A 56,341-nucleotide genomic window follows, 5' to 3' on the forward strand; every position below is an offset into this window, starting at 1 on the left:
TGGGGCTCGCCGCGGGGGACGGGCGCGTCGAGCACGTCAACGCCGCCGGCGCCGCGATCCACGGCCTGACCCCCGCCGACATGGTCGGCAGGCCGCTGTCCGACGTCTTCCCCGCCGCGGTCGGCAGCGACTTCCACGCCCAGCTGCGCCGGACCCGCGCCGAGGGCGGCCTCGTCACCTGGACCGGGCCCGTCCCCGGCACCGACCGGTGGATCGCCGTCCGGGCCCGGCGCGTCGACGGCCCGGACGACGAGCGCACCGTGCTGTGCTCGTTCCGCGACGTCACCGCCGAGCGGGCGCTGGAGGTCGAGCGCGACGCCCTCACCCGCTCGCTGCAGCGCTCCCTGGAGCACACGACGCGGCTGCTGCGGCTGTCCGAGGCGCTGACGGCCACGCGCACGGTCGCCGACGTCGCCGAGGTCGCCACCGCGGCCGCCCGCGACGGGTTCGGGGCCGCCCACGCCGCCCTGTCGGTCGTCGACCACGACCGACGGGTGCTGCGCACCCCCTTCACCGGCCGCTACGCGCCGGGTGCCCGGCAGGAGTGGCAGGACCTGCCGCTGGACGACCCCGGCCCCGGGACGCTGGCCCTGCGCGAGGGACGGCCCCGCTTCGACGACGAGGCCACCCTGCGCGCCGAGTTCCCCGACCTCACCCACCGCTGGGACGCCGCGCACGTGCGGTTCCTGGCCACCGTGCCCCTCGTCGCGGCCGGCCGGGCCGTCGGGCTGCTCACCGTCGTCTGGACCGAGGAACCGGACCTGCCCGAGAGCCGGCGGGCCATGCTCGTGGCCCTCGTCTCCTACACCACCCAGGCGCTGCAACGCGCCCTGCTCCTGGACGAGCGGACCGCGACCGCCCGCACCCTGCAGAACTCCCTGCTCACGACGGACCTGCCGCAGGTCGGCGGCCTGGAGCTCGTCGCCCGCTACGTCGCCGCCCACGCCGAGGACCAGGTCGGCGGCGACTGGTACGACGGGATCCTCCTGCCGGACGGGACGACCCTGCTCGTCATCGGGGACGTCACCGGGCACGACATCACCGCGGCGGCCGAGATGGGCCAGCTGCGCATCGCCCTGCGCGCCCTCGCCGTCGACCGCGACGACCCGCCCGCCCTGCTGCTGGACCGCCTCGAGGCCGTCGTCGACTCCTTCCGCACCGACGCGATCCTCGCCAGCTGCCTCGTCGCCCGCGTCGAGCAGTCCGCCGCCGACCGCGCCGCGGGGGTGCGGACCCTGCGCTGGGCCAACGCCGGGCACCCCCCGCCCGTCCTCGTGCTGGCCGACGGCAGCGCCCGCGTCCTGGACGCCGCCCCGGACCTGCTGCTCGGGGTGGGGGCCGGGCACCGCGCCGACCACGTCGTGCAGGTCCCCGCCGGGGCGACGCTGCTGCTCTACACCGACGGTCTCGTCGAGCGCCGCGACCTCGACCTCGACACCGGGATCGAGTGGTTGCGCGGGCGCGCCGCCGGCCTGGCCGTCCCCGACCTGGCCGGGGCCCTGGACGACCTGCTCGCCGAGGTCGCCCACGCCGGCGGGGACGACGTGGCCCTGCTCGCGGTCCGGTTCCACGACCTGCCCCGACCCGCCCTGACCTACGATCACCTGTCGTGAGCTCTGCTGAGGACCCCGCGTCGCCCCCTGCCGACCAGGCCGACCGCGACCCCGTCGTCTTCGAGGGCCGCACCGGTGCCGTGCACCCGATCACGCGCTACTTCACGCCCGTCCTGCACCGCCCCTGCACCCCCGTGACGACGTTCGACGACGACCTCGTCCAGCTCGTCGCGGACATGTTCGCCTCGATGGACGCCGCCGACGGGGTGGGGTTGGCCGCCAACCAGATCGGCGTCGACGCGCGCGTGTTCGTCGTCGACTGCCCCGACGCCGGGTCCGAGACGACGGGGGAGAACGTCGTCGCCCACGTCGTGAACCCGGTGCTGCACCTGCCGACCGGCCGCAAGCGCCGCCTCGACCTCGACGGCGAGGGCTGCCTGTCCGTGCCGGGGGAGTACGCCGACCTCGCCCGCCCCGACACCGCCGAGGTCCGCGGCGTCGACGTCCACGGCGAGCCCGTCCGCATCGTCGGGACCGGTCTGCTGGCCCGCTGCCTGCAGCACGAGAGCGACCACCTCGACGGCGTCGTCTACGTCGACCGGCTCGGCGCCGAGGAACGCGCGCAGATCCTCGAGGCCGCCGGGCTGCGGGCGCCGTCGTGATCGTCCTCGGCGTCGAGTCCAGCTGCGACGAGACCGGGGTCGGCCTCGTCAGCGACGGCGTGCTGCTCGGTGACGCGCTCGCCTCGAGCATGGACGCCCACGCCCGCTTCGGCGGCGTCGTCCCCGAGGTCGCGGCCCGCGCCCACCTCGAGGCGATCGTCCCCGTGCTGCACGAGGCGCTGGAGAAGGCCGCGCTGCAGCTGTCCGACGTCGACGCGGTCGCCGTCACCGCCGGGCCGGGGCTGTCGACGGCCGTGCAGGTCGGGCTCGCCTCGGCCAAGGCGCTCGCCTTCGCCCTCGACAAGCCGCTGTACGGCGTCCACCACCTCGCCGGGCACGCCGCCGTCGACGTCCTGGAGCACGGCCCGCTGCCGCCGCGCTGCGTGGCGCTCGTCGTCAGCGGCGGGCACACGTCCCTGCTGCTGCTCGGCGACCTCGGCCGCGACCCGATCGTCCACCTCGGCGACACGATCGACGACGCGGCGGGGGAGGCGTTCGACAAGATCGCCCGCGTCCTGGGGCTCGGCTACCCCGGCGGCCCGGTCGTCGACCGCGTCGCGCGCGAGGGCGACCCGCACGCCATCGCCTTCCCCCGCGCGCTGTCCCGCCCCTCCGACCCCGCCTACGGGTTCTCCTTCTCCGGGGTCAAGACCGCCGTCGCGCGCTGGGTCGAGGCCCGCGTCGACGCCGGCGGCGAGGTGCCCGTGGCCGACGTCGCCGCGAGCTTCCAGGAGGCCGTCGCCGACGTCCTGACTTGCAAGGCCCTCGCGGCCTGCCGCGAGCACGGGGTCGACACGCTGCTGCTCGTCGGCGGGGTGGCCGCGAACTCGCGCGTCCGGTCGCTGGCCGAGGAGCGCTGCGCCGCAGCGGGTGTGCAGCTGCGGGTGCCGCCGATCCGGCTGTGCACGGACAACGGCGCGATGATCGCGGCCGTGGGGGACCTGCTCGTCCGCGCGGGGGCGCCGGCCTCCGGGCTCGACCTCGGCGCGGACCCGTCCGCGCCGCTGACGGGGGCGCTGCTCGCCGGTCCCTGGACCTGACGGCACTACCCGGGGCAGCCGTACGTTGGCCGGGAGACAGTTCCCGGACGAAAGGCGTCGGACCCGTGGCCATCGACTACTCGAAGAAGGCGAACAGCCCCGAGCCGCCCGCGGGCGCAGGAGGTGGGGGCCTGTCGCTGTCGAAGGTGACGCTGACCAAGTCCGCGCCGAAGGTGTCGCTGTCGAAGTCCGGCGCGACCGGCGGGACGCTGCGGGTCCACCTGGCCTGGAACGCCCGCCCGGCCGGGGCCGCACCGGCCTCCGGTGGCGGGTTCCTCTCCAAGCTCAAGGCCGCCGCCGCGCCCCCGACGGGCATCGACCTCGACATCGGCGCGCTCTACGAGTTCTCCGACGGCTCCAAGGGCGTCGTGCAGGCCCTCGGCAACGCCTTCCGCGACCGCGGCGCGGGCGAGCCCGTCGTCTGGCTCGACGGCGACGACCGCACCGGCGGCGGCGGGGAGAACCTCTACGTCGACCTCGGCCAGGCGGCCCGCATCAAGCGGGTCCTCGTCTTCGCTTTCATCTACGAGGGCGTGCCGAACTGGGCCGCCGCCGACGGCGTCGTGACCCTGCACCCGGCCGCAGGCCCCGAGATCGAGGTGCGCCTGGACGAGCACGACGACCGCTCGCCCATGTGCGCGATCGCCCAGATCACCTCCGACGGCCGCGAGGTGTCCGTCCAGCGCGAGGTGCGGTACGTCCAGGGCGGCCAGCAGGCCCTCGACGAGGCGTTCGGGTGGGGGATGAAGTGGCGGACCGGGCGCAAGTGAGGCCCCCCGCCCGACCCCGGCTGCTGACCCCTGGCGCCTGACCCCGGGGCGCCTGACCCCGGGGCGCGCTCCCGTGGCCGCGCGGTGAGTCCTCGTTGCCTCCCCGGGGCCGATGATCGGCCCTGGGGAGGCAACAGGGACCTCCGCGCCTCCGCTGCTCCTCACCGCCCGGAGTGCGCCTCGTTGGCCCCACGCAGCCGATGATCGGCCCCGGGGAGGCAACGAGGCGCACCCCGGGCGGTCGGTACCCGCGACGCACCCGCGACCCCCGACGGCTAACCTCGTCGCGTACCGCGAGAGCAGGCTGTCGAGGAGGACGTCCGTGAGCACGCCGCAGGACCAGCCGACCACCCCCACGGTGCCGCCGAGCCCGGAGTTCGCGGCGCAGGCCGTCGCACAGGCCGACCTCTACGAGCGGGCCGCGGCCGACCGGCTCGGGTTCTGGGCCGAGCAGGCCCGCGAGAACGTCACGTGGGACACCGACTTCACCGACGTCCTGGACTGGTCGAACGCCCCGTTCGCGCGGTGGTTCGTCGGCGGGAAGCTCAACGTCGCCGTGAACTGCGTGGACCGGCACGTCGAGGCCGGGCACGGCGACCGGGTCGCGCTGCACTTCGAGGGCGAACCGGGCGACACCCGCGCCGTCACGTACGCCGAACTGCACGAGCAGGTCCAGCGGGCCGCGAACGCGCTGGCGTCGCTCGGGGTCGAGCGCGGTGACCGCGTCGCGATCTACCTGCCGATGCTCGTCGAGTCCGTCGTGGCGATGCTGGCGTGCGCCCGGCTGGGGGCGGCGCACTCGGTGGTGTTCGGCGGGTTCTCCGCCGACGCGCTGAACTCCCGCATCGACGACGCGCAGGCCAAGCTCGTCATCACCTGCGACGGCTCCTACCGCCGAGGCAAGCCCACCACGCTGAAACCCGCCGTCGACGCGGCCCTGGCCAAGGGCGCCCCCAGCGTCACGAACGTCCTCGTCGTGCGCCGCAACGGCGAGGCCGTCGACTGGGTCGAGGGCCGCGACGTGTGGTGGCACGAGGCGTTGGAAGCCGCTGCGCCGCAGCACGAGGCGGAGGCGTTCGACGCGGAGAACCCGCTGTTCGTCCTGTACACCTCGGGCACGACGGGCAAACCCAAGGGCATCCTGCACACCTCCGGCGGGTACCTCGTCCAGACCGCGTACACGACGAAGAACGTGTTCGACGTAAAGCCCGAGCGCGACGTCTACTGGTGCACCGCCGACATCGGCTGGGTCACCGGCCACAGCTACATCGTCTACGGCCCGCTCGCGAACGGGCTGACCCAGGTCGTCTACGAGGGCACCCCGGACACCCCCGACAAGGACCGCTGGTGGTCCATCGTCGAGAAGTACGGCGTCACCGTCCTCTACACCGCGCCGACGGCGATCCGCACCTGCATGAAGTGGGGCGAGGAGCACCCGGCCCGCCACGACCTGTCCTCGTTGCGCGTGCTGGGCAGCGTCGGGGAGAACATCAACCCCGAGGCGTGGAACTGGTACCGCCGCGTCATCGGGTCCGAGCGCACGCCCGTCGCGGACACCTGGTGGCAGACCGAGACGGGCGCGCAGATGATCGCCCCGCTGCCCGGCGTCACCGCGCTGAAGCCGGGGTCGGCGCAGGTGCCGCTGCCGGGGATCGTGGCCGACGTCGTCGACGACGCGGGCGAGCCCGTCGGCCCCGGGCAGACCGGCTACCTCGTCCTCACCGAGCCGTGGCCGGCGATGCTGCGCGGCATCTGGGGCGACGAGCAGCGCTTCAAGGACACGTACTGGTCGCGCTTCCCGGGCCGCTACTTCGCCGGGGACGGCGCCAAGCGCGACGAGGACGGCGACATCTGGCTGCTCGGCCGCGTCGACGACGTCATGAACGTCTCCGGGCACCGGCTGTCCACCGCGGAGATCGAGTCCGCGCTCGTGTCCCACCCCGACGTCGCCGAGGCCGCGGTCGTGGGGGCCAGCGACGAGACGACCGGGCAGGCCGTGGTCGCGTTCGTCATCCTCCGCGGCGGTCACGAGCAGGGGCCGGACACCGTGGCGGACCTGCGCGACCACGTCGCCAGGGAGATCGGGCCCATCGCCAAGCCGAGGTCGATCATGGTCGTCGCGGAGCTGCCGAAGACCCGCTCGGGCAAGATCATGCGCCGTCTCCTGCGGGACGTCGCCGAGCACCGCCGGCCCGGGGACGTCACGACGCTGACGGACTCCTCGGTCATGGACGCCATCTCGGCCGGCATGACCGCCTCGTCCCAGGACTGACCGCAGATCTGCACCGCACCCCCTCCTCCGGGCCACGCGCCGGGGGCGGGGGTGCGGCACTGTGGTGGGGTGCCCCGCGAACGTCGTCCCCGCAGCACCGCCGCGCTCGTCGGGACCGTCGTGGCGACCGGGGCCGTGGCCGCCGGGGCGGCCGTCGTCGGGGCCCCGGACTGGTTCGGTCTGGCCGGGCAGCGCCCGTTCGTGTGGACGGTGCCGTTCCGCGTGCCGGTCGGCCTCGGCCTCGCCGGTCTGGCCGTCCTCACGGGCCTGACCGGTCTGCGCTGGCGGCGCACCCTGCCCGCCGCGACGGCGCTGGCCCTGGCCGCGGCCGGTTCCCTCGGCACGACCCTCGCCCGCGGCGTCTCGCCCGGGCAGGTGCCGGCCGCGCGCGCCGGGGACGTGACCGTCCTGGCGGCCAACGTCTACCTCGCCCGCGCCGACCGCGACGGGGTGGCCCGGCTCGCCGTCGACGGCCTCGCCGACGTCGTGTCGCTGCCGGAGTCCACGCGCGAGTACGCCGACGACGTCGCCACCCGCATCGAGACGGCCACCGGCACCGGGGTGCAGGTCTTCTACCGCGACGACCGCGACGACCGGTTCGGCACGGCGCTGCTCGTCTCGGACCGGCTGGGGGAGTACCGCGCGACCGGGGAGCTGACCGGCGGGGTGAAGGCCGTCGTCACCGCCGCGCCCGTCTCCGGTGACGGGCCGGTCCTGGCCGCCGCCCACACCGCCGCGCCCGTCTCCGGGCTGCTCCTGCCGTGGGCCGCCGAGGTGCGGGCCGTCGCCGACTGGTGCGCGCGGACGCCGGGGGCGCTGCTCGCGGGCGACCTCAACGCCACCCTCGACCACCCCGGCCTGCACCTGCGGGGCTCGTGCGTCGACGCCGGTGCGCAGACGGGCACCGGTGCGCGCGGCACCTGGCCGGCCAGGCACCCCGCCCTCCTGGGCGCCACGATCGACCACGCCCTGGCTGACGGGAACCGTTGGCGGGCGGTCGGATCGCGCGTGCAGGAGATCCCCGGCAGCGACCACCGGGCGCTGCTGTCCCGGTGGCGCCCGGTGGGCTGAGCGGTCCTCGCGCTGCTCCGAACGGGCGAATCCCGGCGGCGCTCGCGTCGTGTTCGCGCGATCGGCACCGCGAAGAGGTTGAGAGCCGTAGTGTCGTCCTGGTCGTCGCTCGTCCCCCTGTACGAGAGCGACCCTTGCGTCGCCGTCGGTCCCCCCGCCGGCGGCGACGCGCTCACCCTGGCGGTGCACCGCCCGGGCGGTGCTCCTAGGGTGCTCCCCGGCGCCCCGTCTCCCGCGCGGGTAGCGCGACCGGGCCTAGGAGGATCTGGATGACCACCCTGAACGACCGACCCGTCGGCGCTCCCGAACGCACGATCGGTCAGCTCGTCGCCGACGCGACGAAGGACATGACCGAGCTCGTCCGTTACGAGATCGCCCTCGCGAAGGCCGAGATCACGACCGACGTGAAGCACGGCGCCTTCGGCGGCGGCCTGTTCGCCGTCGCGGCGCTCTTCGGTTTCGTCGCCTTCGTCTTCCTGGGGGTCACCGTCGCGTTCGCCCTGCACGAGGGCGCCGGCTGGCCGATCTGGCTGAGCTTCCTCGTCGTCGCCGCCGCGATGCTCGTCGTCGCCGGCATCGCCGCGGCCATCGGGTTCGGCCGCATCAAGCAGGTCCGCCCGCCCGAGCGCACCATCCGCACCTCCAAGGAGAGCATCGCCGCCATCAAGGCCGCGGCGACCGGCAAGCCCGTCGCCAGGACCATCTCCGGGCGTCCCGACGCCCGCGGCATCGGGCACTGAGCGACCGGGCCGCCGCGCGGGCGACCGCCACCGACGTCTCGGCCGTCCTGGTCGAGGGTCCGTGGCGGCACCGCCTCGTGGCGGCGCACGGGGCGCGCTTCCACGTCGCCGAGACCGGTGACGGGCCGCTCGTCCTGCTGCTGCACGACTTCCCGCAGTTCTGGTGGGCCTGGCGCGCCCAGCTCGTCGCCCTCGCCCCGGCGGGCTACCGAACCGTCGCGATGGACCTGCGCGGCTACGGCGCCTCCGACAAACCCCCGCGCGGGTACGACACCCCGACGTCCGCGGCCGACGTGGCCGCCGTCGTGCGGGCCCTGGGGGAACGCGACGCCGTCGTCGTGGGCCTGGGCATCGGCGGGCGCACCGCGTGGGCCCTGCCCTCCCTGCACCCCGAGCAGGTCCGCGGCGTCGTCGCCGTCGGCGCCGGCCACCCCCTGCTGACGCGGCACGTGCTGCGCGACCGCCTCGGTGAGCGCACGGGCCTGTCCACCACCCGCACCGCCCTGGCCCGGCAGCTGCCCGCCCTGCCCGAGCGTTCCCTCGTCCACGGCGACGGCGTCGCCCGCGTCCTGCGCGAACGCTCCGGCCCCGGCTGGCCCGGTGAGGAGGACGTCGCCCGCTACCGCGAGGCCGTCCGGGTGCCGTTCGTCGCGCACTCGGCGCTGGAGTACCACCGCTGGATCGCGCGCTCGGCCGTGCGCGCCGACGGCCGCCGCTTCGCCGCCGCCCTGCGCGCCGGCACCGACGTGCCCGTCCTGCAGGTGCGCGGCGAGCTCGACCCCACCGTCTCCCGCGCGACGCTGGAGGCCGGCGCCCGCTTCGCCCACGGCCCGCACCGCCTCGAGGAGGTGCCGGGCGCGGGCCACTACGTGCCCGAGGAGGCCCCCGCCCGCCTCACCTCCCTGCTCGCGGGGTGGCTCGCGCGCTGGTGACCTCGCGCCGGGCGCCCCCGCCGGGCGGGCGCGCGGGCTACTCCCGCGCGCAGCCCCCGGTGCCCACGGCCTCGGTCCGCGACCCCGCCGCGGCCAGCACCGCGTCCAGCTCGCGCGGCGTCAGCGCGTACCCGGTCTGCGCGTCGTCGAGCGACTTCGCGAACACCACGCCCGCGACCCGTCCGTCCTCGGTGAGCAGCGGCCCGCCGGAGTTGCCCGGCTGCACCGTGGCGTACACGGAGTAGACCTCGCGCAGCACGTCGGTGGTGTCGAAGATGTCGCGGCCCTGGGCCTGCAGCACCTGCCGGACGCGGGCCGGTTCGGCGCGGTAGGGGCCGTCGAGCGGGTAGCCCGCGACGACGGCCGCGTCCCCGGCGGTCAGCTCGTCCGCCCGCGGCAGGGGCGCGACGTCGAGGCCGGGCACGTCGAGGACGGCCAGGTCGCGGCCGGCGTCGAAGGCGACGACGGTCGCGGGGTAGCGGCGGGAGGAGCCGCCGGGCTGCACGAGCGGGTCGGCGACCCCCGCGAGGACGTGCGCGTTCGTCACCACGCGGGCGGCGCCGTCGAGGCGGGCGGCGACGAACCCGCTGCCCTCCAGCCCGCGCCGGCAGCTCGGCGCGACACCGGTGATCTTCACGACGGCCGCGAGCGGCTGCTGCAGCGCGGGCGGGACCTCGCTGGAGGGCGCCTCGACGGGGGCGATGGGCTCGGGGTCCAGCCCCGTGAAGACGCGCGGGAACCCGTTGGCCTGCGCGGCGGACCAGAACCGGGTGAGCAGGTCGTCGGCTTCGGGCGGCACGACCTCGTCGACGGTCGCGACGACGCGCGAGCCCGTCACGGCCTGCACGACGGACGGCAGCGGCGCCTGCCGGGCCGCTCCCGCGACGACCCACACGACGAGCAGGGTCGCGACGGCGGACGCCACCGCCCCCAGCAGGGCGTCCAGCACCCGCGCGAGCTCCCACCGCACGACGGAGCGGACCCGCGCGGCCACCAGCCCCAGCACGACCCGCCCGACCACGGCCAGCGCGACCGTCCCCAGCACGACGGCCAGGCTCCGCTGCACCCCGGTGTCCCAGCCGGTGACGAGGGGCGGCAGCGCCACCACCCCGAGCGCGGCCCCGCCGACGAGACCGACGAGGCCGGCGACGCCGATGAGGAACCCCTCGCGGTAGCCCGCCACGACCTGGGCGAGCAGGAGCAGGAGCAGGACGAGGTCCAGGACGTCGGAGCTGCTCACGCGCCCGCCCCCGCCCACCGCAGCGCCTCGTCGAGCTCGATCGTCGCGAGCCGGGCCGGGGGAGGTGGCCGCAGCCCGCCCAGGCCCAGGACCCGCACGAGCACCTCTGCGGTGAACCCCCACACGAGCAGCCCGCGGACGGCGAACGCCGGACCGGTGTACCCGCCGGGGCCGGTCAGCGAGCGCTCGGCGGCGAACAGCTCGGCCAGCGGGACGCTCTCGACGCGGGCGACCTCGGAGGGGTCGACGACCCCGACGGGGCCGCGTTCGCGCCAGTGCGCGACGACGGGGCTCACGCGGTGCCCGGAGTGCGCCAGACCCAGCGGCGGCAGCTCACCCAGGACGTCCACGCCGGCCGGGTCCAGGCCGGTCTCCTCGGTGGCCTCCCGCAGCGCCGTGGCCGCGGCGTCCGCGTCGCCGGGATCGGCCCGGCCACCGGGGAACGCCACCTGGCCCGAGTGCTGGCGCAGCGTCCCGGCCCGCTCGGTGAGCAGGACCTCCGGGCCGGCCGCACCGTCGCCCAGGAGCACGAGCACCGCGGCGGGTGTGGAGCGCTGGTCCGGGCGCCGGTCCTCCCGCCAGCGCAGGTCGGCGACCGTGACGTCCGGCAGCCGGGCCGCGAGCGGACCCAGCCAGTCCGGCAGCGCGTTCACGCGAGCGCCGGTCGCTTGACGAGGGCGGCGGCCCCGACGGGGTCCATCTCCCCGATGCCCGCCGACGGGCACAGCCGCAGGACCGGGCACGCCCCGCAGGCCGGCCGGCGGCTGTGGCAGGTGCGGCGGCCGTGGAAGATCACCCGGTGGTTGAACATCGTCCAGTCCTTGCGGGGGATGAGCGCCGCCAGGTCGGTCTCCACCTTCACGGGGTCCTCGTGGGTGGTGAACCCGAGCCGGCGCGAGAGCCGCCCCACGTGGGTGTCCACGGTCAGCCCCGGCACGCCGAAGGCGTCGCCCAGCACGACGTTCGCGGTCTTGCGGCCCACCCCGGCGAGCCGGACGAGGTCGTGCTGGCGGGGCGGGACGAGCCCGTCGTGCTCGGCGACCAGCTGGGCGGCCAGCTTGAGGAGGTTGTCCGCCTTGGCCCGGAAGAAACCCGTCGGCTGGACCAGCGCCTCCAGCTCGGCGCGGTCGGCGGCGGCCAGCGCGGTCGCGGTCGGGAACCGCGCGAACAGCGCGGGGGTGACCTGGTTGACGCGCGCGTCCGTGCACTGCGCCGACAGCACGGTCGCCACGAGCAGCTCGAACGGCGTGGTGAAGTCGAGCTCGCAGTGGGCGTCGGGGTAGCGCTGGGCGAGCAGGCGGTGGACGCGACGGGCACGGCGGGTGCGGGCCAGCTGCGTCTCCACCTGCGTGCTCACCGTGGCGAGCCTACGGTCGGTCCGCGCTGCGCGCCGTCACGGGGGACCCCGGGCGGACTCCCGACGGGTGACGGCACACCACCGGGAGGGTGATGGCCCGTCAAGGGCCCCCCGACCTGCGACGACACGCCTGTCATGGCACCGCGCGACCCCGACCCCACCGAGCCTGCCCGCGACCTCCCCCGGGACGTCCTGGAGAGCCGCCTGGAACCCGTCCTGTCGGGGGTGCTGGCGGCGGCCGACGAGCTGAGCTGCCGGCAGGCGGTCCGCGTCGAGCTGGCCGAGCTGCCGCTGCCGGCGTTGCGCCGACGGCGCTCGCTGCTGCAGGGGGAGGTCCGCCGGGTCCAGCACTGGTACCGCCTCGTCCGGGCCCGCCGGGACCTGCTCGTCGCCACGGCCTGCGGGCCCGAGGAGCTGCACGTCCCGCTCGAGGCCGCCACGCACGGGGGGCCGCTGGAGCACCACCTCGACCCCGCGCTGGACGCGCTGGACCCGGCCGGGGGGTTGCGCGGTCTGCTGCTGCTGGACCGCCCCATCCGCGGCGGGGGCCTGCCCGAGCAGCTCCACGAGTTGGCCGACGCCCAGATCAGGTTGACCGACTACGAGGACGCGCTGCTGGCCGAGCTGGCCGTCGCCACGGACGTGCTGGCCGAGCGGTGCCGGGTGCTGCTCGGGGTCGCGGCCCCCTGACGGGGGACGGCCTCGACGGTCGCTTCCGGGCGCGGTGGGGCAGACTGTCTCCGCGCGCGTCCGCAGTGACGCGCGTCACTGGTCTGCAGGACGCGGTACGGGAGGTCGTCGGTGGAGCACGAGGTCGAGCGCGGGACGGACGCCGACCGTCCCCTCGAACGTGCCGGCGACCGGCTCGGGGACGTCGTGCGCCGCGCGCCGCTGTTCGCCGCCCTCGACGACGAGGCCGCCGGTGAGCTGCTGGAGTCCATGGCCTCGGTCCACGTCGACCGCGGGCAGCAGCTCTTCGGCGAGGGGGAGGCGGGCGACCGCGTCTACGTCGTCCGCACCGGCAAGATCAAGCTCGTCCGCAGCTGGCCCGACGGCCGGGAGAACCTCCTCGCGGTCCTGGGGCCGGGGGAGATGTTCGGGGAGCTGTCCCTGTTCGACCCCGGCCCGCGCACCAGCTCGGCCCGCGCCGTGTCCGAGTCCGAGCTGATCGCCCTCGGGCACGACGACATGCTGCGCTGGCTCGCCCGCCGTCCAGAGGTCGCCCGCCACCTGCTGCGCGCCCTGGCCCAGCGGCTGCGGCGGACCAACGTCGCCCTGGCCGACCTCGTCTTCACCGACGTCCCGGGCCGCGTCGCCAAGGCCCTGCTCGACCTCTCGCGCCGCTTCGGCCGCCCCATCGCCGACGGGTTGCTCGTCGCGCACGACCTCACGCAGGAGGAACTGGCCCAGCTCGTCGGCGCCTCCCGCGAGACGGTCAACAAGGCCCTGGCCGACTTCGCCTCCCGCGGCTGGCTGCGGCTGGAGGCGCGGGCCGTCGTCCTGCACGACGTCGAGCGGCTGGCCAAGCGCGCCCGCTGACCCGCCTCAGGGCTGCCGGGCCAGGTAGTCCAACTGGGCCCGGATCGACTGCGCCGCAGCCCACCTCAGCGTCCCCTCGACGCCGCCGTCGAGATCGCCGTGGACGGCGGTGACGATCTCGTCGACGTCCCGGTGCCCGGCCGCGAGCGCCCGCCGCACCTGCTCCAGCCGGGCCAGGCGGTGCTCGCGCTGCCGCGTCAGCGCCGCCCGCGGGTCCTGCACCACCGGCCCGTGACCGGGCAGGACGACGTCCACGTCCAGCGACAGCAGCAGGTCCAGGGAGCGCAGGTGGTCACCGACGTCACCGCCCTGCTCGACGCCCTGCTCGACGCCCGTCGCGATGACGGTGCTGCCCCGGCCCAGCAGCGTGTCGCCCGTCAGCAGCTCCCCGGTGTCCAGGAGCACGCAGACGGAGTCCGACGTGTGGCCGGGGGTGGCCAGGACCCGCAGGTGCAGCCCCGCCGCCCGGTGCTCGCCCGCAGCGCGGGCGACGGGGGCGGGGTGGCGGGCGAGGAAGGCGTCGAGGCCGCCGACGTGGTCGCGGTGGCGGTGGGTGCCGACGACGAGGGCCACGCGCCGCCCGGCGAGGACCGCCGCGACCGCGGCCCGGTGGGCCCGGTCGTCCTCGCCGGGGTCGATGACGACGGCCTCGTCCGACCCCGGCGCGGCCAGCACCCAGGTGTTCGTGCCGTCCAGCGTCATGGGGCCGGCGTTGCCCTCCAGGACGCAGGTGGCCCGGTCGGTGACCGGGCCACCCGCCCACACCTGGCGAGCAGGCACGTCAGGACCGGACACGCACCGTGATCTCGACCTCGACGGGGGAGTCCAGCGGCAGGACCGCCACCCCGACGGCGCTGCGGGCGTGCTGCCCGGCGTCGCCGAAGACGTCGCGCAGCAGGTTCGAGGCGCCGTTGACCACCGCGGGCTGGCCCGTGAAGGACGGGTCGCTGGCGACGAAGCCGACGACCTTGACGACGCGCTCGATGGCGTCGACCCCGCCCGCGACGATCGCGGCGGCCGCGATCGCGTTGAGCGCGCACGTCGCGGCGAGCCGCTGGGCGATCTCGGGGTCGACGTCCGCACCGACCTTGCCCGTGACGGCCAGCTCGCCGTCGACGAACGGGAGCTGGCCCGACGTCAGGACGAGGTCGCCGTCGCGCGTGGCCGGCACGTACGAGGCCACCGGGGCGGCCACCTCCGGCAGGGTCAGCCCCAGCTCGGCGAGACGGTCGGACGCGCTCACTGCTCGGGCCGCTTCAGGTAGGCGACGAGGCCGTTGCCGTCGGGACCGGTGAGGACTTGGACGAGCTCCCAGCCGTCGCTGCCCCACTGGTCCAGGATCTGCTTCGTCGCGTGGACGATCAGCGGGACGGTGGCGTACTCCCAGGTGGTCATGGCGGCCACCGTAGTGGCCCGCCACGACACGACCGGGGGTGGCGGCGTCGGACCGTCGCGTCAGACGGCGGCGACGGCCGGCGCGTCCGCCGACGCGCCCGCGGGGACCGTGGTCCCCGAACCGGTGACCTCACCGGCGGCCGCGCTGAGCGCGGCGTCGCGGGCGGTCTCCAGGAGGCGGCGCCACGACTGCACGTTCGGGCGGCGCTTGAGCAGCGCGCGGCGCTCGCGCTCGGTCATCCCGCCCCAGACGCCGAACTCGACCCGGCTGTCCAGCGCGTCGGCCAGGCACTCGGTGCGCACGGGGCACCCCCCGCAGATCTGCTTGGCGCGGTTCTGCGCCGAACCCTGCACGAACAGGTCGTCCGCCGTGCTCGCCTTGCAGGCTCCACGACTCGCCCATTCCAACGTCCACGCCATCGACGGCCCCTCCCGTCAGCGTCCTCGCCGGCCTGGGGCCGCAGCGGCCCCGGTTCCCCCCGGTTCGGAACGATCCCTGTGAATCTTCCCGTGTGCCCACGAGTGGGCACACCCGCAGCGTATGGTCGAGGGTGCGGGGAGCTCCAGAGCCTCTTGTGAGGAACCGGGGTAGTCACTTCGGGCCACCCCCTCGTCACCCGGACGGCGGAACGCCGCGGAGGGTCGCGGTCCGGTCACGATCCTGCGCGCAGACCGCGGAGGACGTGTGGACGCACCCGGTCCCCCGCGGACTCCGCTTACGCTGGCCGCATGGCCCCTCGCTCCACGCAGCACGCCCGGCGCCCGGTCTTCCGCCTGCTCGCCGCGTTCGCCGCCGTCAGCGCCGCCGGTGGCGTGCTGAGCGCGGGACTCGTCGTCCCCGCCGTCGCCGCCACGGGCAGCCTCACCAGCGAGGGTGTCGACATCTTCAACGAGCTCCCGGGCGACCTGGGGGACAGGACGCTGTCGGAGGCCTCGACGATCCTGTACGCCGACGGCTCGCCGATGGCGAAGGTCTACGACCAGAACCGCTCGGTGGTCTCGTTCGACCAGATCGCGCCCGTCATGCGCGACGCGATCACCTCGATCGAGGACGACCGCTTCTACAGCCACGGCGCGGTGGACATGAAGGGCATCGTCCGCGCGCTGGTGTCCAACGCCGGTGGCGGCAGCACCCAGGGCGCCTCGACCCTGACGCAGCAGTTCGTCAAGAACGTCCTCGTCCAGCAGGCCGTGCAGGAGGGCGACTCCGAGGCCGCCGCCGCCGCCGTCGAGCACGAGGGCGTGGACGGCTACGCGCGCAAGCTGCGCGAGATGAAGCTCGCCGTCGGCGTCGAGAAGGAGATGTCGAAGGACGAGATCCTCGCCGGCTACCTCAACGTGTCCTACTTCCAGAACAACGTCTACGGTGTCGAGGCCGCGGCGCAGTACTACTTCTCGAAGTCCGCGGCGGACCTCACGCTGCCCGAGGCGGCGCTACTGGCGGGCATGGTGCAGAACCCGGCCGCCTACAACCCGGTGAAGTACCCCGAGGCCTCGGTGAAGCGGCGCAACGTGGTGCTGGCCCGGATGCTCGAGCTCGGCAGGATCGACCAGCCCACCTACGACGCCGCCGTGGCCTCACCGCTGGAACTGCGGGAGAACCCCAGCCGGCAGGGCTGCCTGTCGGCCGGGACCGCGGCCTACTTCTGCGACTACGTCGTCCGCGTCGTCGAGAGCGACCCGACGTTCGGCGCGACCCCGGAGGACCGGCGCAACCTGCTGCGCCGCGGGGGGCTGACGATCACGACGACGCTGAACCCGGTCATCCAGAACATCACCCAGCAGGCCGTCAACGACGGGGTGAACCCCGGCCAGGAGGTGCGCTCGGCGGCCTCGTTCGTCCAGCCGGGCACCGGTCACATCCTCGCCATGGCGCAGGACACGACGTACTCCCCGGACGATGACCAGATCGGCGTCACCGTCCAGAACTACAACGTATCTCTTGCCATGGGCGGCACCAATGGCTTCCAGCAGGGGTCGACGTTCAAGCCGTTCACCCTCGCGACGTGGCTGAAGTCCGGCCGGTCGCTGAACTCCACTGTCGCCGCCCCCAGCTCGGGTGACGACCCGTTCAGCGCCTTCACCGCCTGCGGTCAGAAGCTGCGCGGCGGCCGCTACCCCTACAGCAATTCCGAGGGCGGCGGGAACGGGGGTTCGATGACCGTCCGACAGGCCACCGCGAACTCGGTGAACACCGCGTTCATGTCGATGGAGAAGCAGCTTGACCTGTGCGACATTGCGAACACCGCGCAGTCGCTGGGGGTCTACAAGGCGGCTCCGACCCCGCTCGACACCGTGAAGTCGAACCCGCCGACCCTCGAACTCGACCGACTCCCGTCGATGACGCTGGGCACCAACCTCGTGTACCCGCTGGAAATCGCCGGCGCCTACGCGGCGTTCGCCGCGGAGGGCAACTTCTGCAAGCCGACGGCAATCCTGCAGGCGGTGGACACCAACGGCAATCCGCTGCAGGTGCCGTCGGCGGACTGCAAGCAGGTCCTGGACGTTAACGTCGCCCGCAACGTCACCGAGGCGCTGCGGCAGGGGTGGACGAGCGGGACCGCCGCCGGTGTCACCAAGGCGCCGCTGGATGGCCGGCAGGTGGCGTCCAAGACGGGAACCACGAACAAAAGCAGGGACACCTGGTTCGCCGCCTACACCCCGCGACTGGCCGGCGCCGTCTGGGTTGGTCACGCCTCGGAGGTGAAGTCGCTGAACGGCGCGCGCATCAACGGCCGCCGCATCAGCAGGGTGTACGGGTCGACCATCGCCGGCCCGATCTGGGCGAACGCCGCCGGGGACTCCCTCGACGCCCTCAACGCGCCGAAGTTCACCTTCACCGACGGCACCAACGACGGGCTGAAGACGGTCGCCCCGAACGGCAAGCTGCGCGTCCCGAGCGTGGTGGGCCGCAGCGTCTCCTCGGCCACGGCCGCCCTGGAGGCCGCCGGGTTCGACGTGCAGGTCTCCCGCAGCCGGGTGTCGTCGTCCAAGATCAGCGCGGGGCTGGTGGCCGCGCAGAGCGCCCGGACCGCCGCGGCCGGGGCGACCATCACCCTCACCCGCAGCTCGGGTGCGCCGCCCGCGCCGAGCCCGAGCCCGACGCCCACCCAGACGTCGGAGGCCCCGTCGCCCTCGCCGTCCTCGGAGGCCCCGGAGGACTCGCCCGAGACGGCTGACGACGAGTGACCCCCTGACGGGGTGACGAAGGGCCCGGTTCCCCTGTGGGGGAGCCGGGCCCTTCGTCGTGCTGCGGGGGGTGTCAGGCCTGCAGGCGGGCCTTCACGGCTCCGGAGAGGCGCTTGCCGTCGGCGCGGCCGGCGACCTTCGGCTTGAGCTGGGACATGACCGCCCCCATCGCGCCCATGCCCGTCAGGCCCTCCCCGGTGGCGACGAGGACGGCCTCGTCGACGAGCTCGTCCAGCTCCTCGTCGGTCAGCGGCGTCGGCAGGTACGTCTCGATGACGCCCAGCTCGCCGCGCTCGCGCTCGGCCTGCTCGGCGCGTCCGGCGCCGTCGTAGGCCTCGGCGGCCTCGCGGCGCTTCTTCGCCTCGCGCTGCAGGACGGTGACGACCTCCTCGTCGGACAGGGTGCGCGCGGACTTCCCGGCGACCTCCTCGCCGCGGACGGCGGTGAGCACCATGCGCAGGGTGGCCGACCGCAGCTCGTCGCGAGCCTTCATGGCGGTGGTCAGGTCGGTCTGCAGGGTGTCCTTGAGGGTGTCGCTCATGCCGGCGATCCTCCCACCCTCGTCGAGCCGTTTCCCGGTCGCGCGGCAGGATGGCCGGATGCCGACCGCTGCCGGAGTCCTCAAGGCCACCGCCGGAACCGTCGGGCTGGCCGCCCTCGCCGCCGGTGCGGGGCTGGGCTACGCGGCCGGGTACGAGGTGCGGGCCTTCGCGCTGCGGCACGCCGTCGTCCCCGTCCTGCCCGTGGGGACCCGTCCGCTGCGGGTGCTGCACCTGTCCGACCTGCACCTCGTGCCGCGCCAGCACCGCAAGCGGGAGTGGGTCGCGGCCCTGGCCGACCTGCGGCCGGACCTCGTCGTCAGCACGGGCGACAACCTCGCCTCCCTGGACGCCGTCCCGGCCGTGCTGGAGACGTACGCGGGGCTGCTGGCCCGGCCCGGGGTGTTCGTGCTGGGCTCCAACGACTACTGGGCGCCGCGGCCCCGCAACTGGGCCCGCTACCTCGCGGGGCCCTCGAAGATCCCGATGCCCGAGGAGATCCCGCGCCTGCCCACCGACGACCTCGTGCGCGGCTTCACCGACGCCGGCTGGGTCGACCTCGACAACGTGCGGACCCGCTTGACCGTGGCCGGGCTGGACCTGGAGCTCGTCGGCGTCGACGACCCCCACCTGCGCTACGACCGGTACCACGACGTCGCCGGCAAGGCCGCCTCCGACGCCGACCTCACCGTCGGCGTCACCCACGCCCCCTACCGCCGCACCCTCGACGCCATGACGGCCGACGAGGCGGGCCTCATCCTCGCCGGCCACACCCACGGCGGGCAGCTCTGCGTCCCCGGTTTCGGGGCGCTCGTGACGAACTGCGACCTGCCCCGGAAGCAGGTCTCCGGGCTGTCCCGCTGGTCCGCCGCCGGTCACGACGCCTGGCTGCACGTCTCCGCGGGCCTGGGGACCTCCCCGTACGCACCCGTCCGCTTCGCCTGCCGCCCCGAGGCGACGCTGTTGGAGCTCGTGCCGATGCGCTGACCCCGGCCGGGCCGGTACTGGTTCGGAGCACGGCCCCGCGTGGGCTACTCTTGTCGAGGTCGTTCACGCGGCCATCGGGGTGTGGCGCAGCTTGGTAGCGCGCTTCGTTCGGGACGAAGAGGCCGCAGGTTCAAATCCTGTCACCCCGACCAGCAAGATCGCAGGTCAGAGGCCTGGAACCGCGAGAGCGGGTCCGGGCCTTTGACGTTGGGGGTGACTGACTGCGTGACTACCGCTTGGAATGATGCAGCGAGTCAACAGTTGGTGGTGGTGACTGGTCGATGCTGGACAGTCGAGGTAGATACCGTAGGAGAGTCGGGGCATGCCCGGCATCTGCGGCATGACCATCCGGACGAGGGCATGACTGAGCGCCCGCGTGCACTGCGGCATGCCAGCAGTGCTAGTCCTATGATTGGGCCGACCTGACACGGCGACGTGCATCGGAGAATCCTCATGGCCAGCTCGGTCTTCTATAGCTTCCACTACACCCGTGACGTCAACCGTATCCAGCTCGTGCGCAACTTCGATGCCCTAGAAGGGCAGCCGATCTTGAACGCGCAGGAGTGGGAAGAGGTGCAGGAACAAGGGCCCGCAGCCATCGAAAAGTGGATCAAGGATCAGATGGCCTACAAGAAGGCCGTCATCGTCCTCATTGGCCAGGAAACGGCCAACCGCCCCTGGGTGCAGTACGAGGTCGACAAGGCGTGGGCGGACAAGAAGCCCCTGCTGGGCATCCGAATCCACGGCCTGGCCTCCTTTGGGGGCGGAGCGGACATGCCCGGACCCAACCCGTTCGACCGTCTAGACGGCGGCTACCTCGTACCGGTTTTCGACCCCACGGTCAAAGAGTGGACCGGCTCCATCGACACCAAGGCCACCTACAACACCTTGCACGACAGCATCGTGTCCTGGTCTACGCAGGGTGTGACGCGCTCCTGATGACCACTTCGCCGTCGTGTCCTTTCTGCGCCATCGTCGACGGCACCGCCCCACGCGCTCGTGTGCTCTACCGCGATGAGCGCGTGGTGGCCTTCTTCCCGCTGGACCCGGCCACCCGCGGGCACACCCTCGTCGTGCCGCACCGACATGTCCCTGACGTCCGCGGACTGAGCCGGGCCGAGGCGCACGACCTGGCCGAAGCCGTCCAGCGAGTCGCGGCCACGATCTGGGCCGGGGTGCAGCCGCAAGGGCTGAACATCATTCAGTCCAACGGGCCCGCAGCCACGCAGACGGTGGCCCACCTACACGTCCATCTTGTCCCCCGCTGGGACGAGGACCGGATGGGCCTGATCTGGCCCGAGGGCGCCGCTGAGGACGACGATGCTCAGGACCGCACCCTTCTGCAGCTTCAAGCTGCTCTGCCCACCGCGGAGTCCACTGTGACACCTGAAGACCGCCGTCAGCACCTGACCCTCATCCAGGCTGTCATTACCCGCATGTCCACGGCCTCCTCCTCGGCCAAGACGTGGTCCTTGGCGGTCCTGACCCTCACCTATGGCTTCGCTCTCAACCAGCACGCCGCCCTTGGGGCACTGCTCGGCGTGGCAGCTGTTGCCATCTTCGGGCTGCTTGACGCGAATTACCTCAAGAACGAGCGTGCCTTTCGCGCCCTGTACGACAAGGTCGCCCGCGGGGACGTCGTCGAGCCGTTCGCTCTTACGCCGGCGTTGCCCTCCTCGGAGAACCGCCGTAGACGGGACTACTGGCCTGCGTGGCAGGATTTTAGGTCTTGGGCTATCGCTCCGGTATACGGTCCCCTGCTGCTGATCGGCCTTGGGTTGGCCACTTACCTACACTTCACCAAGTAGTCGACCGGCCAGCTCGTCGAGCCCTCGGGGAGCAGACCAGCGCCCACCGCGCGCCACAGGGATCCTCTTCGGCTTCAGTGTCTATAATTTCATCGCGTGAGGCCCTAGCGACGTCATTAGGCGCATCATGATCGGTAGTACGTGCCACTTGAAGCTTGCGTTCGATCAGCCACATGTCAAGCATGACCGCGAGATCGAAACTCGGTTTTCGCGGCTAAGGTTCTTTGCCTACCCGTGAATCCGAAGAGCCCCAATGGCGGGGCAGTCATGGGTGCAAAGGGTCATGTCTTGGCTTGCTCGACGTTCATACGATCACGATGGCGGGTAATGACCCGTAAACGCTGCTCGCCCAGTGTGGTATCGCGTAAGGCGCATAGATTTTTAATCGAGCAATGCCTCGTCGGGCATTAGCTGAGACTCGCCTGGACCGGTATGCCGCCGCCGTAATGATCCCTCGTCAGCGCAGATCAATATTGGGCGAGTTGCTTCCCCCATCCTCGATCTCATGGCCATCCGCTTCAATCACAAGTGGACCACTGAATGCCTTAGACAACCTCCGAAAATCGAGGCGGGCTACAACTTCTACGCCGTGATCGACGCAAAAGTGATGAGATGCGCATTGCACCGCATAGTAGGCAATCTTTGTTGCATCGCGTCTTTGTGGAGCATCTGGAGACCAAAAGCTAAGGAGAAGGTCGCGATCGTCGCTCTGAAGTTCACCCTCATCCGGCCTGTGAATTGGGTCCCGAACGACTACCTTAAGATTCAAGCTGCGTACCGCCCTTAGGTGGTCAAGTAGTTCTGCTTGTGGCATTTTAGTCACCCTGCACAAGAAAGAAAGACTGAGGTGGACCCCCTGAGGAAGTTCGCCAACGCATCCAAAAGCAAGAATACCCGCTATCGCGCGCCGCTCCTCCATATTCATGCGCTGCATGGCGCCATAAAAAGAGCGTGCAACGCGTTGAGTCTCCTTCCGTTCCTGCTTTTTTGCGCTTTTATCTCCCTTTATGCTTAGTGCACTCCAAAGACGGTCAGTCTTTGGAGGGAAGCCGGGCTCTAGCCGCGGGGGCCCCAACTTCTCGCGAATATTTGCAGCAAGCTCTGCGGGCCCAAGGCTAGCGAGGTCAAGGTAGCCCACTGTGGGTGGTAGACCAGGGAGGTCTGTCTCATCGAAACGGGCTGGCAAAAGATACTCGCTATTCTCCTGAATAGCTCGTCCCTGTGCGCTCCTTCTTTCGTGGTTAGTCCAAACCTTTTTTGCGTAATCCGCGGATACAAATATGACGCAGTAACGCGAAGCCTTCCGGTAGACCCAGTCGAGATGAGCATAAAGATCTTTTCCCCACAATTCAACCTTTTCGTAGTCGTCATAGAATACCTTTACGCTAGCTTCTTTTAACGACGAAGCCACAGCGTCAACATACGCGCGTTGCTCCCCGGCAAATGAAAGGGCCACGTCATATTTCGGTTCCTGCGAATCCATGCCCACACGCTACAGGTTGCACAAGCAACAGGAGCCGAACCTGCTCACTTCACCTCCTTGTGTGAGCCGCTCACGAAAATTTGATCCATGACCACCGCGCCTGACTGCAAGACCGGACGAATTTGCTTGCGGTAGACAAGCTCGGTAACTGCTGTGCTGCTGTGTCCAACCAGGCGGGAGATCTCTTCCAGCGGGACGCCGCTGTCCGATAGCAGTGACACGAAGCTGTGCCGCAACTCTCGTGGCGTCCACTCGGCGGGGTCAACGCCCTCGGCGGTAGCGATAGCGATGCGGAAGTCCCGGCGGACGTGCGCAGGGTCGAGCGAGGTGCCGACCTTAGAGGTGAAAACGAGGCCGGTTTCGACCCAGCGTGGTCCGGCGTTGAGCTGGTCCTGTTTCTGCTGAACCCGTTGAGCGTGCAGGGCTTCGACACACCGCTGGGGGAGTGCGAGAGTACGGCGGGACTTGCGAGTCTTCGTGTCACCGCCAGCGCGAACGGAGCGCCACACCGCGACGTGCGCCGGGACCGGCGGTACGGCGTCCGGACGGCCAGTGAGGTCGACGTGGTCCCAGCGCAGCGCCCGCAGCTCTTCGGTGCGCGCCCCAGTCAGCATCGACAGCACGACGTATCCCCGGAGCCGGGTCGACTCCACTGCCCGCAGCACGGCGTCGGCCTGCGCCATGGTGAGCGCTTTCGACGGCCGGCCGGCCTTGCCCTGCGGCACGCTGCACAACGCCACGACGTTGCGCTTCACCTTGTCCCGGGCCATAGCCCGCTTCACCGAACGGTTGAGCACTGAGTGGATGCCCTGCAACGTGCGGGTACTGAGCGTCTGTGTCTTGCGAGCCAACCAACGGTCGACGTCCTCCGCGCTGAGATCACGCAGCCATCGCGCGCCCATGTCCGGGATGACGTGTGTACGGGCGAGGATCCTGTTCGTGGTGACGGTCGTCTCCGACCGCCCGTGCAGGCCGTAGGCGAGCCAGTCCTCGACGGCCTGGGCCACGGTGTAGTCGTTCGGGGCGATGGCCAGACCGTCGTCCTGGTCGCGCAGCACTTCCTTGAGCTTGGTGCGGGCTTCAGTCTTCGTCCGGCCGCTGCCACGCTTGACGATGCGCTTCCCCGCGGGGGTGAAGCCCAGACTCACGCTGGCGATCCAACGCTGCCGTTTCTCGTCCCAGTGCAGACCGCCCTCACCCCGACCACGACGGGTGGGCATCAGGCCGCGTCCTCAAGGGAGGCGATGTACTCCACCAGCGCCTCGTAGGGGATGAGGCGGGTGCGCCCCTCATGCACCGAACGGAGACGACCGGAACGCAAGAGTTCGAAGATGACGCTGCGGCTCAAGCTGAGCGCGTCCGCGGCGTCCTGCACGCGGTAGAGGAGCCGGGTGGGCGCGGTGCGCTGCTCGGGGTTCATCGTGGGCCCTTCGGGTCGTTGAGGTAGGGGTCAGAGCTGAGAGGCGCGGCGGGCACGGGCGCGGTCGTCGGCCCACTCACGGGCTTGCGCGGCGGCGGTGGCGGCGAGGGCGGCGTCCCCAGCGGTCAACCAGCCGATGCCGTCCAAGGACCAGGAGCTGACGACCAACGTCGAGTCCTCCACCTCGGGCGGCTCCACGGTGGCGTCGTGATCCAGCGACGAGGTGGTGCGGCCGGTGAGGCGGTCGCGCAGCTGCTGCACCGACCACCGTTTCCGCGCTGACCGCAGCCGGCCGAGGGTGGTGGAGTAGCGGCGGGACTTCGTCGAGAAGTGCCCCCGGAAACCGAGCATCGCCGCCCACTTCGCCAGCGGCAGGTACTTCGGCCCGCCCGTCCGGGCGAGGTGCTGCACCTCAGCGAGCAATCGGCAGACGTGCTCGACGATGCCCATCCGCCGCGCCGCCTCGGCATCACGCAGACCCGGCGGAAGGCCGAAGTCGTCACACGCCTTCGTTGCGTACTTCGCGATGTACGCCGCGACGGTCTCAGGGTGCAGCCCGTCGTCGGGGTGGTCGGCACGCCCGGCCTCGCGGGTCGCTGCGGTCGTTACGGCGCGGGCATCGACCTGCGTCCCGAACCGCAACCGGCGCAGCTCCCCGCGGGCTTCGGTGGCGGGGGCGTCGAACCATACTCGCGCGGCGGCGACGTGGACGAGTTCGCACAACTGCTGCGCGCTTACCGCCGTCAACGGGGCAGGGAACGCGTCGTTATCAGTAGGAGGACCGTCCAGGCGGATGAGGGCGTGGAAGTGCACCACCCCGCGGCGTTGGAACTCCGCCACCTTCGCGAACGACACCCGCAGCAGCGCGTGAGTGTCCTTCTGCGTCAACCCTAGGAAAGCGGCCAGAGCCCGGCGCAGGGCGATGGTGAAGCGACGCCACAACTCCGGAGACCACCACTGCCACACCACGTGCCCGGTGTAGTCGTAGCACTCCGCGCACAACGGCTGCCCCAGCCGACGGTCGCCCTCGGCGTGCACGGCGCGGCAGCCAGCAGGGTTGCCGTGCTCGCACACCGCGTTCGTCGAGCGCGGCCGGCACATGCTCGGACGACCGTTCCTGCGACGCAGCCCGTGGACGGCACCGAACGACGGCGCGGTGAGAGTGGCGAACACCAGCGGATGCGTAGCCACCGACTCCGGAACACCCTTCATCCCTCCCGCAGCACCGGCAGCGAGCAGGTGCCACATGTCGCCCTTGTACTCGTGGGAGCACGACGGGCAGACGCTGGCGCGGCGGTTGCCGCAGCGGGTGTACAGGACTCCGTCCGGTTCGTTCGCGGAGTCGTACGTCGACAACACCTGGCCGGTGGTGCGGTCGATGGTAGTGGCCTGCCCACGCAGGCGGATGGGGCGGGCGCAGTGCCCGCAGTTCGCGGCCTGCTCGGCCCAGCGGTCGAAGGTGGGCGACAGCAGCCGACGACCGAGCTCAGCCTCTGCGCTGGGGGACAGGGTGTTCACGCCGCACCCGCCTGACGGAGGTGGTCGCCCGTCTCGGGGTGGGAGTCGTCGACGACGGAGAACACCGGCCGGAACCCCGGCGCCTTGCTCGGTGCGTGAGTGCGGGCGAGTTCTCCGATGGCGTGGTCGTCGTAGTAGGCCGCGCGGACCCGGACGGGCTCACGGACGCCGTCGACCTTGACGTAGGCGACACCAGGGGAGGTGTCAGGGATCTGGTGGCACAGCGCCCCGGACTCCCGCGCTCCCTCACCGAGGACCATGTCGACCTGGGCCTTCTCGTCCAGCCGCATCGCGACCTTGGTCGGGAACAGGTTGCGCAGGCCGAGGACTTCCTTGCGGGGGTCCTGCAACGCTGCGACCAAGACGACACCCGGTGCCCGTCCCTGGGTGGCGATCGCGGCCAGTGCCTTTTCCGCGCGGTCGCGGAGCTTGCGGTCCGGGGTGTACGCGGTGAGGAGAGCGACTTCATCGACCAGGACCACCAGTAGCGGTTCCCGGGTGCTGGGTTCGTGGCGGCGGGAGGTGCCGGCCATCCGGGCAGCCCGCTCCGTCATGAGCACTGCGGCGTCTTCGAGCAGCTGCACGCTGTCCTCGACGGTGGTCGCGAATCGGGTGAACAGGTCCCGGCCCGGCTGCAATTCCATCCCGGCCTTGCCGTCCACGGCCCACACCTGCACCAGCCCCTCGTGGATGCCTCCGGCGATGCCGCCGAGCAGGGACCAGACGACGGAGCCCTTTCCGGCGCCGGTGACCCCCACGATGAGGACGTGGGTGGCGGCCAGGCGCAGCAGCCACGGCTGACCGTCCTCGCACAGACCCACCGGGACCGCGGAGGCGTCGAGGACGTCGGGGATGGGCAGTGGGGTGACGACCTGGGCGAGGGGGTCGCCGTAGAGCCAGGTGATGGTGGCCGTGCGGGGGCCGGTCTTGCGGACCCGGCACGACCAGGCGCCGCACGCCGCGCCCATGGTCTCCGCCGCCGTTGCCAGGTCGTCGACGGTCTGCCCGGCCACGACCTGCACCCTCCCGGTTAGGACCAGGTGCTCGCGGGAGGCCCACCGCAGCCGCGACAGACCCGGTGTCCAGGACTCGCGCTGACCCGAGCGGCGGTCGGTGACGGCCATCGCGAGGCCAACCCTTTCGCACAGTCCCGGCCAGTTGCGGCGGATGGCCCGCTGCTTGCGCCGTCGCCATGCAGGCTGAGCCAGGAGGCGGTCGAAGGACACCGGCCACGTGAGCCGCCACACCACCAGCGCCCCCACGAGGATTGCAACGACGATGCCGACCAGCAGGAGGTGGTCGCTGCTGTACGCCCACCACCCCGCGACCAGGACGGCCGCGACGAGCGGGAAACGCCACGCGAGCTGTATGGCCGTCTTGACCATCCACCAGACCAGGGACAGCAACGAGACGATCAGCTCGGCGATCCAGTCGTCAGACCCAGAGTTGGCCTGCGAGGTGCTCTGCTGGGACGGCTGGTGGGTCACGACACCTTGCGGACGGCCACCCATCACGCCACCTCCGACGCGCGCAGCCGGGCACGGCCTGCCGGGTGGCGCGACAAAGAGCGCAGCCGGGCGGCCTGTTCAGCGGCGACGGTGGCCAGGTAGCGGCACTCCGCTGCTTCCTGGGGGTCGATCGGCCCGTAGTGCTCGGCGAGCCGTCCGAAGAGTTCGGCCTTGCGCTCGATCCACGCCGCCCGCTCCCGCAACGGGGCCTGCGAGCCGGGGCGGGAGCGCAACAGCGCCCCGAGCTGCCCGGTGATGCTGTTCCGCTCGTTCCGCTCCGCCTGGAGCTGGTCGGCGCGCATCAGGCAGCCCGCCCGGTCTCGGTCTTCTGGTCCACCTTCACGGCGGTCTTGCCGGGTGCGGACATCCCCGTCGCCTTCAACGACCACGCCAGGCGGGGACGGGCGCGGTTAGTGTCCACGTACGGGGTGGCGGTGAGCCCGTCGAAGACGACGGGACGGAAGGGCAAGCCCGGGAGTGTGGCCGGGGGAACGGGCTGGTGTTCGGCCATGACCTTGACCACGACCTCGGCCTGTCCACGGCGGGCTTCGGGGTCGGCATCGACGACGCGGACCGCCCAGAGCCGTTCACCGGTGTTCTTGTCGCGGGACTGGAAGTCGACCTCCCCGGCCTGGCGGCGGTCGAAGTCCTGGACCTGCTCGACCTCACCCACCACGTACGCACCGTGCGGGAACACCAAGTCCTGCCCCAGCGGGATCGCACCCTGAATTGCCATGTCGTCCTCCTCATTCCAGCAGCGCGGTTGCGCCGATGAGACGAGCGAAGCGGAGGCGTGCGCGGCGAAGAAGATGACGACCGTTAACAGGGGTTGAGTCAACCCCTGTCCTCATGTCAGTGGGTTCGGGCACTCTGTCCGCCAGTACCTTGGCGAGACCGCAGAGATCCATGGGAGTGAGCAGTGACACGCATTCAGGACGTGCGTTTGGCGCGAGGGTGGTCCTAGACCGCCCTGGCGATGAAGCTGCGACAGCGGGGACAGCAGCTCGGCACACCCGTCGGCAGCACTGAGAGTCTCAAGACGCAGATCTCCCGCTGGGAGAACGGCAAGGTGGCCCCGGGCGACTTCCACCGCCAGCTGCTGCGAGAAGTCCTCAATGTTTCCGACGAAGGCCTGGGCTTTGCTGCGGCAGGGGGGTCCACGGCTCTTACCAGTCCTCCGAGCCTGACGCAGGCATTGGGCCGAGCGGCGCTCTTCGAAGCGGGAAGCGCGGCTCACCTGCACCACCAGGTCGAGGCCATCCGGAAGGCCGACGGGCAGTCCGGCGCGGCCGACGTGCTGGAGTACGCCCGCAAGCTCCTGAACGACACCACGCAGCAACGGCGCTACCTGGTCCAGACAGGAGCCCGACGAGAGCTTGCGGCCGTCACCGCGGACCTCGCATCGCTGGTGGGTTGGCAGTCCTTGGACGTCGGAGACCTCGACCGAGCGTGGACCGCCTTCGAGGAGGCCAAGTCCGCCGCTCGTGAGGCGGAGGACAACGCGCTGCTCGCTCACGCGACGGGGGAGCAGTCCTTCGCTTTGCTCGACCTCGGACGTGGAAGTGATGGCGCAGACATGGTCGCCGAGGCCCGCCAGCTGCACGGGCTACCGCCTCGCCTCACGGCCTGGCTCCACGCAGCAGAGGCCGAGAACCGCGCTGCCGCGGGTGACGGTGAGGCAGCACGTAGGTCTCTCGCCGCCGCTGAGGCGCTTCTGCCGAGCAGTGATGAGGACGCCGCCCTCACGCCGTACCTCCGCCTGGACGCGGCCAACCTCACCCGCTGGCGCGGCCACTGCCTCGGTCGGCTGCACGATCCTGGTGCCGTCGCTGAGCTCCTGGAGGGCTTGGCCAGCGTTCGTGGCCGGTACAGCCGAGCCGAAGCCAGCGTGCTAGTCGATCTGGCCGCTGCTGAGTTGCACCGTAACGACCGCGATCAGGCGCAGCACTACCTGCGTCAGGCCACGTCCCTGGCCAACCGGATGGGATCGGTGCGTCAGCGCCGCCGCCTGGAGGCGCTGCGTCAGGCAGCGTGAGGGTCAGGTCCGATCTACGAGGAAGCGCAGCAACCCTGTGATGGAACCGGAGCCGAGGATTTCGCCACGGTCGATCAGCTCCACCACATCGTCGAGGGCTACCCAGTCCACGACGCCGGCCTCGACTAGATCCGTGGGCGCTCCGACCTCCTCGGCATGGTCGAAGACGTAGACCTCGTGGGGGGTGTCGACCATCCCCACCATGGGCTGGAACTCAAGCAACTGGCGTCCCCCGGTGGGACGCCAACCGGTCTCCTCCTCGGCTTCCCTGGCGGCGGTCTGCAAGGCCGTCTCGCCTGCGTCCACGATGCCGCCTGGCAGCTCCCAGCCCACCTGATCGGTCAGGAAGCGGTGTCTGCGGAGCATGAGCACTTGGTCACCAGCGGCGTTGAGCACGAGCGCGACGGCCACACGCTGGAGACGCACCACGTGGTGCTCGAACCGCTTCCCGTCCGGGGGCTCCAGGTCGACGAGGACCAGTCGCACCCACGGGTTGTCGTAGATGGTCCGCTCACCGAAGACCTGCCACCGAGGCGGCTCCTGCACGGCGGGCTCATCCATACAGCGAGCCTACTGATCCACGAGGGCGCTGCGGGTGCCCGCACCTCACCCAGTCCAGCTGTGAGAACTTTCTCTACTCCGTCAAGGCGGCGGGCGCGCCCGCCGCCGGCACTGCCCTTCCGTGGCCGCCGTCTGCGCGCGGCCTGCGGCCGTGCTCGCCAACGACCACGAGGGCGGCGCCACGCGGATGCACCATCTGCCTGCCGCTTGGTGTCATAGGCGGTGGCAGCTGAGTAGTACCAGGGGCTCCCGCCCCTGGACCCCGGTTGCGCTGTACATCTGCGCGCGTCGTTCCGAAGTGGCTGGGCTTTGCGACGCGCAGATGCACACCGCCCTGCGAGCGCGGCCCAGTGCAGCGGAGCAGGACGTGCGCGTACCGCCCCCTCGCGTAGTCACCCTCATGCTCGCAACCCTGCGGCATCCCCGATCGTGTCCGAGGGCATCCGTACAGTGGTTAGGTGACTACGACCAGTGCCGCGGCGGCTTCCCCCTCAATCGACGTTGCTGTCGTCGTCGACACTCGGAACATGCACGGGGCGACTGGTCAGGTTCTCGGCATTCCTAACCTTCCTTCTATGGCGTCCGTAAAGTCGGCTCTCTCGCTGTATGACATGAACGTTGTCGACGCAGCCTTCGGTGTCGCCACCGACGCTGGCGGGCGTTCAACGCCGCGACGAGATGCGGCATTGCAGAGAAACGATGCGTACGCACGAAGCCTGGAGGCATCTGGGGCTAGGGTTCTGCGTGGAATGTTGCAAGACTGGAACCAAGCAGACGTCCCTATGCAGGAAAAAAAGGTGGACGTCTTGTGTGCCGTAGAGGTAGTCAAACTAGCCATCCAGATTGCGATTAAACAATCCACATGCCGTGCAATTGTTGTCCTCAGTGCCGATAAGGACCTAGCGCCAGCCATCGACATGGCTCGTCAAGAGCTCGACGTTCCTGTGTATGCGGCGGCGGCCAGGAGTGTCCATCAGAGAGAAGGATCGTGGATTCTCCTAGGAGAGGATGCGGTGCGTCAGCTTGGGGGACCGCCGTCCAATACGGCCCTTCTGGGTGAAGCTCGACGCACCGCTCTCGCTCTCGAGTACCTGTCTCCAAACCCCAGTCCTTGGGTCTGTCACATCGCAGCAAACGGGCAGAAGACGATGCGTTCCGTGGGCAGTGCCTTGAGTGGGGTCATGCAAGGTGGTGGAACCATGCCGGGAACAAACCCACTTTATTGCGTAGGAATCGACACTTCTGAGCTATTCCCTCGGGCCATCCTTTCGACGGCCCCCGCAACCGGTGGTCAGGTTCTTTCGGGTCGCGTTCATAGACGAAAGAACGTCGAAGAGGTAACGGTCCAGGTTCCAGGAATTTCTAAGAACCTGACCGTGAAGACGCCGGTGGGCTACCCAGTACCCCAGGCCGATGTGCTGCTCGTCGAAGATTCGCGGAACCCGTCTCGGCACATTTATGTAGGAACAGTTGCGCAGTCACCGGGACTGGCAGCAAGCAATATCGGTTTGGTTACTCTGATCGGTAAGACCAGGAAAGGCGACGGCTACGCCTCTCTCGAAGGAACGCCCGATAAGGTCATTGTAAAACTACCACTTGAGGAAGTTGACACTGCGATACCCGGTGATAGATTTGCGGTAGTTCTTGCTGAGCGCCTCAATAATAGTCAGCGGCTCACTTGGGCAGTGAGCTCGAAGTTGCCCAAGCGGTGAAAATGTGAAAGGGATGACCTATATAGGTCATCCCTTTCAAGACTGTCGGCCCACAAGTCCGACGCGGTGTTGGTATGAGTCTCGGACGTACGTGACCTGGAGTCAAGTCCACAGAGAGTGACATACTCCACACTCAAGGTCACGACGGTGCTGGGTCTGGGACGAGCGGGTCACCACGCCCGACAGCGCTGACCACGGCGTTCGCGACCCGGCCGTGCGCGCCGCCTAGCAGAACCTGCTGTTCCCTCAGTCCGGCCCCGCCAGCCCATGTGGTCGATCTGGGGTGCGGGACCAGACGCTGTCGCTGCTGCTGGCCGAGGCCGACCGTCTGGCGTCAGCACCGGGAGCGCTCTCATCCCTGGCCTCTGGGGCGACGGTGAGTGTCAATCTGCGTGACAACGGACTGGGACGACCGGGGACGCCGACGGCCGAGATTGGATACGGCAGTAAGGCTACCGGGGCCTAACCCGTACACCCTCGAAGCTTCGGGACGAAGAGGCCGCAGGTTCAAGTCCTGTCACCCCGACCAGCAAGACCGCAGGCCAGGGCCTTCGTCGTGTGGGTGGCCGGGTGCGGAACCGTCCGGGCATCTCCGTTCGCCTCGCTGGATCCCGGTCGGGGCACGATGGATCCTGCATCCCGTGCCACCAGCCGAGGGAGAGGTCATGTCTGTCACCGTTCCTGACGCCCGAGCACGCCTCGTCGCACTCATCGAGCAGGTCAACGACGACCAGGCCGCTGTGGAGATCACTTCCGAGAAGGGGACGGCCTACCTCGTCTCCGAGGATGAGTACCTGTCCCTGCGCGAAACGGTCCACCTCTTGCGGTCCCCGCGCAACGCGGAGCGGTTGCGCGAAAGCCTCGCCGAGGCCCAAACCGGTGGTGGCCGGCCCCGTCACCATCGCTGACCGGCGGTCGGGCGGCCCGAGGCGGTGTCCTGGTGGTGCGGTGAGAACTCCCTCTCCTTGTCGAGCCGGCGGGCCGAGCCCACCGCAGGCATGCGCTCCCGAGTCCGTCGTCCGCACACCTCGCCGCCTGGCGATCTTCCTGGGGGCCGCCGCTGCGTGGGGGCGGGGGCGATGACCCCTGGTGTCAGCAGCGGCTCGGCCGATCGAGTGGGACCACCTCAGGTCAGCGAAGCGGTGCCCGATCAGTGGGTAGGAAGCTGGGTAGATCTGAGGGTAGAATACAACCCGCGAAGGAGGCAACGACATGAAGATCGACACCAGTGCCCTGGTCTCCGTCAGCGAGGCGAGCCGCAAGGGCGTCTCCTGGCTGGTCAGCGAGGCTGCCGAGGGCAGGACTCCCGTGGTGCTCTCCCACAACCGGCCTGTGGCCGCCGTCGTGGGGCTGGAGACCATGGAGCGCCTTCAGCGACTGGACGAGATGGAGAGCGACCTGCGCCTGTGGGTCGCCACGATCGTCCGCGAGGTCAGCGACAACGGCGTTCGCCACAGTCTCGACGACGTCGCGGCCATGCTCGGAGTCGACCTGGATGACGAGGACGACGACGAGGACGACCGCTGATCCATGGCGAGAGTCGAACTGACCGATGACGCTCTGGAGGACCTGAAGGGTTTCGACGGTAGTGCTCAGCGACAGATCCTGAAGGGCATCAAGAAGCTCGAGGATTCTCCTGAGCAGCGCGGCGCCCCTCTGGGGTCCAGGCAGTCCGGAAACCTGACGAGCTACAGGAAGCTCGTCGTCGGAAACCGGCAGTACCGGATCGTCTACAGCGTCCACGAGGACGGGACGATCTGCATCGTCTGGGTGATCGGGCCTCGGAGCGACGACGAGGTGTACGAGATGGCCACAGCTCGACTGTCCGTGATGGGTGACCGGGAACTGGCCGAGCGGCTGCGGTCGATGCTCGATCAGATTAACGGCCGCTGAGCCGGAGTCCACCGGCTGGTGATCCAGCGTGAGTGGTCGACGGGTCGTGGTGCTGATCGATGCGGCAGACCCCAGCAGCCCTGCCGGGCTCCGCGTCGCTGGTCTCGATGCGCGCTGGGAGCGGGAGAGATGCCGGAACTGCTGGAGGAACGTCTGGTGCCGTGACGCGGAGAGCGCCTCCGACCCACCCACCGGCGACGTCCACCGCAGCCGCGTCGGGCCGGTCAGGCCGTGGGTACCGTCGCCCGTTCCCGCGCACCCCCGACCTTCGCCAGCAGCGCCGGCACCAGGTACGCGTAGCTCGCCGGGGTCAGCGGTTTCGTCCACTGCCCGCGCCGCACCGCGGCCGGCAGCGGCAGCCCCAGGTCGTCGAGCATCTGGTCCAGCACCGCGAACGACCCGCTCGGCACCTGCTGCTCGCGGTGCGCGGCGGCCTGCCGGTGGGTCAGGTGGAACCGGTGCCCCTCGTGGCGCACGTCGTCGGGGGAGGGGGCGGGCACGACCCCGGCGAGGTGACCGGCCAGCCACACCGCGCCCACCTCCGCGGACAACGGGCTGCGGTACGTGTTCCCCCACCCGGCGAACGCGAGCCGGGGGACGGCGGCGGGCAGGACCCGCCGGTGCAGCGCGAGGACCCCGTCGGTGTCGAGCAACCGCTCGCGCACGGAGACGGCCAGCAGGGACAGGTCCTGCTCGAAACCCGTCGCGGCGACCACGACGTCGGCGGGCAGGCGGGAACCGTCGGACAACTGCACGTCACCCGCGCCGAGGGCGCTGATGGAGCGTTCCCGCCGCACCGCGATGCGACCGGCGCGGACGGCCTCGAAGAACCCGTCGGTGACGAGGCTGTCCGAGTACGGCAGGGGGGTCGTCGGGACGAGACCGACCGACCGCAGGCCGGTGCGGCGGGCGACGTGCTGCGCGAGCGACCACAACGCCGCCCGCCGCAGCGGGGCGTCGGCGGCGGCGAGCAACCGCTGCGCCGGCGTCGTCCGTTCGGGGGCCATGAGGTGTTCCCCGAGGCGCGTCAGCAGCAGGTGGCGGAACGACAGCGGCCCGGCGAGCCGCTTGGGCACCTTCCACCGCACGGCCCGCGCGACCACGGTCGTGGACCGCGCCGCCCGGGACGCGGCGACCGCCACGTCGCAGGCGGTCTTGCCCCAGCCCACCACCACGACGTCGCGACCGGCGAACACGGCCCCGTCCCCGAGCTGGGTGGGTTCGACGACCTGACCGCCGGTGGCGTCGAACACGTCGCGGCCCGGCCAGTCCGGCACGTGGGGGGTGGAGAACACGCCGTTCGCGAGCACCACCCAGTCCACGTCGAGGACGGAGGGACCGTCGGCGTCCGCGACCTCCACGGACCAGCCGTCCCCGGACGGGACGGCGCGGGTCACCGTCGTGCCGAGACGGACCCGGTCACGGATCCCCTTCACGTCGGCGTAGTGCTCCAGGTAGGCGCGGACGTGGTTCCCGGTGGGGTGGACGGGGAAGTCCGCCGGCATCGGCACGTCGGAGAACGCGTACGACACCCGGTCGTCCTGGGTGGACACGTCGGGGTAGCGGCGGGTCGCGCTCCACACCCCGCCGAGGTCGGGTGCCTTCTCCAGCACCGTGACCTCGTGGCCAAACCGGCTCAGCACGGCGGCGGTGACCAGCCCGGACGGCCCGGCCCCCACGACAGCGATCCTCATGCCGACCAGCGTCGGGGCGCGTCGTCGCGCACGGGAACCGCGCTCACCCGTTCGCCCGGGAACCCCCTGCGCCGAACCGGTGGTTCGTCGCCCGATCGGCCGCCCCCGGGCACTTCAGGTCGTGGACCGGACCCTCCCGGTCGCGGAGCATCGGGGGAGACCACCGCAGACCAGGGGGACGCGCGGAACATGGACCTGCAGATCACCGAGCACCGGCAGCTGACGGGGGTGCAGAAGCTCGCCCACGACTGGCAGGGGCTGCACGACGCCGCCGGCGAGGCGAACCCCTTCACCGGCCCCGACTGGGCCCTGACGTGGCTGGACCACTTCGCCGGGGACCCGCGGCACGAACCCCTCGTCCTGGAGGTCCGCGACGGGGAACGCCTCGTCGGCGTCGCCCCCCTCTACCGCCGCTCGGTGCTGCGGGGTCTGGCGACGCTCGTGCAGCCCGTCGGCACCGGCAGCCTGTGGATCGGGCCGTACGAGCAACCCGCCCTGCTCACCGACCCGGCCTGCGCCCGGGACGTGGCCCGCGCCGTCGTCGGCCACCTGTGCGCCGACCCGGCGGGCTGGGACGTCGCCCGGTTCGCGCTCGGGGAGAACGTCCCGTGGTTCGAGCCGGAGTGGCTGCCGGACTGGTCGTTCACCCTCCTGCAGCGCCGCACCCGGCCCTCGGCGGTGCTGCGGCTGGAAGGCGTGGAGAACGTCTACACCGGCCGCCGAAACCTCAAGGAGTCCCTGCGCCGGGCCCGCAACCGCCTCACCCGCGACGTCGGCGCCGACGGGTGGTCCGTCCGCCGCGTCACCGACCCCGCCGAACTGCCCGCCGCGTTCGACCGGCTCGCCGCCCTGCACTCCGAACGCGCGCAGTTGCGCGACGGCCGGCCCGTGCACGCCGACACCTACGCCGACCCGCGCGTCCGGGCCTACCTGCGCGACGTCGTGACCCGCTCCGGGATGCACGGCGGGGCCAGCGTCTACGAACTCCTCGTCGGCGACACCGTGGAGGCCGGCCAGCTCGTCCTGCACACCCGGACGGCGAGCTACTCCTCGACGTCGGGGGTCTCGGAACGGGCGTGGCCGTACTCGGCCGTCACCTACCTGCTGTCCCTGGCCGTCAAGGACGCCCAGGACGCCGGGCACCGCCTGCTGAACCTGTCGACGGGCCCGAACCAGGCCAAGCTGCGCTGGACAGACGAGGTCCGCACCTCGACGGAGTTCGCCGTCGTCGGACCCCGGCGGCGGTCCAGGGCGCTGGTGCTCGCCCTGGACGCGCACGCCGTCCTCGCCGGGTTCGCCGAAGCGCGGCGCGCCCACCGCGTCTGACTCACTCCCGGGCAGCCTTGACCCGGTTCTCCACGACACCGAGCACCATGTCGCTCGCCTTGCCCAGCAGCGCCAGCAGGACGATCGCCAGCAGCATCTGGTCGGTGCGGGACGTGTTCTGCCCGTTCGTCATCTGGAACCCCAGGCCGATCGAGGACGAGATCAGCTCGGCGGCGACGAGGAACAGCCAGCTCTGCGCCAGCGCCAACCGCAGCCCCGACAGCAGCGAAGGAGCGGTGGCGGGCAGCAGGATCGAGGTGAACAGCCCGACCCCGCGCCGGCCGTAGGCGCGGCCGACCTCGACGAGTCCGGGGTCGAGGTGCGTCAGCGAGGACAGGACGGTCGTGTAGACGGGGAAGAACGCCCCGATCGCGACCAGGGTGATCTTCGGGGGTTCCCCCAGGCCGATCCACAACCCCAGCAGGGGGACCCACGCCAGCGACGGCACCGCGCGCAACGCCGCGAGCGTGGGGGCGATCAGGTCGTGCACGAACCGGGACGACCCCGTCAGCCCACCGAGCACGAGACCGGCGGCGGTGCCGACCAGGAACCCGGTGAGGACCCGCTGCACGCTGATGGCGACGTTGACCTGGAGCTGCCCGGTGCCCCACAACTGCGTCGCTGCGGTCCACACGTCGACCGGCGGCGGCAACTGGCTGCGGCCGAACACCCCCGCGGCCGTCGAGGCCCACCAGGCGGCGAACAGCGCGACGGGCAGGAGCGCCCCGACCCACCAGCGCGACGCGCGCCGCGGGACCTGCGGGCTGTCCGCAGTCACCGGCGCGGCCGCGCCGGTGTCCGTCACGCTCACGACGCGGTCGCCTTCTGCGCGAACTCCGGCACCAGCAGCGTGTCCAGCGCCTCGTTCGCCGCGTCCTCCGACGGCACGTCGCCGGTCGCGACCATGAGCGGGACGATCCCCGACAGCACCGTGCGCTGCGCGTCGCCGGGAACCCCGTCGAAGTCGAGCGTGGTGCGTTCCAGCACGCGGGCGGCGACCTCGGGCGACAACTGCGCGGCCGTGCCGTACAGGGTCGCCAGGTCGGCCGGGTTCGCCAGCGCCCACGCGCGGGCCGTCGCGTAGGCGTCGACGACCTGCTGCACGAGGTCGGGGGAGTTCTGGATGAAGTCCTCCCGCGCGTTCAGGACGCCGTAGGTGTTGAAGTCCACGTTGCGGTAGAGCAGCTTCGACCCCGACTGGATCTCGGTGGCCGCCATGTTCGGGTCCAGGCCCGCCCACGCGTCGACGTCACCGCGTTCGAGGGCGGCGCGACCGTCGGCGTGCTGGATGTTGAGGATCTCCACGTCCGCCCCCGACAGACCCGCCTGCGCGAGCGCCTGCTGCAGGAAGAAGTACGGGTCGGTGCCCGTGGTGGCCGCGATCTTCCTGCCGCGCAACCCGGCCACGTCGGTCACCGTGGAGTCCCCGCGCACGACCAGGGCGGTCCACTCCGGCTGGGAGTACACCTCGACCGTCTGCACGGGGGAGCCGTTGGTGCGGGCCTGCAGGACGGCCGAGCCCGCGGTGGAGGCCAGGTCGAGGTTGTCGTTGCGCAGGAATTCGTTCGCCTTGTTGCTGCCCAGGGACTGCTCCCACTGCACGGTCAGACCCGCGTTCTCCAGGATCTTCTGCTCCCGGATCACCAGGCTGAGCGGGTTGTAGAGGGCGTAGTCGAGGCGGACCCGGTCGCCGCCGGAGGACCCGCCGGACGACGAGGCCCCGGCGGCCGGGGCGACGCCGCCGGAGGAGGACTCACCCTGCACGCACCCGGCGGCGGTCAGGGCGAACGCCCCCAGACCGAGGCCCAGGAGGGCGCGACGGGTGGTGCGGGACGTGGACGAGGGCAGCGTGGACACAGTTCTCCAGGGAGTGGTGAGCGGGGTGTTCGAGGGAGGGGTCGGGGTGCGCGGGTCAGGCCGAACGCGGGACGCCGAGCAGGTCGAGCAGTTCGACGCGCAACCGCGCCGTGGCCGCGTCGGCGCGGTCGCGCGGGCGGGGGGCCTCGACGGCGAGGTCGCGGACGATGCGCGCGCCGTCCTCGTCCTGCCCGTCCTTCCCGAGCACGAGGACGCGGTCGGCCAGGTGCAGGGCCTCGTCGACGTCGTGGGTGACGAAGACGACGGTCGCGCCGGTGCTGCGCTGGACCTCGTCGAGCAGGTCCTGCATCTTCAGCCGGGTCAGGGCGTCGAGGGCGGCGAACGGCTCGTCCAGCAGCAGGACGCCGGGACGGCGGACGAGAGCGCGGGCCAGGGCGGTGCGCTGGGCCATGCCCCCCGACACCCGCCGCGGGCGGTGCCCGGCGAACTCCTCCAGGCCGACGACCTCCAGCCAGCGCAGCACCTCGGCGCGGCCGTCGGCGCGGCTCGTGCCGCGGGGCAGGCCGAAGGCGACGTTCCCGGCCAGGTCGCGCCACGGCAGCAGGCGCGGTTCCTGGAAGACGACGGCCGTGCGCGGGTGGACACCGCGGACGGGTTCCCCGGCGACCGTCACCGCGCCCGTCGAGGGGGTGTCGAGCCCGGCGATCAGCCGCAGCAGCGTGGACTTCCCGCTGCCGGAGGCCCCGACCAGGGCGACGGTGCCGCCCGCGGCGAGGTCCAGGTCGAGGGGGGCGAGGACGCGGTGGTCCCCGAACGTCCGGCCGACCCCGCGCAGGACGACCCCCGCCGCGTCGACGCGGGTGCCGGGCAGCACGGCGGCGGGGGTGGTGGGTGCGGTCGTCACGATCTCCTCCATCGGTCCCGGCATGAGCACCACACCTCACGAGGAGGCGGTTGCTGCGGCGTCGTCGAGCCAGGTCTCTCGGCCGCTCTGGATGGTGGAAGAACCATACGTCACCTGTGGACCGGGTGACGAACGCCCGGCTCTCGTGCCCGGGCCGCCTCAGCTCCCTCGTGCTCGCCGGCCCGCGGTGTTCGCCGCGCGCCGCGGAGGAGCGCCCGGGCACCCGAGGTCACCCGGGGTGCTGAGTCGCGCCGCCCGCGCCACCCTGTGCTCGTGGTCGACCGCCTGCCCTCGCCCGAGGCCGTGGCCCTGTCCGGGCCGGTGATGATGCACCAGCACTGGGACGACCTCGCGTTCCTGCACTGGGCCGTCGACCCCGCCCGCGTCGCGCCGTTCCTGCCGCGCGGGGTCCGCCCCGACGTCCTCGACGGGGCCACCTACGTCGGGCTCATCCCGTTCACGCTGCGCGGCGCCGGGCCGGGGCGGCGGGGGAGCGTGCCGTACGCGGGCACGTTCCTGGAGACCAACGTGCGCTTCTACTCCGTCGACGACGAGGGCCGGCGCGGTGTCGTGTTCGCGAGCCTGGACGCCAGCCGGCTCGCCGTCGTCCTCGGCGCGCAGGCGGCGTTCGGGCTGCCCTACCGCTGGTCGCTCCTGCGCCACGCGGTCCGGGTGCGGGACGGGGCGCGCGAGCTGCTGTGGACGTGCCGCACCCGCTCCGGGGTCTCCAGCCGCGTCGCCGTCCGCGAGGGCGGGCCGGCCGTCGACGACCTCGGGGTCTTCCTCACCTCCCGGTTCGGCCTGCACGCCGGGCACCTCGGCCGGACCTGGTGGATCGCCAACGAGCACGAGCGGTGGGCGCTGCGGTCGGCGGAGCTGCTGGAGCTCGACGACGGGCTGGTCGCCGCCGCGGGGCTGGAGGTGGGCGGGCCGCCGGACCACGTCGCGTTCGCCCGCCGCGTGAGCACCCGGTTCGTCCTCCCGCGACCCCTGTGACGGGGTGCCCTGTGACGAGGTGCCGCGGGAACCGCGGCGCGCCGTGCTCCGTTGACCACCCGGTAGACCCGTCCCCGGACCAGGAGAGGACCGCCGCCGCCGATGCGCGACGACGATCATGCCGACGATCCTTCAAGTCCCTGCGCGCCTGCGTCCGGCCACGGTGAGGTGACCCCGTGACCGACGTGCTCGCCCTGCTCCTCGGCGTCGTGGTGGTCTTCGCCATCACCGCCGCCACGGCCTGGTTCGTGGCCCAGGAGTTCGCCTACATGTCGGTGGACCGCTCGGGCCTGGGCGCCCGCGCCGAGTCCGGTGACGCCGGGGCGCGCCGCGCGCTCGACGTCACGCGCCGCACCTCGTTCATGCTGTCCGGTGCCCAGCTCGGCATCACCGTCACGGGCCTGCTCGTCGGGTACGTCGCCGAACCCCTCATCGGGGAGTCCCTCGGCGCGCTGCTCGGCGGCGTCGGCGTCCCCAGCGGCGTCGGCATCGGCGTCGGGGCCGTCGCGGCCCTCGTGTTCTCCACGGTCGTGCAGATGCTGTTCGGCGAGCTGTTCCCGAAGAACCTCGCCATCGCCCAGCCCGAACCCGTGGCGACGGGGCTGAGCCGCTCCACGCTGGCCTACCTGCGGCTGTTCGGCTGGCTCATCTGGTTCTTCGACCAGTCCTCCAACGCCCTGCTGCGCGCGCTGAGGATCGAACCCGTCCACGACGTCGAGCACGCCGCCACCCCGAAGGACCTCGAGGCGATCGTCGAGGAGTCCCGCGAGAGCGGGGACCTGCCCGACGACCTGGCCGTGCTGCTGGACCGCATCCTCGACTTCCCGCAGCGCGACGTGGAGCACGCGATGATCCCGCGCTCGCGCGTCGACACCGTCGAGGAGACCGCCGACCTGGGTCTGGTCCGCGCGCTCATGGCCGTCGGCCACTCCCGCTACCCGGTGCTGGCCACCGGGTCCGGTGACGTCCTCGGCGTCGTCCACCTCGCCGACCTGCTCGCCACGGCCGAGGAGGACTCCGCCCGCGTGACCCGCATCATGCGGCCCGCGCTCGTCGTCTCGACGCTCACGCTGCTGCCGGACGTGCTGCGGCAGCTGGGGGAGTCGAAGAACCAGCTCGCCTGCGTCGTCGACGAGTACGGCGGGTTCTCCGGTGTCGTCACGGTCGAGGACCTCGCCGAGGAACTCGTCGGCGAGATCACCGACGAGCACGACGAGGAGAACCCCACGTACATCCCCCTCGAGGGGGACGGGGTCTGGGAGATGTCCGGGGAGGTGCACGTCGACGAGGTCGAACGTTCCCTGGGCGTGGACCTGCCGCGGGGGGACTACGAGACGATCGCCGGTCTCGTCATCGCCGCCCACGGCGGCCTGCCCGAGAAGGGCACCGAACTGGACGTCGAGCTGCCACCGGACCCCGGGGAGCTCGACCCCGAACCCCGGACCCTGCACGTCCGGGTCCTGTCCGTCGAACGGCACGTGCCCGGCCGGGTGCGGCTGGAACTCCTCGACGCCGCGACCCCCGGCGACGCGCCCGAGAACCCCGCCCAGGAGGTGACCCGTGACTGACGACCCCGTCGTCGTCCTCGTCGCGACCGTCGTCATCGTCGCCGCCAGCGCCTTCTTCGTCGCCGTCGAGTTCGCCCTCCTGGGCGCCAAGCGGCACCGGCTGGAGGACGCGGCCGGCACCGTCTCCGGGCGGGCCGCGCTGCGCAGCTCGCACGAGCTGACCGTCCTGCTGGCCGGGTCGCAGCTCGGGATCACCGCCTGCGTCCTGCTGCTGGGGGCCATCAGCAAACCCGCCGTCCACCACTGGCTGACCCCGCTGTTCCAGGCCGCGGGGCTGCCGCTCGTGGCGGCCGACGTGCTCGGCTTCGTCATCGCGCTGTTCGTCGTCACGTTCGTCCACCTCGTCGTGGGGGAGATGGCGCCGAAGTCGTGGGCGATCGCGCACCCCGAACGGTCCGCCCTGCTGCTGGCCGTGCCGATGCGCGGGTTCATGTGGGTGTTCCGGCCCGTCCTGAGGCTGCTCAACGAGGCCGCCAACGTCCTCGTCCGCAAGGCCGGCGCGAACCCCACCGAGGAGGTCGTCGTCGGCCACAGCCCGGACTCGCTGCGGCACCTGCTGGAGCACTCCACGAACGTCGGGGCGCTCGACGCGCGGTTCTCCGCGCAGCTGTCGGGGGCGCTGGACCTGCAGCGCCTGACGGTGCGGGACCTGCTGCGCCCCGGTGCGACCCCGGCCGGCGTGCCCGTGGGCGCGACCGTCCAGCAGGTGCGCGAGCTGTCCCGCAGCACTGGTCACCTGCGGATCCTCGTGGGGTCGGCCGAGGACCTGCGCGGGCTCGTCCACGTCCGGGACACCCTCACCGAACCCGACGAGGCCCCGACGGAGGAGTTCGTCCGGCCCGTGTTCACCCTCGACGGCGGCACGACGCTGCACGTCGCGCTGACCCGGATGCGGGAGACGAGCAACCACCTCGCCGTCGTCACCGACGACGGCCGGGTGCAGGGGGTCGTGACCCTGTCCGACGTCCTGCGGCGGATCTTCCCGGCCCCCGCCGGCGCCTGAACCACCCGCGCCCGAGCGCCCGGCGAGTGGCACGATCGGTCGGGTGAGCGAACCTGAGGTGCCCGTCTGGGAGAAGCGGTTCCGGGCCGGTCGCGTCGGCCTGCCGGAGTGGGCGCAGGACGCCCCCGACCGGTGCGTCGTCGTCGCCAGCGTCGCGGGGGTGCTCGAGGTGCACTCCTTCGACGCCGGCACCGGTGCCCTGACCCGGCTGACCGACCGGCCCGAGGGCACCTCGGGCGCCACGATCGACGACGCCGGCGAGTTCGTGTGGTGGTTCGACGACACCGCCGGCGACGAGCACGGCGTGTGGCGCCGGCAGCCGTTCGGCGCCGCACCCGGCGAGGGGGTGCAGGACCCCCTGGGCCTGCCCGCCGCCTACCCGGCCGGGTTGTCGATCGGGCGCAGCGGCACCGTCGTCGTCGGGTCGCAGGACGACGAGTACGGCACCCGCATCGACGTCGTCACGTCCGGCGGGTCGCGCCGGCTCTACGAGCACCGCGAGGACGCCTGGGCCGGGGACCTGTCCCCGGACGAGCAGTGGGTCGCGATCGCCCACTCCGAGCACGGCGACTCCCGCCACCCCGACCTGCGCGTCCTGGCGCTGGCCGACGGGGCGACCGTCGCGGAACTGTCCGACGGCCCCGGCAAGGGCGTGTCCCCGATCGGGTTCTCGCCCGTGCGCGGCGACGCGCGGCTGCTCGTCGAGCACGAACGCGCCGGCCGCGCCGAACTGCTCGTCCTGGACCTGCGGACCGGGCGTGAGGTGCAGATCGCGCTCGGCGTCCCCGGTGAGGTCGCCGGGGCGGAGTGGACCCGCGACGGCACCGGGCTCGTCGTCCTGCTCGACCACGAGGCCCGGACCCTGGCCTACCGCCTCGACCTGGGGACCGGTGTCGTCACGCCGATCGGCCCGACGACGGGCAGCGTCGGGAACGCGACCGCCCGCCCCGACGGCGACGTGTGGCTCACCTGGTCCTCGGCGGCCCAGCCCCCGACGGTGCGCCGCCTCGACGGTTCCGTGCTGCTGCGCGCCCCGGGCGAACCCGCGCCCCCCTCGGTGGAGGTGTCCGACGTGCGGGTCGACGGCCCCGGTGGCCGCGTCCACGCGCTGCTGCGGGTGCCGGCCGGGGCGTCGGGACCGCTGCCGACGGTCGTGGAGGTGCACGGCGGGCCGACCGCGCACGACACCGACGCGTTCCGCGCCTACTGCGCGACGTGGGTGGACGAGGGGTTCGCCGTCGTGCAGGTGAACTACCGCGGCTCGACGGGGTACGGGTCGGCCTGGCGGGACGCCCTGGAGGCGCGCGTCGGGCACGTCGAGCTGGAGGACGTCGCCGCGGTCGCCGACCACCTCGTCGCCACCGGCGTCGCCGATCCTGCGCGACTCGTGCTGGCCGGCGCCTCGTGGGGCGGGTTCCTCACGCTCCTGGGCCTGGGGACGCAGCCGGACCGGTGGGCCGTGGGGCTCGCGGGCGTCCCCGTCGCCGACTACGTCGCCGCGTACGAGGACGAGATGGAGGGGCTCAAGGCGTTCGACCGGTCGCTGTTCGGCGGCTCGCCCACCGACGTGCCGGGCAAGTACGCCGACTCCTCGCCCATCACGTACGTCGACGCCGTGCGCGCCCCGGTGCTCGTGCTCGCGGGCCGCAACGACCCGCGCTGCCCGATCCGGCAGATCGACAACTACCTCGACCGGCTCGCCGCCCGCGGCGCGGCGCACGAGGTGTACCGGTACGACGCCGGGCACGGGTCGCTGCTCGACGACGAGCGGGTGCGGCAGATGCGCGTCGAGCTCGACTTCGTGCGGCGGCACCTGCCGGGCTGAGCTTCCGCGGGCCGCGAGGGTCGGCCTCGTTGCCTCCCCGGAGTCGATCATCGGCCTTGGGGAGGCAACGAGGTCTCCCGGTGGCCTCGGGGAGGCAACGAGGTCTCCTGGTGGCCTCCGGGAGGCAACGAGGTCTCCTGGTGGCCTCCGGGAGGCAACGAGGTCTCCCGGTGGCCTCCGGGAGGCAACGAGGCCGTCCCCGGCGGCGCCCTCACCCCGCGAACGTCAGGTACAGCAGCGCCACGTTGAGCGCGACGACGAGCGCCACCGCGACGGTCGCGAGCGCCCGCGTCAGCGGCCGGTTGACGTGCTCGCCCATGAGGTCGCGCGAGCTGGTGAGCCGCACCAGCGGGACGAGGGCGAAGGGGATGCCGAAGCTCAGGACGACCTGGGAGACGACGAGGGCGCGGGTGGGGTCGACCCCGATCCCCAGGCACACCAGGGCCGGGACGAGGGTGACGGCCCGGCGCAGCAGCAGCGGCACCTCGATGCGCAGCAGCCCCTGCATGATGACGGCGCCCGCGTAGGCGCCGACGGAGGTGGAGGCCAGGCCGGAGGCGAGCAGGCCGATCGCGAACAGCAGGGCGGCGCCGACGCCCAGGTGCGCGGCGACGGCCGCGTGCGCGCCCTCGAGGGTGTCGGTGCCCTCGACGCCGCGCAGGGCCGAGGCGGCCAGCAGCAGCATCGAGATGTTGACGAGCCCGGCCACGACGAGGGCCGCGACGACGTCGACGCGGGTGGCACCGAGGACGCGGCGGGTGTCGCGGGCGGGGACGGTCCCGTGGTGGTCGCGGGCCATGGCCGAGTGCAGGTAGACCGCGTGCGGCATGACGGTCGCCCCGAGCATGCTCGCGGCGAGCAGGACGGTCTCGGCTCCGTCGAAGCGGGGGACGAGACCAGCGAGGGCCTCGCCCGGGTCCGGCGGGGACAGCACGACCCCGGAGACGAACCCGACGACGATGATGAGCAGGAACCCCACGATGACGGCTTCGAACCGGCGCACGCCGGCGCGGTTCTGCAGCGCCAGCACGAGCAGCGAGACCACGCCCGTGACGACCCCGCCGACCAGCAGGTCCCAGCCGAAGAGGAGGTGCAGGGCGACGGCGCCGCCGATGACCTCGGCGAGGTCGGTGGCGATGGCGACGAGCTCGGCCTGCGCCCAGTACGCCAGGCGGGACCGGCGGCCGAGGCGTTCGCGGAGCAGCTCGGGCAGGGTGCGGCCGCTGACGACGGCGAGCTTGGCCGACAGGTACTGCACGAGGACGGCCATGCCGTTGGCCGCCACGAGCACCCACAGCAGCAGGTAGCCGTAGCCGGCGCCGGCGGTGAGGTTGGCGGCGACGTTGCCGGGGTCGACGTAGGCGATGGCCGCGACGAAGGCGGGGCCGAGCAGGCGGAGCAGGGCGCGCCGGCCGGGGCGGGCGGGCGCGGGGGTGCGGGCGTCCATCGTCACCCGGACATCATGCACGAGAGTTCGGGACGCCGAACTCTCGTGTTCGGCGTGTCAGAGATTCTTGGCGTAGCAGACCGACAGCGGGCTGTCGGCCCACGGCCCGAAGTTCGCCGTCCGCGCGTACCCCAGCGCCTCGTACAGGGCCATCGCCTCCGGCTGGCGCGTCCCCGTCTCCAGCCGCACCCGACGGGCCCCGGCCTCGCGGGCCGCGACCTCGAACGCCGCCACGAGCGCCGTGGCGACACCCCGGCCGCGGAACCGCTCCTGCACGAAGACGCGCTTCATCTCCGCGGTGCGCGTCCAGCCGGGCTCGTCGACGGCCACGCGCGCGATGCACCCGGCGGGCACCCCGTCGACCGTGGCGACGTGGAAGGAGACCTCCCCGGTGAGCGGGTAGTCCTCCCACGGGTCGCCCGGGTCGCGGTAGCGGCGGTTCAGCTCGGCCACCGCCGCGGTCACGAGCGCGTCGAGGTCGGGGTCGCCGGCCTTGCGCTCCTGCACCCGCACCCCGCTCACCGCCCCGCTCACCGGGACACGCCCGCCCGCACCCGGCGGCGGCGCTGCGCGGGAACGGCCGCGACGAGCGGGTCGATCGGCGCACGCCCGCTCTTGTCCGCGCGCGTGGCCTCACCGAGGATCGCCAGGCCCAGCAGCGCCAGGACGAGCGCGACGAGGGCGGGGGAGGCGAAGCCGTAGCCGGCGTCGATCGCCAGACCGCCGAGGAAGGCGCCCATCGCGTTGCCGACGTTGAACGAGGCCTGCATCGCCGCGGAGACCATCGAGGCCCCGCCGCCTGCGGCGAGGATGCCGCGCGTCTGGATCGGGGCGGACATGACGAACCCGACGAACGCGAAGGCGAACACCCCGGCGGCCGCGACCCAGGCGTGGTCGGCGAGAGCGAACAGCAGCCCGAACACGACGGCCTGGGCGACGAACCCCACGGCCAGCGTCCGGTAGGGGCGCCAGTCGGCCAGCCGGCCGCCGAGGACGTTGCCGAACGTCGCGCCGAGGCCGAACAGCACGAGCACCCAGCTCACCGAGCCCTCGGAGAACCCGGCGACCTCGGTGAGCAGCGGCGCGACGTAGCTGAGGACGGTGAACAGGCTGGCGAACCCGACGGTCGTGATGAGCAGCGTCCACCACACCTGGCGGCGGCGGAACGCGGCGAACTCCGAGCGCAACGACCCGGTGCGGGTCTCCACCTCCGGCACGATCGCGGCGATCGCGGCGATCGTCACCAGCCCGATGATCCCGACGAGGGCGAACGTGAGCCGCCAGCCGAGCTGCTGCCCGACGTAGGTGCCGGCCGGGACGCCGACGACGTTCGCGACGGTCAGGCCGGTGAAGACGAGGGCGAGGGCCTGGCCCTGCCGTCCGGGCGGGGCGATCTTGCGGGCCACCACGGCGCTGGCGCCGAAGAACGCGCCGTGCGAGAGGCCGGAGAGGAACCGGGCGCCCACGAGCGCCTCGAACCCGGGGGCCAGGGCCGTCGCCGCGTGCCCGAGGACGAACAGCCCCATGAGCCCGCCGAGGACGCGCTTGCGCGGCCACGAGTGCGTCAGGGCCGTCAACGTCGGGGCGCCGACGACGACGCCGAGGGCGTACGCGGAGATCAGCCAGCCGGCGGTGGCGATGGAGACGTCGAAGCTGGCGGCCATCTGGGGCAGCAGCCCCATGGCGACGAACTCGGTCGTCCCGATGCCGAAGGCGCCGACGGCGAGGGCCAGGATGGCGAGAGGCACGGGCAGGTCTTCCTCGGGGGGTTCGCAGGGGGTTCGCGGGGAGTCTGGACGACGATCCGTCCCCTCAGATCATCGCGTCCCGGGGCACCGGTGTTCCACCCGGCCGGTACCGCGTCCCGGAACCGTTGGCGGGCAGCGCGTCCCGGGCGTGGCGGGTCGAGGACGGCGAACCCCTCGGTCGCCGGGCCGGCGCGCGTGGGCAGGATGGGCCCGTGACGACCCCCGGGACGCCCCCCACGACGCCGTGGTCCCCGCACGAGATCGTGCTCACCGCCGACCGCGACCACCCCGACCCCTACGCCGGGGTCGAGGCGTGGGCGACGTTCACCCACGAGACCGGCCGCGAGCTGCGCCGCCCCGCGTTCTGGGACGGCGGGCGGACCTGGCGGGTGCGGTTCGCCTCCCCGGGGCTGACCGGCCGCTGGACCTGGCGCAGCGCCGCCTCGGTCGAGGACCCGGGGCTGGCGGGGGTGACCGGCGCGCTCGACGTCGCCGGCGAGGGCGCGGGCGTCTTCGGCCGGCACGGGTTCTGGCGGATGTCCGAGCGGGGCCGCCACCTCGTGCACGCCGACGGCACCCCCGCCTTCCTCGCCGCCGACACCGCGTGGGCGTTCCCGTGGCGGGCCACGCCCGAGCAGGCCGAGACCTACGCCGCCGACCGCGCCGCCAAGGGCTTCAACGCCGTCCTGCTCATGAGCGTCCAGCCCGACTCCGGCGCGCGCGGGCCGGCCGACCGGACCGCCGACGAGGGGTTCGCCGTCGCCTTCGAGGACCTGCCCGACCTCACGCTGCGCCGGCTGCGCCCGGAGTACTTCGCCGAGCTGGACGTCCTGGCGGCCACGCTGGCCCGGCACGGGATCGTCCCCGTCTGGCAGCCGGTGTTCCAGGGGTTCGGGTGGAAGGGGCTGCGGACCGCCGGCGCGCAGGTCCCGCCGGGGGACTACGCGCGCTACTGCCGGTACCTGCTCGCCCGGTACGGCGCCGCACCGGCCGTGTGGCTCGTGGGGGCCGACGGCCGGGGGGACGAACCCCAGGTCGCCGCGGGTGGGGCGGAGGTCCACGCCTGGGACGCCTACGCCCAGCCCACCGGTGTCCACTACGCCCCGTTCGGCAGCAACCGCGAGCACCAGGACGCCGACTGGCTGGACTTCCAGTGGTGCCAGACCGGTCACCTCGGCGACCACGTGCCCGAACGCGTCGCGGACATGGCCCGCAACCGGCCCGCCAAGGCCGTCGCCAACGGCGAACCCTCCTACGAGGGCACCCGGCGCGCCGACTTCGCGAGCGGCTGGTGGCAGGGCCACGAGGCGTGGAGCAACCTGTGCGCCGGTGCCGCCATGGGCGTCGTCTACGGCGCGGGCAGCCTGTGGCAGTGGAAGCTGCACCCCGAGGAGGCGGGGCAGGCCCCGTACTTCTCCGCCCCCGGGGCGGGGTGGCGCGAGGCCCTGGACTTCGAGGGGTCCCGCTACCCGGGGGTGCTGGCCCGCGTGCTGCACGGGCTGCCGTTCACCGACGCGGTCCCGGACTGGACCCGCACCGCCAACCCCCGCAACCTCCTCGTCCCGGGGGTCTTCCTGCTCTCCTACCTGCCCGACGGCGGGAACCTGCGGGTCGTGGCCCCCGCCGACGTCCCCCGCACCTACCGGGCTCACGACGCCCGGACGGGGGAGGTCGTCGCCCGGGGCGTGCTGCCCGAGGACGGGATCGTCCCCGGCCCCGACGGCGAACCCCGCGTCGTCGTGTTCTGCCACGACGGCGCGGGGTCCTCCGGGGGGTGAGGGACGGTCAGCCGACGGGGACCTGCGCCTCGCGGGTCAGCGTCCCGTCGGCGCGCTTGGCGAGGTAGTCGCGCACCTCGGCCTTGACGACGGGGGCCAGCAGGTACAGACCGAGGATGTTCACCAGGGCGCAGACGAACAGCATCGCGTCGGCGAGGTTCAGCACCGAGGAGAACGTCAGCACCGTGCCGAGCACGGTGAACAGGCAGTAGACGATCTTGAACGTCAGCTCGCTGGCCGCGCTGCGACCGAAGAAGTGGCACCACGCCTTCAGGCTGTAGTACGACCACGTGATGAGCGTCGAGAACGCGAACAGGGCGACGGCGAACGCCAGGACGTAGGGGAACCACGGGATGACCGAGGCGAACGCGTCGGAGGTCAGGACGACCCCGTCGGCGCCGGTCGACCCCGTCGAGGCCACCTCGGCGCGGGCGTCGAGCCAGCTCTGCGGCGAGGCGATGATGATGGTCAGCGCGGTCATGGTGCAGATGACGACGGTGTCGCAGAACGGTTCGAGCAGGGCGACGAAACCCTCGGACACGGGGTGCTTCGTCTTGACCGCCGAGTGGGCGGTCGCCGCCGAGCCGACCCCGGCCTCGTTGGAGAACGCGGCCCGCTGGAACCCGACGATGAGGGCGCCGATGACGCCGCCGGCCACGCCCTCGGGGGCGAAGGCGCCGGTGACGATCGAGCCCACGGCCGCCGGGACGAGGCCGGCGTTGCCGACGATGACGACGAGGCAGGCGGCGACGTAGACGATCGCCATGGCCGGGACCAGCTTCGACGTCACCTTCCCGATGGAGGAGATCCCGCCGAGGATGACCGCGCCGACCAGGACGGCCAGGACGAGGCCGAACACGAACGCCGCGCCGGAGGAGGCCAGCGGGCTGTCGTCCCCACCGGTGATGTTCACGAACTGGGCGTAGGTCTGGTTGGCCTGGAACATGTTCCCGCCGGCGACGCCGAAGAAGAAGATCGCGACCGCGAACACGGCGGTGAGCACGGCCCCGACCCACGTGACCCGCAGCCTGGCGAAGGCCACCTTGAGGTAGCGGAACGGCCCGCCGGTGACGGTCCCGTCCTCGTGGATCTCGCGGTACTTCACCCCGAGCGTGCACTCGGTGAACTTGGTCGCCATCCCCAGCAACCCGCAGCAGATCATCCAGAACGTCGCCCCCGGGCCGCCGATGCTGACGGCGACGGCCACCCCGGCGATGTTCCCCAGCCCGACGGTCCCCGACAGGGCGCTCGTCAGCGCCTGGAAGTGGCTGACCTCACCGGGGTCGTCGGCGCGGCCGTACCGGCCGCGCACGACCTGCAGCGCGACCTTGAAGCCGCGGAACTGCATGAACCCGAAGTAGACGGTGAACACGATCCCGGCCAGCACGAGCCAGCCGACGATGAGGGGGAAGGAGGCGCCCCCGATGTCGACGCTGTAGAAGACGACGTCCGAGACGACCGTGGTGACGGGGTTGACGACGCCGTCGATGGCGTCCTCGATCCCGGACAGGGTCCCGTTCTCCGTTTCGACCGTCGCGGCCGGCAACGCGGCTAGGGCGTGACTGAGCATCCCCGATGGGTAGCGCTTCTGCGCCCGGCAGGCAAGTGCTTCCCGCGGTCCCGGGCGCAGATGTCACACAAGCGCAACGTTCACAGCTCCTGCACGACCCCGTCGGCCACCACCAGCCGGCGCGTGACGTGGACGGCGTCCAGCAGCCGGCGGTCGTGGCTGACGAGCAGCAGCGTCCCGGCGTAGCTCGCGAGCGCCTGCTCGAGCTGCTCGATGGCGGGCAGGTCGAGGTGGTTGGTGGGCTCGTCCAGGACCAGCAGGTTCACCCCGCGCGCCTGCAGCAGGGCCAGGGCGGCGCGGGTGCGCTCACCCGGGGACAGGCTCACGGCGGTCCGGCCGACGTGGTGGGCGCCGAGACCGAACTTGGCCAGCAGCGTCCGCACGTCGGCGTCGGGCTGGTCGGGCACCTCGTCGCCGAACGCGCGGGCCAGGGTGCGCTCGTCGCCGAACGCGCCGCGGGCCTGGTCGATCTCCCCGACCCGCACGCCCGAGCCCAGGGCGGCGGACCCGGTGCCGGGGGCCACGCGCCCGAGGAGGAGGTTCAGCAGGGTCGACTTCCCGGCCCCGTTCGGGCCCGTCACGGCGATCCGGTCGCCGGCGTCGACGGCGAGGGTCACGGGGCCGAGGGTGAAGTCCCCGCGCCGCACGACGGCCTCGCGCAGCGTCGCCACGACCGACCCCGACCGCGGGGCCGCCGCGATCGACATCTGCAGCGCCCACTCCTTGCGGGGCTCCTCGACGACCTCGAGGCGCTCGATCATCCGGTCGGTCTGCTTGGCCTTGGCGGCCTGCTTCTCGCTGCCCTCGCGCATCTTGGCGCGGATGTTCTTGTCCGGGTCCCCCTTGCGGACGGCGTTGCGCACGCCCTGCGCCATCCAGCCGCGCTGCATCCGGGCCCGCGCCTCCAGCCCCGACTTCGTGTCGGCGTACTCCTCGTAGGCCTCCCGGGCGTGCCGGCGCTGCACGTCGCGTTCGGCGAGGAACGCCTCGTAGCCGCCGCCGACGACGCGCACGAGCTGCTGGGCGAGGTCGAGCTCGACGACGCGGTCCACGGTGCGGGACAGGAACTCCCGGTCGTGGCTGACGAGGACGGCGGGGGAGCGCAGCTCGGTGACGAACCGTTCCAGGCAGGCCAGGCCGTCGAGGTCGAGGTCGTTGGTGGGTTCGTCGAGCAGGAACACGTCGTAGCGCGACAGCAGCAGCGCGGCCAGCCCGGCGCGCGCGGCCTGCCCGCCGGACAGCGACGCCGTCAGGGCGTCGGCGGACACCGTCAGGCCCAGGTCGGCCAGCACCTCGCCGGTGCGCTCGTCGAGGTCGGCCCCGCCGAGGGCGAGCCAGCGGTCGAGCGCGTCGGCGTACCGGTCGTCGGCGCCGGCGACCCCCTCGCCCAGCGCCGTGGCCGCGGCGTCCATCTCGGCGGTCGCGGCGGCCACGCCGGTGCGGCGGCCCAGGAACTGCGCGACGGTCTCCCCGGGCCGGCGCTCCGGTTCCTGCGGCAGGTAGCCGACCGTGGCGGTGGGCGGGGACAGCGAGACGGTCCCCGTCTCGGGGCGGTCGAGGCCGGCGAGGAGCTTGAGCAGCGTCGACTTGCCCGCCCCGTTCGCCCCGACGAGGCCGACGACGTCGCCGGGCGCGACGACGAGGTCCAGACCGGAGAACAGCGCCCGCGTCCCGTGGGCGGCGCTGAGGTCCTTGGCGACGAGGGTGGCGCTCACGCGCCCCATCTTCCCCCGGAGCAGGATGGGGCCGTGCCCCACGACGATCTCACCGAGCACCCCACCGAGCACCCCACCGCGGACGATGCCGCCGCCCACGCCCGCTCCTTCGGCGCCGCCGCGGACGCCTACGCCCGGGCCCGGCCCGGGTACCCCGACGACGCGGTCGACTTCCTCGTCGGGCCGGCCCGCCGCGTGCTGGACCTCGGGGCCGGCACCGGCAAGTTCACCGCCTCCCTCGTCGCGCGCGGCCTGGACGTCGTGGCCGTCGAACCGTCGACGCGGATGCTGGCGCAGCTGCGGTCCGCCCTCCCCCACGTCGAGGCCCGCGAGGGCAGCGCCGAGGCGACGGGCCTGCCGGACGCCTCGGTCGACGCCGTCGTCGTCGCGCAGGCCTGGCACTGGGTGGACCCGGCGCTCGCGGTCCCGGAGGTGGCGCGGGTGCTGCGCCCGGGCGGGACGCTGGGGCTGGTGTGGAACGTGCGCGACGAGTCGGTCCCGTGGGTCTCGCGGGTCTGGGAGATCGCGCAGCGGGGCTCCGAGCACGAGATGCGGGCCTCGGTCGAGACCGTGGGGGAGCCGTTCGGGGTGCCGGAGCACGTCCGGACGCGGTTCGAGCACGTCACCGACCGGGCCGGGGTCCTGGACCTCGTCGCCTCGCGCAGCTACGTCATCGTGCTCCCGGAGGACGAGCGCGCGGCGGTGCTCGCCGGGGTGGGTCGTGTCCTCGACGAGGAGTTCGGCGAAGGAGGCGCGATCCGGCTCCCCTACGTCACGCACTGCTCGCGCTTCACGCTGAGTCGTGCTGTGTGACAAGCAGTCACATTGACGCGCCGGGACCCGGGCGGATCGCCCGAACGGCTTCGGAACCGGGTCCCGGAGGGGCAGACTCACCCGGGGTGCCGGGGGGCGCCGACCGGACGGACGACCAGCGGGGGGTGCGGCGTGACCGTCGTGAAGTGGGAAGAGACCGGCACGTGGGACGAGAGCGCACCGGCCGCGCCCCCGCCGCGCACCGGCCGGCGGGAGGTGGCCGCCGCCGCCCTGTCGGTGCTGTGGCCGGGGCTGGGCCACGCCTACCTCGGCCGCACCGCCGCCGCCGTCGCGCTCGTGCTGGCCCAGGTGCTGCTCGTCGTGCTCACCGTCCTGCCCGGGGCCTGGCGGGTGACCCTGCCGGCGTGGGTCGCGCTGACGGCGCTCGCCGCCGTCGGGGCGTGGCGGGCGGCCCGCCACGCCCCGGGGGAACAGCCCGGCTGACCGTCACGGCGGCCGGCGGCTCAGCCGCACGCGGCCGGGCACGGCGGACGGCACGCCGTCGGGCAGTCTGCCGGGCGACGGTGCGATCGGGGGCCCGCCCCGGGGCGGCGCGCCCCGTCGCCGGTCGCTCCGAGCACGACAGGTCCTGGTCCGCGCCTCCCCCCCGGAAGGCGCGGACCAGGTGTCCTGGGGGCCGGTCGTCCCGGGGAGGGACTCCGGCCGCGGGAGGGCCGTCAGCCGCCGAAGGCCTGCCGGTACAGCGAGCGCAGCTCCTGGCTGGCCGGTCCGCTGGCCCCGCAGCCGGTGACCACGTCGCCGTCGGTGGTGATCAGGTAGCTGGCTCCCTCGGTGAAGGGTCCGGGGCCGAACTCGGAGAGCTGGTCGGCGGGCTGCTGGGGCACGCTGACCTCGTCGTGGACGTCGCCCTGGTAGCGGTGGGTCACCTCGAGGGTGACGGTGCCGTCGTCGATGGCGGTGACGTCGGCTTCGAAGGCCAGGTCGCTGTCGGCCAAGGACTCCGCGCTGACCGGTGCGCACGCCACGGCCGGTCCGCCGGCGGCGGCGGTCGGGACGGTCAGGGCGGTCACGGCCGATCCTGAGGTTCCGACGGCGATGGCGGCGACGACGCCGGCCGCGGCGGTGCCCAGCCCGGCACCGGCGAACAGACGCCGCCGGCTGCGGGCCGTCTTGGCGGGAGTGGCGGGGGTGGTGGGTGTGCTCATGGTCTGACGCGCCTTCCAGGTGATCCAGGTCGGGTCGATGTCGGGTAGGGACGCTGCGGGATCGATGCGGTGCAGGAGGGCTCGGAGGTCCTCGTCGTCGTGCCCGGGGCCGTGGGGTCGGGTGGAGTCGTTCACCGCCGCGGCCCTCCTTCCTGCTGGTGTTCCTGCTGGTGCGGCTCGCCCCGGTGGGTCGAGCCGGTGGTCCTCACCTGGTTCGTGTCCGCACCCCCGGCGGTTCTTACGGGTCCGGTTCGCTCGAGGGTCATGAGACGGCTTCCAGGTGGGTGCGCAGCTTCTTCTTGGCCCGGTGCAGGCGCACGGTGGCCGCGTTGACGCTGGTGCCGAGGACCACGGCGATCTGGGTGGGGGTCAGCTGCTCCCAGGCCCACAACCGGACCACTTCGGCGTCCTTGGCGTTCAGACGGCTCATCGCCGCTGCGACCGTGGCGGCGGCGTGGTCGGCGGCGTCCTGCTCGGGGGTGGACTGGCCCGGGCCGGGGAGGTGCTGGACCGGAGGGTCGACGGAGGCCACCCGCCGGGCCAGCAGCCCGCGGCGGCGTCCGGCGCGCTCGGCGTTGGCCAGGCACCACCGCGCCACCCCGATCGCCCACGCCACCGCGGCGTCGGCGGGGATGTCACCGGCTCGGCGCCAGCACACCAGCAGCGTCTCGGACAGCACGTCCTCGGCGGTGGCGGAGTCGGTGCGGCGGGCCAGGTAGCGGCGCAGCGGGTCCACCGCCTCGGTGGCCAGGGCCTCGAACCGCGCGCTCAGGTCCTGCTCGCTCGCCTCCGGTGGGGAGGCCGAGGGGGGCGGGGACTGGTGGGGGTCACCAGGAGTCACAGGCGGCACACCCCACCATGTCCACCGACGGGCCCGTCCTTACACGTCGGCGGACGTCGGGCGGACGACGGCGGGCGAAGGACGTCGGCCAAGGGTGCCGCCTTCGTCCTCGCCGCCCGCCGGTGGTGCTCAAGACCCCTGGACGCTGTCGGTGACGACCTGCGGGGCGATGAGCATGTCGTCGCCGTAGGAGTGCTCGGTGGGGGCGATGAGCATGTCGTCGCCGTAGGAGTGCTCGGTGGTGGTGCTGTCGTCGGCGGTGGAGCCGTCAGCGACCACGCCCGAGACCTGCGGGGCGATGAGCATGTCGTCGCCGTAGGACTGCTCGCCGTGGGAGTGCCCGGTGGTGGGGACGGCGGTGTCCTGGCCGGCGAAAGCCACCCCGGTACCGCCGCCGACGACGGCGGCGGTCAACACCAGGGCCAGGGCCCCCCGACGCAGGCGGCGACGGGTGGAGGTGGTCTGAGCGGCGGTGGTGGACATGAGTGCTCCTACGTCGGGGGGCCCTGGTGGGCCCGGAGGTCGAGGGACGAGGATCGGCCCGGGAGCCCGTCGACCGCGCCGCGGTGGTGAGCTCGTTCCCGGCTGACCCTCACCCCTTCATGTCCGGCACCAGCGGTGGTCTTACGACGCGGTCGGTGCGGTCCTGCACCCACCTCGCCGCCGGCTCACCGTCCTGCGCCACCTCGTCGGTGAGGCCCGCGACCGGTACCGCCGACCCGGTCGCCCCACGACCCGGCGGCTGGAGCGAGCGCCTGCTGCCGCTCGCTCGTAGGGTCGGGGCGTGAAGTGGTTGCTGATCCTCATCGTGCTCGCGATCGTCGTCACGATCGCCGTGCGCCGGCTCAAGAGCTCCGGGGGGTCCCTGCGCGACGCCGACCCGCGCCGGCTGCGCGACGAGTTCA

56 protein-coding genes, 1 tRNA gene and 1 riboswitch (1 of these 58 cut by a window edge) are annotated in these 56,341 nt (G+C 72.4%); of the genes, 29 read left to right on the forward strand and 28 right to left on the reverse strand.

The features are described 5' to 3' along the window. The 8 genes from AB2L28_RS08825 to AB2L28_RS08860 form a co-directional block, all read left to right on the forward strand. Positions 1-1,613 (forward strand): SpoIIE family protein phosphatase (locus AB2L28_RS08825; protein ID WP_370718396.1); only part of this gene is annotated, 1,613 nt, incomplete at its 5' end. A gap of 80 nt (positions 1,614-1,693) precedes the next feature. Further along, positions 1,694-2,215 (forward strand): peptide deformylase, encoded by a 522-nt coding sequence (gene def, locus AB2L28_RS08830; protein WP_370718829.1) that lies wholly within the window; start codon positions 1,694-1,696, stop codon positions 2,213-2,215. After that, positions 2,212-3,255 (forward strand): tRNA (adenosine(37)-N6)-threonylcarbamoyltransferase complex transferase subunit TsaD, encoded by a 1,044-nt coding sequence (gene tsaD, locus AB2L28_RS08835; protein ID WP_370718397.1) that lies wholly within the window; start codon positions 2,212-2,214, stop codon positions 3,253-3,255. Before def ends, tsaD begins: the two co-directional genes overlap by 4 nt. A 65-nt stretch (positions 3,256-3,320) precedes the next feature. After that, complete coding sequence (locus AB2L28_RS08840; RefSeq protein ID WP_370718398.1) at positions 3,321-4,025, forward strand: tellurium resistance protein; 705 nt, start codon at positions 3,321-3,323, stop codon at positions 4,023-4,025. Between the two features lie 322 nt (positions 4,026-4,347). Then, positions 4,348-6,297, forward strand: coding sequence for an acetate--CoA ligase (gene acs / locus AB2L28_RS08845; RefSeq protein WP_370718399.1), 1,950 nt, complete (start codon positions 4,348-4,350; stop codon positions 6,295-6,297). Positions 6,298-6,366: 69 nt separating this feature from the next. Beyond that, positions 6,367-7,368: an endonuclease/exonuclease/phosphatase family protein gene (locus AB2L28_RS08850; RefSeq protein ID WP_370718400.1), complete on the forward strand. Its 1,002-nt coding sequence runs from the start codon at positions 6,367-6,369 to the stop codon at positions 7,366-7,368. A gap of 269 nt (positions 7,369-7,637) precedes the next feature. Then, positions 7,638-8,108, forward strand: a complete 471-nt coding sequence (locus tag AB2L28_RS08855) for a phage holin family protein (protein WP_370718401.1) — start codon at positions 7,638-7,640, stop codon at positions 8,106-8,108. Between the two features lie 77 nt (positions 8,109-8,185). Further along, positions 8,186-9,040, forward strand: coding sequence for an alpha/beta fold hydrolase (locus AB2L28_RS08860; RefSeq protein WP_370718402.1), 855 nt, complete (start codon positions 8,186-8,188; stop codon positions 9,038-9,040). 37 nt (positions 9,041-9,077) lie between these two features. Here AB2L28_RS08860 and AB2L28_RS08865 read toward each other — a convergent pair whose 3' ends face one another. The 3 genes from AB2L28_RS08865 to nth are packed head-to-tail and all read right to left on the reverse strand — an operon-like array spanning position 9,078 to position 11,637. After that, the gene (locus AB2L28_RS08865) at positions 9,078-10,280 is read right to left on the reverse strand and encodes a MarP family serine protease (protein WP_370718403.1); all 1,203 of its coding nucleotides are present in this window, start codon (positions 10,278-10,280) and stop codon (positions 9,078-9,080) included. Continuing rightward, entirely contained in the window at positions 10,277-10,933 is a 657-nt protein-coding gene (locus tag AB2L28_RS08870; RefSeq protein ID WP_370718404.1) for an NUDIX hydrolase, read from the reverse strand. The genes AB2L28_RS08865 and AB2L28_RS08870 overlap by 4 nt, the downstream gene beginning before the upstream one ends. Continuing rightward, complete coding sequence (gene nth, locus AB2L28_RS08875) at positions 10,930-11,637, reverse strand: endonuclease III (RefSeq protein ID WP_370718405.1); 708 nt, start codon at positions 11,635-11,637, stop codon at positions 10,930-10,932. Before nth ends, AB2L28_RS08870 begins: the two co-directional genes overlap by 4 nt. A 135-nt stretch (positions 11,638-11,772) precedes the next feature. Here nth and AB2L28_RS08880 point away from each other — a divergent pair, with 135 nt between their 5' ends. Both AB2L28_RS08880 and AB2L28_RS08885 read left to right on the forward strand, forming a co-directional pair. Further along, entirely contained in the window at positions 11,773-12,327 is a 555-nt protein-coding gene (locus tag AB2L28_RS08880; RefSeq protein ID WP_370718406.1) for a hypothetical protein, read from the forward strand. A gap of 186 nt (positions 12,328-12,513) precedes the next feature. Further along, complete coding sequence (locus tag AB2L28_RS08885; protein ID WP_370718830.1) at positions 12,514-13,176, forward strand: Crp/Fnr family transcriptional regulator; 663 nt, start codon at positions 12,514-12,516, stop codon at positions 13,174-13,176. Between the two features lie 6 nt (positions 13,177-13,182). Here AB2L28_RS08885 and AB2L28_RS08890 read toward each other — a convergent pair whose 3' ends face one another. From AB2L28_RS08890 to AB2L28_RS08905, 4 genes are read right to left on the reverse strand one after another with little or no spacing between them, the layout of a single operon-like run. Next, a complete protein-coding gene (locus AB2L28_RS08890; protein ID WP_370718407.1) occupies positions 13,183-13,956 on the reverse strand; it encodes an MBL fold metallo-hydrolase in 774 nt (257 codons plus the stop codon). Position 13,957: 1 nt separating this feature from the next. Then, positions 13,958-14,419: a RidA family protein gene (locus AB2L28_RS08895; protein ID WP_370718408.1), complete on the reverse strand. Its 462-nt coding sequence runs from the start codon at positions 14,417-14,419 to the stop codon at positions 13,958-13,960. Then, positions 14,416-14,571 carry a Sp36 family protein gene (gene sp36, locus AB2L28_RS08900; RefSeq protein WP_370718409.1) on the reverse strand — a complete coding sequence of 52 codons (156 nt, stop codon included), beginning with the start codon at positions 14,569-14,571 and terminating at the stop codon, positions 14,416-14,418. The genes AB2L28_RS08895 and sp36 overlap by 4 nt, the downstream gene beginning before the upstream one ends. A gap of 60 nt (positions 14,572-14,631) precedes the next feature. Then, positions 14,632-14,991 (reverse strand): WhiB family transcriptional regulator, encoded by a 360-nt coding sequence (locus tag AB2L28_RS08905; protein WP_370718410.1) that lies wholly within the window; start codon positions 14,989-14,991, stop codon positions 14,632-14,634. Between the two features lie 309 nt (positions 14,992-15,300). Between AB2L28_RS08905 and AB2L28_RS08910 the strand changes: the two genes are divergently transcribed. Further along, positions 15,301-17,760: a penicillin-binding protein gene (locus AB2L28_RS08910; RefSeq protein WP_370718411.1), complete on the forward strand. Its 2,460-nt coding sequence runs from the start codon at positions 15,301-15,303 to the stop codon at positions 17,758-17,760. 73 nt (positions 17,761-17,833) lie between these two features. On the opposite strand, the gene AB2L28_RS08915 is transcribed toward AB2L28_RS08910, so the two are convergent. Next, the gene (locus tag AB2L28_RS08915) at positions 17,834-18,301 is read right to left on the reverse strand and encodes a GatB/YqeY domain-containing protein (protein ID WP_370718412.1); all 468 of its coding nucleotides are present in this window, start codon (positions 18,299-18,301) and stop codon (positions 17,834-17,836) included. A 58-nt stretch (positions 18,302-18,359) separates the two neighbouring features. Here AB2L28_RS08915 and AB2L28_RS08920 point away from each other — a divergent pair, with 58 nt between their 5' ends. From AB2L28_RS08920 to AB2L28_RS08935, 4 genes are all read left to right on the forward strand, one after another. Further along, positions 18,360-19,286, forward strand: coding sequence for a metallophosphoesterase (locus AB2L28_RS08920; RefSeq protein WP_370718413.1), 927 nt, complete (start codon positions 18,360-18,362; stop codon positions 19,284-19,286). A 75-nt stretch (positions 19,287-19,361) separates the two neighbouring features. Beyond that, a tRNA-Pro gene (locus AB2L28_RS08925) sits at positions 19,362-19,438 on the forward strand. 301 nt (positions 19,439-19,739) lie between these two features. Beyond that, the gene (locus AB2L28_RS08930; RefSeq protein WP_370718414.1) at positions 19,740-20,225 is read left to right on the forward strand and encodes a TIR domain-containing protein; all 486 of its coding nucleotides are present in this window, start codon (positions 19,740-19,742) and stop codon (positions 20,223-20,225) included. Next, positions 20,225-21,094 (forward strand): HIT family protein, encoded by an 870-nt coding sequence (locus AB2L28_RS08935; protein WP_370718415.1) that lies wholly within the window; start codon positions 20,225-20,227, stop codon positions 21,092-21,094. Before AB2L28_RS08930 ends, AB2L28_RS08935 begins: the two co-directional genes overlap by 1 nt. Before the next feature lie 457 nt (positions 21,095-21,551). Here AB2L28_RS08935 and AB2L28_RS08940 read toward each other — a convergent pair whose 3' ends face one another. From AB2L28_RS08940 to AB2L28_RS08970, 7 genes are read right to left on the reverse strand one after another with little or no spacing between them, the layout of a single operon-like run. Continuing rightward, positions 21,552-22,577: a toll/interleukin-1 receptor domain-containing protein gene (locus AB2L28_RS08940; protein ID WP_370718416.1), complete on the reverse strand. Its 1,026-nt coding sequence runs from the start codon at positions 22,575-22,577 to the stop codon at positions 21,552-21,554. A gap of 44 nt (positions 22,578-22,621) precedes the next feature. After that, the gene (locus tag AB2L28_RS08945; RefSeq protein ID WP_370718417.1) at positions 22,622-23,797 is read right to left on the reverse strand and encodes a site-specific integrase; all 1,176 of its coding nucleotides are present in this window, start codon (positions 23,795-23,797) and stop codon (positions 22,622-22,624) included. Further along, positions 23,797-23,997 (reverse strand): helix-turn-helix domain-containing protein, encoded by a 201-nt coding sequence (locus AB2L28_RS08950; protein ID WP_370718418.1) that lies wholly within the window; start codon positions 23,995-23,997, stop codon positions 23,797-23,799. The genes AB2L28_RS08945 and AB2L28_RS08950 overlap by 1 nt, the downstream gene beginning before the upstream one ends. A 30-nt stretch (positions 23,998-24,027) precedes the next feature. Continuing rightward, positions 24,028-25,515 carry a replication initiator gene (locus AB2L28_RS08955; RefSeq protein WP_370718419.1) on the reverse strand — a complete coding sequence of 496 codons (1,488 nt, stop codon included), beginning with the start codon at positions 25,513-25,515 and terminating at the stop codon, positions 24,028-24,030. Further along, on the reverse strand, positions 25,512-27,002 hold the full coding sequence (locus tag AB2L28_RS08960; RefSeq protein ID WP_370718420.1) for an FtsK/SpoIIIE domain-containing protein: 1,491 nt from the start codon (positions 27,000-27,002) through the stop codon (positions 25,512-25,514). The genes AB2L28_RS08955 and AB2L28_RS08960 overlap by 4 nt, the downstream gene beginning before the upstream one ends. 23 nt (positions 27,003-27,025) lie before the next feature. Further along, positions 27,026-27,325: a hypothetical protein gene (locus AB2L28_RS08965; protein WP_370718421.1), complete on the reverse strand. Its 300-nt coding sequence runs from the start codon at positions 27,323-27,325 to the stop codon at positions 27,026-27,028. Next, on the reverse strand, positions 27,325-27,861 hold the full coding sequence (locus AB2L28_RS08970) for a plasmid replication, integration and excision activator (protein WP_370718422.1): 537 nt from the start codon (positions 27,859-27,861) through the stop codon (positions 27,325-27,327). Before AB2L28_RS08970 ends, AB2L28_RS08965 begins: the two co-directional genes overlap by 1 nt. Before the next feature lie 138 nt (positions 27,862-27,999). Here AB2L28_RS08970 and AB2L28_RS08975 point away from each other — a divergent pair, with 138 nt between their 5' ends. After that, positions 28,000-29,058, forward strand: a complete 1,059-nt coding sequence (locus AB2L28_RS08975; RefSeq protein WP_370718423.1) for an NsdA family TPR-like regulatory protein — start codon at positions 28,000-28,002, stop codon at positions 29,056-29,058. Positions 29,059-29,061: 3 nt separating this feature from the next. Here AB2L28_RS08975 and AB2L28_RS08980 read toward each other — a convergent pair whose 3' ends face one another. Continuing rightward, positions 29,062-29,619: an NUDIX hydrolase gene (locus tag AB2L28_RS08980; protein ID WP_370718424.1), complete on the reverse strand. Its 558-nt coding sequence runs from the start codon at positions 29,617-29,619 to the stop codon at positions 29,062-29,064. A gap of 458 nt (positions 29,620-30,077) precedes the next feature. Between AB2L28_RS08980 and AB2L28_RS08985 the strand changes: the two genes are divergently transcribed. The 4 genes from AB2L28_RS08985 (at position 30,078) to AB2L28_RS09000 (ending at position 33,224) form a co-directional block, all read left to right on the forward strand. Then, positions 30,078-31,331: a PIN domain-containing protein gene (locus tag AB2L28_RS08985; RefSeq protein ID WP_370718425.1), complete on the forward strand. Its 1,254-nt coding sequence runs from the start codon at positions 30,078-30,080 to the stop codon at positions 31,329-31,331. Between the two features lie 665 nt (positions 31,332-31,996). Beyond that, positions 31,997-32,239 (forward strand): type II toxin-antitoxin system Phd/YefM family antitoxin, encoded by a 243-nt coding sequence (locus AB2L28_RS08990; RefSeq protein WP_370718426.1) that lies wholly within the window; start codon positions 31,997-31,999, stop codon positions 32,237-32,239. A gap of 304 nt (positions 32,240-32,543) precedes the next feature. After that, positions 32,544-32,858: a type II toxin-antitoxin system Phd/YefM family antitoxin gene (locus AB2L28_RS08995; protein ID WP_370718427.1), complete on the forward strand. Its 315-nt coding sequence runs from the start codon at positions 32,544-32,546 to the stop codon at positions 32,856-32,858. 3 nt (positions 32,859-32,861) lie between these two features. Continuing rightward, positions 32,862-33,224 carry a type II toxin-antitoxin system RelE family toxin gene (locus AB2L28_RS09000; protein WP_370718428.1) on the forward strand — a complete coding sequence of 121 codons (363 nt, stop codon included), beginning with the start codon at positions 32,862-32,864 and terminating at the stop codon, positions 33,222-33,224. 224 nt (positions 33,225-33,448) lie between these two features. Here the strand turns inward: AB2L28_RS09000 and AB2L28_RS09005 are convergent, their stop codons facing one another. Then, the gene (locus AB2L28_RS09005; RefSeq protein ID WP_370718429.1) at positions 33,449-34,918 is read right to left on the reverse strand and encodes a flavin-containing monooxygenase; all 1,470 of its coding nucleotides are present in this window, start codon (positions 34,916-34,918) and stop codon (positions 33,449-33,451) included. Positions 34,919-35,107: 189 nt separating this feature from the next. On the opposite strand from AB2L28_RS09005, the gene AB2L28_RS09010 reads away from it, so the two are divergent. Continuing rightward, positions 35,108-36,244: a GNAT family N-acetyltransferase gene (locus AB2L28_RS09010; RefSeq protein WP_370718430.1), complete on the forward strand. Its 1,137-nt coding sequence runs from the start codon at positions 35,108-35,110 to the stop codon at positions 36,242-36,244. A gap of 1 nt (position 36,245) precedes the next feature. Here AB2L28_RS09010 and AB2L28_RS09015 read toward each other — a convergent pair whose 3' ends face one another. From AB2L28_RS09015 to AB2L28_RS09025, 3 genes are all read right to left on the reverse strand, one after another. Beyond that, the gene (locus tag AB2L28_RS09015) at positions 36,246-37,055 is read right to left on the reverse strand and encodes an ABC transporter permease (RefSeq protein WP_370718431.1); all 810 of its coding nucleotides are present in this window, start codon (positions 37,053-37,055) and stop codon (positions 36,246-36,248) included. Then, positions 37,052-38,026, reverse strand: coding sequence for an aliphatic sulfonate ABC transporter substrate-binding protein (locus tag AB2L28_RS09020; protein ID WP_370718831.1), 975 nt, complete (start codon positions 38,024-38,026; stop codon positions 37,052-37,054). Before AB2L28_RS09020 ends, AB2L28_RS09015 begins: the two co-directional genes overlap by 4 nt. Before the next feature lie 130 nt (positions 38,027-38,156). After that, positions 38,157-38,990, reverse strand: a complete 834-nt coding sequence (locus AB2L28_RS09025) for an ABC transporter ATP-binding protein (RefSeq protein ID WP_370718432.1) — start codon at positions 38,988-38,990, stop codon at positions 38,157-38,159. Beyond that, positions 38,972-39,064, reverse strand: a riboswitch (SAM riboswitch). (Overlaps the previous gene by 19 nt.) A 175-nt stretch (positions 39,065-39,239) precedes the next feature. Here AB2L28_RS09025 and AB2L28_RS09030 point away from each other — a divergent pair. The 4 genes from AB2L28_RS09030 (at position 39,240) to AB2L28_RS09045 (ending at position 44,358) form a co-directional block, all read left to right on the forward strand. Further along, on the forward strand, positions 39,240-39,962 hold the full coding sequence (locus tag AB2L28_RS09030) for a YqjF family protein (RefSeq protein ID WP_370718433.1): 723 nt from the start codon (positions 39,240-39,242) through the stop codon (positions 39,960-39,962). Between the two features lie 176 nt (positions 39,963-40,138). After that, positions 40,139-41,530: a hemolysin family protein gene (locus AB2L28_RS09035; RefSeq protein WP_370718434.1), complete on the forward strand. Its 1,392-nt coding sequence runs from the start codon at positions 40,139-40,141 to the stop codon at positions 41,528-41,530. Continuing rightward, positions 41,523-42,533, forward strand: coding sequence for a hemolysin family protein (locus AB2L28_RS09040; RefSeq protein WP_370718435.1), 1,011 nt, complete (start codon positions 41,523-41,525; stop codon positions 42,531-42,533). The genes AB2L28_RS09035 and AB2L28_RS09040 overlap by 8 nt, the downstream gene beginning before the upstream one ends. A 34-nt stretch (positions 42,534-42,567) precedes the next feature. Further along, on the forward strand, positions 42,568-44,358 hold the full coding sequence (locus AB2L28_RS09045) for a prolyl oligopeptidase family serine peptidase (protein ID WP_432526138.1): 1,791 nt from the start codon (positions 42,568-42,570) through the stop codon (positions 44,356-44,358). A gap of 211 nt (positions 44,359-44,569) precedes the next feature. Here the strand turns inward: AB2L28_RS09045 and AB2L28_RS09050 are convergent, their stop codons facing one another. From AB2L28_RS09050 to AB2L28_RS09060, 3 genes are read right to left on the reverse strand one after another with little or no spacing between them, the layout of a single operon-like run. Further along, positions 44,570-45,805 carry an Nramp family divalent metal transporter gene (locus AB2L28_RS09050; RefSeq protein ID WP_370718832.1) on the reverse strand — a complete coding sequence of 412 codons (1,236 nt, stop codon included), beginning with the start codon at positions 45,803-45,805 and terminating at the stop codon, positions 44,570-44,572. A gap of 57 nt (positions 45,806-45,862) precedes the next feature. After that, the gene (locus tag AB2L28_RS09055) at positions 45,863-46,327 is read right to left on the reverse strand and encodes a GNAT family N-acetyltransferase (protein ID WP_370718437.1); all 465 of its coding nucleotides are present in this window, start codon (positions 46,325-46,327) and stop codon (positions 45,863-45,865) included. 8 nt (positions 46,328-46,335) lie between these two features. Next, positions 46,336-47,553, reverse strand: a complete 1,218-nt coding sequence (locus tag AB2L28_RS09060; RefSeq protein ID WP_370718438.1) for an MFS transporter — start codon at positions 47,551-47,553, stop codon at positions 46,336-46,338. Between the two features lie 212 nt (positions 47,554-47,765). Between AB2L28_RS09060 and AB2L28_RS09065 the strand changes: the two genes are divergently transcribed. Continuing rightward, positions 47,766-49,331, forward strand: a complete 1,566-nt coding sequence (locus tag AB2L28_RS09065; protein ID WP_370718439.1) for a glycoside hydrolase family 140 protein — start codon at positions 47,766-47,768, stop codon at positions 49,329-49,331. A gap of 7 nt (positions 49,332-49,338) precedes the next feature. On the opposite strand, the gene AB2L28_RS09070 is transcribed toward AB2L28_RS09065, so the two are convergent. After that, positions 49,339-50,901 (reverse strand): alanine/glycine:cation symporter family protein, encoded by a 1,563-nt coding sequence (locus AB2L28_RS09070; RefSeq protein ID WP_370718440.1) that lies wholly within the window; start codon positions 50,899-50,901, stop codon positions 49,339-49,341. Between the two features lie 80 nt (positions 50,902-50,981). Further along, a complete protein-coding gene (locus AB2L28_RS09075; protein WP_370718441.1) occupies positions 50,982-52,616 on the reverse strand; it encodes an ABC-F family ATP-binding cassette domain-containing protein in 1,635 nt (544 codons plus the stop codon). Positions 52,617-52,649: 33 nt separating this feature from the next. Between AB2L28_RS09075 and AB2L28_RS09080 the strand changes: the two genes are divergently transcribed. Both AB2L28_RS09080 and AB2L28_RS09085 read left to right on the forward strand, forming a co-directional pair. Further along, positions 52,650-53,429, forward strand: coding sequence for a class I SAM-dependent methyltransferase (locus tag AB2L28_RS09080; protein ID WP_370718442.1), 780 nt, complete (start codon positions 52,650-52,652; stop codon positions 53,427-53,429). A gap of 132 nt (positions 53,430-53,561) precedes the next feature. Beyond that, on the forward strand, positions 53,562-53,873 hold the full coding sequence (locus tag AB2L28_RS09085; RefSeq protein ID WP_370718443.1) for a hypothetical protein: 312 nt from the start codon (positions 53,562-53,564) through the stop codon (positions 53,871-53,873). A 233-nt stretch (positions 53,874-54,106) separates the two neighbouring features. Here the strand turns inward: AB2L28_RS09085 and AB2L28_RS09090 are convergent, their stop codons facing one another. The 3 genes from AB2L28_RS09090 to AB2L28_RS09100 all read right to left on the reverse strand — a co-directional run bounded on the left by AB2L28_RS09090 (position 54,107) and on the right by AB2L28_RS09100 (position 55,919). Next, positions 54,107-54,595, reverse strand: coding sequence for a hypothetical protein (locus tag AB2L28_RS09090; protein WP_370718444.1), 489 nt, complete (start codon positions 54,593-54,595; stop codon positions 54,107-54,109). A 262-nt stretch (positions 54,596-54,857) separates the two neighbouring features. Then, positions 54,858-55,436: an RNA polymerase sigma factor gene (locus AB2L28_RS09095; protein WP_370718445.1), complete on the reverse strand. Its 579-nt coding sequence runs from the start codon at positions 55,434-55,436 to the stop codon at positions 54,858-54,860. Between the two features lie 129 nt (positions 55,437-55,565). Further along, positions 55,566-55,919 carry a hypothetical protein gene (locus tag AB2L28_RS09100; protein WP_370718446.1) on the reverse strand — a complete coding sequence of 118 codons (354 nt, stop codon included), beginning with the start codon at positions 55,917-55,919 and terminating at the stop codon, positions 55,566-55,568. 301 nt (positions 55,920-56,220) lie between these two features. On the opposite strand from AB2L28_RS09100, the gene AB2L28_RS09105 reads away from it, so the two are divergent. Then, a protein-coding gene (locus AB2L28_RS09105) for a hypothetical protein (RefSeq protein WP_370718447.1) crosses the window boundary here: on the forward strand, positions 56,221-56,341 show its 5' portion. 20 nt of this gene lie beyond the right edge of the window; only the first 121 of its 141 coding nucleotides appear in the window; it begins with the start codon at positions 56,221-56,223; its stop codon lies beyond the right edge, outside the window.

The organism is Kineococcus mangrovi, assembly GCF_041320705.1.
GTDB lineage: Bacteria > Actinomycetota > Actinomycetes > Actinomycetales > Kineococcaceae > Kineococcus > Kineococcus mangrovi.

What these genes read in the sequence shown, in the direction of transcription:
- sp36 (WP_370718409.1), bottom strand. Translation starts at nt 14,571, where the DNA reads ATGACCACCTGGGAGTACGCCACCGTCCCGCTGATCGTCCACGCGACG.
- AB2L28_RS08975 (WP_370718423.1), top strand. Translation starts at nt 28,000, where the DNA reads ATGAAGCTGCGACAGCGGGGACAGCAGCTCGGCACACCCGTCGGCAGC.
- AB2L28_RS08930 (WP_370718414.1), top strand. Translation starts at nt 19,740, where the DNA reads ATGGCCAGCTCGGTCTTCTATAGCTTCCACTACACCCGTGACGTCAAC.
- AB2L28_RS09100 (WP_370718446.1), bottom strand. Translation starts at nt 55,919, where the DNA reads ATGTCCACCACCGCCGCTCAGACCACCTCCACCCGTCGCCGCCTGCGT.
- AB2L28_RS08950 (WP_370718418.1), bottom strand. Translation starts at nt 23,997, where the DNA reads ATGAACCCCGAGCAGCGCACCGCGCCCACCCGGCTCCTCTACCGCGTG.
- AB2L28_RS09090 (WP_370718444.1), bottom strand. Translation starts at nt 54,595, where the DNA reads ATGAGCACACCCACCACCCCCGCCACTCCCGCCAAGACGGCCCGCAGC.
- AB2L28_RS09000 (WP_370718428.1), top strand. Translation starts at nt 32,862, where the DNA reads ATGGCGAGAGTCGAACTGACCGATGACGCTCTGGAGGACCTGAAGGGT.
- AB2L28_RS09025 (WP_370718432.1), bottom strand. Translation starts at nt 38,990, where the DNA reads ATGCCGGGACCGATGGAGGAGATCGTGACGACCGCACCCACCACCCCC.
- AB2L28_RS09070 (WP_370718440.1), bottom strand. Translation starts at nt 50,901, where the DNA reads ATGCTCAGTCACGCCCTAGCCGCGTTGCCGGCCGCGACGGTCGAAACG.
- AB2L28_RS08990 (WP_370718426.1), top strand. Translation starts at nt 31,997, where the DNA reads ATGTCTGTCACCGTTCCTGACGCCCGAGCACGCCTCGTCGCACTCATC.
- AB2L28_RS09010 (WP_370718430.1), top strand. Translation starts at nt 35,108, where the DNA reads ATGGACCTGCAGATCACCGAGCACCGGCAGCTGACGGGGGTGCAGAAG.
- AB2L28_RS08965 (WP_370718421.1), bottom strand. Translation starts at nt 27,325, where the DNA reads ATGCGCGCCGACCAGCTCCAGGCGGAGCGGAACGAGCGGAACAGCATC.
- AB2L28_RS09050 (WP_370718832.1), bottom strand. Translation starts at nt 45,805, where the DNA reads ATGGACGCCCGCACCCCCGCGCCCGCCCGCCCCGGCCGGCGCGCCCTG.
- AB2L28_RS08910 (WP_370718411.1), top strand. Translation starts at nt 15,301, where the DNA reads ATGGCCCCTCGCTCCACGCAGCACGCCCGGCGCCCGGTCTTCCGCCTG.
- AB2L28_RS08880 (WP_370718406.1), top strand. Translation starts at nt 11,773, where the DNA reads ATGGCACCGCGCGACCCCGACCCCACCGAGCCTGCCCGCGACCTCCCC.
- AB2L28_RS08980 (WP_370718424.1), bottom strand. Translation starts at nt 29,619, where the DNA reads ATGGATGAGCCCGCCGTGCAGGAGCCGCCTCGGTGGCAGGTCTTCGGT.
- AB2L28_RS08945 (WP_370718417.1), bottom strand. Translation starts at nt 23,797, where the DNA reads ATGCCCACCCGTCGTGGTCGGGGTGAGGGCGGTCTGCACTGGGACGAG.
- AB2L28_RS08905 (WP_370718410.1), bottom strand. Translation starts at nt 14,991, where the DNA reads ATGGCGTGGACGTTGGAATGGGCGAGTCGTGGAGCCTGCAAGGCGAGC.
- AB2L28_RS08855 (WP_370718401.1), top strand. Translation starts at nt 7,638, where the DNA reads ATGACCACCCTGAACGACCGACCCGTCGGCGCTCCCGAACGCACGATC.
- AB2L28_RS08940 (WP_370718416.1), bottom strand. Translation starts at nt 22,577, where the DNA reads ATGGATTCGCAGGAACCGAAATATGACGTGGCCCTTTCATTTGCCGGG.
- AB2L28_RS08920 (WP_370718413.1), top strand. Translation starts at nt 18,360, where the DNA reads ATGCCGACCGCTGCCGGAGTCCTCAAGGCCACCGCCGGAACCGTCGGG.
- AB2L28_RS08995 (WP_370718427.1), top strand. Translation starts at nt 32,544, where the DNA reads ATGAAGATCGACACCAGTGCCCTGGTCTCCGTCAGCGAGGCGAGCCGC.
- AB2L28_RS08915 (WP_370718412.1), bottom strand. Translation starts at nt 18,301, where the DNA reads ATGAGCGACACCCTCAAGGACACCCTGCAGACCGACCTGACCACCGCC.
- AB2L28_RS09005 (WP_370718429.1), bottom strand. Translation starts at nt 34,918, where the DNA reads ATGAGGATCGCTGTCGTGGGGGCCGGGCCGTCCGGGCTGGTCACCGCC.
- AB2L28_RS08935 (WP_370718415.1), top strand. Translation starts at nt 20,225, where the DNA reads ATGACCACTTCGCCGTCGTGTCCTTTCTGCGCCATCGTCGACGGCACC.